At 43.2% G+C, this 57,671-nt stretch carries 46 protein-coding genes and 1 pseudogene (1 of these 47 running past the window's edge); 11 read left to right on the top strand and 36 right to left on the bottom strand.

The features are described from left to right. Positions 1-578: the 5' portion of an NUDIX hydrolase gene (locus tag B5X68_RS26735; protein WP_082217837.1), read on the bottom strand. 157 nt of this gene lie to the left of the window's left edge; 578 of the gene's 735 nt are visible here — the first part of the coding sequence; its start codon is at positions 576-578; its stop codon lies beyond the left edge, outside the window. Positions 579-721: 143 nt separating this feature from the next. Between B5X68_RS26735 and B5X68_RS26730 the strand changes: the two genes are divergently transcribed. Further along, positions 722-2,359: a carboxylesterase/lipase family protein gene (locus B5X68_RS26730; RefSeq protein WP_082217836.1), complete on the top strand. Its 1,638-nt coding sequence runs from the start codon at positions 722-724 to the stop codon at positions 2,357-2,359. Between the two features lie 73 nt (positions 2,360-2,432). Here B5X68_RS26730 and infB read toward each other — a convergent pair whose 3' ends face one another. The 3 genes from infB to rimP form a co-directional block, all read right to left on the bottom strand. After that, a complete protein-coding gene (gene infB / locus B5X68_RS26725; RefSeq protein ID WP_082217835.1) occupies positions 2,433-5,537 on the bottom strand; it encodes a translation initiation factor IF-2 in 3,105 nt (1,034 codons plus the stop codon). A gap of 72 nt (positions 5,538-5,609) precedes the next feature. Beyond that, entirely contained in the window at positions 5,610-6,851 is a 1,242-nt protein-coding gene (nusA, locus tag B5X68_RS26720; protein ID WP_026631556.1) for a transcription termination factor NusA, read from the bottom strand. A gap of 86 nt (positions 6,852-6,937) precedes the next feature. Next, entirely contained in the window at positions 6,938-7,420 is a 483-nt protein-coding gene (rimP, locus tag B5X68_RS26715) for a ribosome maturation factor RimP (protein WP_082217834.1), read from the bottom strand. Positions 7,421-7,590: 170 nt separating this feature from the next. Between rimP and B5X68_RS26710 the strand changes: the two genes are divergently transcribed. Continuing rightward, complete coding sequence (locus B5X68_RS26710; RefSeq protein WP_082217833.1) at positions 7,591-8,691, top strand: endonuclease/exonuclease/phosphatase family protein; 1,101 nt, start codon at positions 7,591-7,593, stop codon at positions 8,689-8,691. Positions 8,692-8,708: 17 nt separating this feature from the next. On the opposite strand, the gene B5X68_RS26705 is transcribed toward B5X68_RS26710, so the two are convergent. Together B5X68_RS26705 and B5X68_RS26700 are read right to left on the bottom strand one after the other, a co-directional pair. Beyond that, a complete protein-coding gene (locus B5X68_RS26705) occupies positions 8,709-9,053 on the bottom strand; it encodes a DUF4907 domain-containing protein (RefSeq protein WP_082217832.1) in 345 nt (114 codons plus the stop codon). A gap of 2 nt (positions 9,054-9,055) precedes the next feature. Then, entirely contained in the window at positions 9,056-10,081 is a 1,026-nt protein-coding gene (locus tag B5X68_RS26700) for a Kelch repeat-containing protein (RefSeq protein ID WP_082217831.1), read from the bottom strand. A gap of 563 nt (positions 10,082-10,644) precedes the next feature. Here B5X68_RS26700 and B5X68_RS26695 point away from each other — a divergent pair. Then, positions 10,645-11,979: a DUF4270 family protein gene (locus tag B5X68_RS26695; RefSeq protein ID WP_170916741.1), complete on the top strand. Its 1,335-nt coding sequence runs from the start codon at positions 10,645-10,647 to the stop codon at positions 11,977-11,979. A 90-nt stretch (positions 11,980-12,069) separates the two neighbouring features. Here B5X68_RS26695 and B5X68_RS26690 read toward each other — a convergent pair whose 3' ends face one another. The 3 genes from B5X68_RS26690 to B5X68_RS26680 form a co-directional block, all read right to left on the bottom strand. Then, positions 12,070-13,113, bottom strand: coding sequence for a polysaccharide lyase family 20 protein (locus tag B5X68_RS26690; protein WP_170916740.1), 1,044 nt, complete (start codon positions 13,111-13,113; stop codon positions 12,070-12,072). Between the two features lie 573 nt (positions 13,114-13,686). Beyond that, positions 13,687-15,054, bottom strand: coding sequence for an exopolysaccharide biosynthesis polyprenyl glycosylphosphotransferase (locus tag B5X68_RS26685; protein ID WP_082217828.1), 1,368 nt, complete (start codon positions 15,052-15,054; stop codon positions 13,687-13,689). Positions 15,055-15,156: 102 nt separating this feature from the next. Beyond that, entirely contained in the window at positions 15,157-16,095 is a 939-nt protein-coding gene (locus B5X68_RS26680) for a hypothetical protein (protein WP_082217827.1), read from the bottom strand. Positions 16,096-16,783: 688 nt separating this feature from the next. On the opposite strand from B5X68_RS26680, the gene B5X68_RS26675 reads away from it, so the two are divergent. The 3 genes from B5X68_RS26675 to B5X68_RS26665 all read left to right on the top strand — a co-directional run bounded on the left by B5X68_RS26675 (position 16,784) and on the right by B5X68_RS26665 (position 18,656). Then, complete coding sequence (locus tag B5X68_RS26675) at positions 16,784-17,224, top strand: glycosyltransferase family protein (protein ID WP_082217826.1); 441 nt, start codon at positions 16,784-16,786, stop codon at positions 17,222-17,224. After that, positions 17,224-17,706, top strand: a complete 483-nt coding sequence (locus B5X68_RS26670) for a glycosyltransferase (protein WP_082217825.1) — start codon at positions 17,224-17,226, stop codon at positions 17,704-17,706. The genes B5X68_RS26675 and B5X68_RS26670 overlap by 1 nt, the downstream gene beginning before the upstream one ends. 92 nt (positions 17,707-17,798) lie before the next feature. Continuing rightward, the gene (locus B5X68_RS26665) at positions 17,799-18,656 is read left to right on the top strand and encodes a polysaccharide lyase family 20 protein (RefSeq protein WP_082217824.1); all 858 of its coding nucleotides are present in this window, start codon (positions 17,799-17,801) and stop codon (positions 18,654-18,656) included. 819 nt (positions 18,657-19,475) lie between these two features. Here B5X68_RS26665 and B5X68_RS26660 read toward each other — a convergent pair. The 19 genes from B5X68_RS26660 to B5X68_RS26570 form a co-directional block, all read right to left on the bottom strand. Next, positions 19,476-19,973: a serine O-acetyltransferase gene (locus B5X68_RS26660; RefSeq protein ID WP_082217823.1), complete on the bottom strand. Its 498-nt coding sequence runs from the start codon at positions 19,971-19,973 to the stop codon at positions 19,476-19,478. Then, positions 19,933-20,196, bottom strand: coding sequence for a DapH/DapD/GlmU-related protein (locus B5X68_RS29525; protein WP_374754826.1), 264 nt, complete (start codon positions 20,194-20,196; stop codon positions 19,933-19,935). The genes B5X68_RS26660 and B5X68_RS29525 overlap by 41 nt, the downstream gene beginning before the upstream one ends. A 299-nt stretch (positions 20,197-20,495) precedes the next feature. Further along, on the bottom strand, positions 20,496-21,452 hold the full coding sequence (locus B5X68_RS26650) for a glycosyltransferase (RefSeq protein ID WP_170916739.1): 957 nt from the start codon (positions 21,450-21,452) through the stop codon (positions 20,496-20,498). Between the two features lie 9 nt (positions 21,453-21,461). Continuing rightward, positions 21,462-22,685, bottom strand: coding sequence for a glycosyltransferase family protein (locus B5X68_RS26645; protein WP_141110433.1), 1,224 nt, complete (start codon positions 22,683-22,685; stop codon positions 21,462-21,464). Positions 22,686-22,751: 66 nt separating this feature from the next. Continuing rightward, positions 22,752-23,471: a glycosyltransferase family 2 protein gene (locus B5X68_RS26640; protein WP_082217849.1), complete on the bottom strand. Its 720-nt coding sequence runs from the start codon at positions 23,469-23,471 to the stop codon at positions 22,752-22,754. Between the two features lie 31 nt (positions 23,472-23,502). After that, a complete protein-coding gene (locus B5X68_RS26635; RefSeq protein ID WP_082217820.1) occupies positions 23,503-24,483 on the bottom strand; it encodes a glycosyltransferase in 981 nt (326 codons plus the stop codon). Between the two features lie 58 nt (positions 24,484-24,541). Continuing rightward, positions 24,542-25,489, bottom strand: a complete 948-nt coding sequence (locus B5X68_RS26630) for a glycosyltransferase family 2 protein (RefSeq protein WP_170916738.1) — start codon at positions 25,487-25,489, stop codon at positions 24,542-24,544. A gap of 67 nt (positions 25,490-25,556) precedes the next feature. Further along, positions 25,557-26,810 (bottom strand): hypothetical protein, encoded by a 1,254-nt coding sequence (locus B5X68_RS26625; RefSeq protein WP_082217818.1) that lies wholly within the window; start codon positions 26,808-26,810, stop codon positions 25,557-25,559. After that, positions 26,807-27,763: a glycosyltransferase family 2 protein gene (locus B5X68_RS26620; protein WP_082217817.1), complete on the bottom strand. Its 957-nt coding sequence runs from the start codon at positions 27,761-27,763 to the stop codon at positions 26,807-26,809. Before B5X68_RS26620 ends, B5X68_RS26625 begins: the two co-directional genes overlap by 4 nt. Before the next feature lie 79 nt (positions 27,764-27,842). Beyond that, positions 27,843-29,171 (bottom strand): flippase, encoded by a 1,329-nt coding sequence (locus tag B5X68_RS29035; protein WP_170916737.1) that lies wholly within the window; start codon positions 29,169-29,171, stop codon positions 27,843-27,845. A 77-nt stretch (positions 29,172-29,248) separates the two neighbouring features. Next, the gene (locus B5X68_RS29105) at positions 29,249-29,599 is read right to left on the bottom strand and encodes a serine O-acetyltransferase (RefSeq protein WP_212568042.1); all 351 of its coding nucleotides are present in this window, start codon (positions 29,597-29,599) and stop codon (positions 29,249-29,251) included. Positions 29,600-29,881: 282 nt separating this feature from the next. Next, a complete protein-coding gene (locus B5X68_RS26605; RefSeq protein WP_082217814.1) occupies positions 29,882-32,245 on the bottom strand; it encodes a GumC family protein in 2,364 nt (787 codons plus the stop codon). A gap of 9 nt (positions 32,246-32,254) precedes the next feature. Beyond that, a complete protein-coding gene (locus tag B5X68_RS26600) occupies positions 32,255-33,031 on the bottom strand; it encodes a polysaccharide biosynthesis/export family protein (protein ID WP_082217813.1) in 777 nt (258 codons plus the stop codon). A gap of 261 nt (positions 33,032-33,292) precedes the next feature. Continuing rightward, the gene (locus B5X68_RS26595; RefSeq protein ID WP_082217812.1) at positions 33,293-33,754 is read right to left on the bottom strand and encodes a hypothetical protein; all 462 of its coding nucleotides are present in this window, start codon (positions 33,752-33,754) and stop codon (positions 33,293-33,295) included. A gap of 567 nt (positions 33,755-34,321) precedes the next feature. Continuing rightward, entirely contained in the window at positions 34,322-35,071 is a 750-nt protein-coding gene (locus tag B5X68_RS26590; protein WP_082217811.1) for a metallophosphoesterase family protein, read from the bottom strand. An 11-nt stretch (positions 35,072-35,082) separates the two neighbouring features. Further along, positions 35,083-36,120, bottom strand: a complete 1,038-nt coding sequence (gene arsB, locus B5X68_RS26585) for an ACR3 family arsenite efflux transporter (protein WP_082217810.1) — start codon at positions 36,118-36,120, stop codon at positions 35,083-35,085. Continuing rightward, positions 36,117-36,566, bottom strand: a complete 450-nt coding sequence (arsN2, locus tag B5X68_RS26580; RefSeq protein WP_082217809.1) for an arsenic resistance N-acetyltransferase ArsN2 — start codon at positions 36,564-36,566, stop codon at positions 36,117-36,119. Before arsN2 ends, arsB begins: the two co-directional genes overlap by 4 nt. A gap of 15 nt (positions 36,567-36,581) precedes the next feature. Further along, positions 36,582-37,154, bottom strand: coding sequence for a DUF6428 family protein (locus B5X68_RS26575; protein ID WP_229208581.1), 573 nt, complete (start codon positions 37,152-37,154; stop codon positions 36,582-36,584). Positions 37,155-37,209: 55 nt separating this feature from the next. After that, complete coding sequence (locus B5X68_RS26570) at positions 37,210-37,542, bottom strand: ArsR/SmtB family transcription factor (protein ID WP_082217807.1); 333 nt, start codon at positions 37,540-37,542, stop codon at positions 37,210-37,212. A 107-nt stretch (positions 37,543-37,649) separates the two neighbouring features. On the opposite strand from B5X68_RS26570, the gene B5X68_RS26565 reads away from it, so the two are divergent. Next, complete coding sequence (locus B5X68_RS26565) at positions 37,650-38,351, top strand: low molecular weight phosphatase family protein (protein ID WP_141110430.1); 702 nt, start codon at positions 37,650-37,652, stop codon at positions 38,349-38,351. Between the two features lie 107 nt (positions 38,352-38,458). On the opposite strand, the gene B5X68_RS26560 is transcribed toward B5X68_RS26565, so the two are convergent. From B5X68_RS26560 to B5X68_RS26530, 6 genes are all read right to left on the bottom strand, one after another. Beyond that, a complete protein-coding gene (locus tag B5X68_RS26560; protein ID WP_082217806.1) occupies positions 38,459-39,361 on the bottom strand; it encodes a bestrophin family protein in 903 nt (300 codons plus the stop codon). 146 nt (positions 39,362-39,507) lie between these two features. After that, positions 39,508-42,675 carry an efflux RND transporter permease subunit gene (locus tag B5X68_RS26555; RefSeq protein ID WP_082217805.1) on the bottom strand — a complete coding sequence of 1,056 codons (3,168 nt, stop codon included), beginning with the start codon at positions 42,673-42,675 and terminating at the stop codon, positions 39,508-39,510. A 39-nt stretch (positions 42,676-42,714) separates the two neighbouring features. Then, positions 42,715-43,827 (bottom strand): efflux RND transporter periplasmic adaptor subunit, encoded by a 1,113-nt coding sequence (locus tag B5X68_RS26550; protein WP_082217804.1) that lies wholly within the window; start codon positions 43,825-43,827, stop codon positions 42,715-42,717. A 59-nt stretch (positions 43,828-43,886) separates the two neighbouring features. Continuing rightward, positions 43,887-45,248: a TolC family protein gene (locus tag B5X68_RS26545; protein WP_082217803.1), complete on the bottom strand. Its 1,362-nt coding sequence runs from the start codon at positions 45,246-45,248 to the stop codon at positions 43,887-43,889. A gap of 403 nt (positions 45,249-45,651) precedes the next feature. Continuing rightward, positions 45,652-47,355, bottom strand: coding sequence for a sodium:solute symporter family protein (locus tag B5X68_RS26535; protein WP_082217801.1), 1,704 nt, complete (start codon positions 47,353-47,355; stop codon positions 45,652-45,654). Further along, positions 47,352-47,540, bottom strand: a complete 189-nt coding sequence (locus B5X68_RS26530; RefSeq protein WP_082217800.1) for a hypothetical protein — start codon at positions 47,538-47,540, stop codon at positions 47,352-47,354. Before B5X68_RS26530 ends, B5X68_RS26535 begins: the two co-directional genes overlap by 4 nt. A 240-nt stretch (positions 47,541-47,780) precedes the next feature. Here B5X68_RS26530 and B5X68_RS26525 point away from each other — a divergent pair, with 240 nt between their 5' ends. Next, a complete protein-coding gene (locus B5X68_RS26525) occupies positions 47,781-49,283 on the top strand; it encodes a capsule assembly Wzi family protein (RefSeq protein ID WP_082217799.1) in 1,503 nt (500 codons plus the stop codon). A 1-nt stretch (position 49,284) separates the two neighbouring features. Here B5X68_RS26525 and rfbD read toward each other — a convergent pair whose 3' ends face one another. Next, the gene (gene rfbD, locus B5X68_RS26520; protein ID WP_082217798.1) at positions 49,285-50,148 is read right to left on the bottom strand and encodes a dTDP-4-dehydrorhamnose reductase; all 864 of its coding nucleotides are present in this window, start codon (positions 50,146-50,148) and stop codon (positions 49,285-49,287) included. 118 nt (positions 50,149-50,266) lie between these two features. After that, complete coding sequence (locus B5X68_RS26515) at positions 50,267-51,634, bottom strand: sugar transferase (protein WP_082217797.1); 1,368 nt, start codon at positions 51,632-51,634, stop codon at positions 50,267-50,269. Between the two features lie 559 nt (positions 51,635-52,193). Here B5X68_RS26515 and B5X68_RS26510 point away from each other — a divergent pair. From B5X68_RS26510 to B5X68_RS26500, 3 genes and pseudogenes are all read left to right on the top strand, one after another. After that, a complete protein-coding gene (locus B5X68_RS26510) occupies positions 52,194-53,831 on the top strand; it encodes a DUF1800 domain-containing protein (RefSeq protein WP_082217796.1) in 1,638 nt (545 codons plus the stop codon). A gap of 11 nt (positions 53,832-53,842) precedes the next feature. Further along, complete coding sequence (locus B5X68_RS26505; RefSeq protein ID WP_082217795.1) at positions 53,843-55,372, top strand: DUF1501 domain-containing protein; 1,530 nt, start codon at positions 53,843-53,845, stop codon at positions 55,370-55,372. 88 nt (positions 55,373-55,460) lie between these two features. Then, positions 55,461-57,671: pseudogene (locus B5X68_RS26500) on the top strand (T9SS type A sorting domain-containing protein); the annotation flags it as partial.

Below are 57,671 nucleotides of genomic sequence, written 5' to 3'. Positions count from 1 at the left end.
TGTAGCTCACCCATGGTGAAGTGTTCGGGCAGGAGGTTAAATCCGATCAGTTTGTGATCCAGATCTAATTGAATGGTCTGCAAGGCCTTGGCTATAATGTGCTGGTGATCCTGCATCAGGCCAGGAAGATCAGTCAGATTAAACCAGTCACAACTATCGGAAATGCTGTCGGGCGAGGGAATTGCTTTTGTGAAATCCACCAATGCATAATAGCCGATAGATACGAATCGGCTCAAAAGCCAGTGATTGTCTTCGGGAAAAAATCCGCGTGCGGCCATGATTTTTTTCAGCGGGGCAGTGTCGTGCCGGCTTTTGTCCCCAAAAGTGTAGAACTGTTCCAGATAAATATCTTTGAGTCCGGTGCGATGAAAAAGAATGCGTCTTGCGGCCTGGTTAATATCTTCATCTTCATGGACGAAGCCACCTGGTAATGCGAAAAAGCCGGTGTTCTTGTAAGTAAGTAAAAGCACTTTCAATTCACTTTCGTGAAATCCAAAAATTACCGTATCTATGGCTAGTCCCGGCAAATATCCTGTTCCGGTAGAGTTTGTTTCTTGCTTTTTAAATTCCTGATCCATGCTTGGCTTTGTGATAGCTAAGGCAAGTAACAAAAAGATTTGCTAACAGAAAGAATTTAAATTATTATTGTAACATAATGATACAATAATAAATTTATGTCTGATTAGTTCTTAAAATTTTACAAACTGTTAACCTGACTACAATGTTCAAACCGTTACTGGCAGCCGTTTTTTGCTGCATTACAACAACAATGACACTTTTTGCGCAGACCAGCAATCAGGTAACCGTAGAGAACGGGATACTGGAAGGAACCAGAGAGGCCGGCTCTGAGCTGCTGATTTTCAAAGGTGTGCCTTTCGCCGCCCCGCCTGTCGGTGACCTGCGCTGGAAAGAGCCGCAACCTGCAAAAAACTGGGATGGCGTGCGCAAAGCAGACCAGTTTGGCAACAAGCCCATGCAGAAACCTATATTTGGCGATATGGGGTTCCGATCGAAAGATATGAGCGAGGATTGTCTGTATCTGAATGTTTGGACACCTGGCAAAACCATGAAGGAGAAGCTGCCTGTTCTGGTGTATTTTTATGGAGGCGGGCTTGCGGCCGGCGACGGATCGGAGCCAAGATATGATGGAGAGACGTTAGCCAAAAAAGGGATTGTTGTCGTTACCTTGAATTACCGGCTGGGAATCTTCGGCTTTTTCTCACATCCTGAGCTGACTAAGGAATCACCCAACAAGTCTTCTGGAAATTACGGTTACCTGGATCAGCATGCAGCGTTGCTATGGGTGCAAAAGAACATTGATAAATTCGGTGGGGATCCAAAGCACGTAACCATAGCAGGAGAATCTGCGGGTTCAATTTCTGTGTCCGTGCAGATGGCCTCGCCCTTGTCCAAAGATTTGATCGTGGGTGCAATAGGGGAGAGTGGCGCGGCCATTAATCCTACGCTGGCTTCTATACCGCTGGCGGAAGCTGAAAAGATAGGGGCTGCATTTGCAGCGGGCGTCAAAACGGGCAGTTCGCTTGCTCAGCTGCGTGCGTTGTCAGCAGCCGATCTTTTGGAGGTAGCCTACACACCCGGCCAAACACGCACTGCAACTACGCCGACCATTGATGGCTATTTCTTGCCGAAAACTTTACCTGAAATTTTCCAGGCCGGCCAGCAAGCGCGTATACCCATTTTAGTAGGATGGAATTCGGCCGAGGTGCCTTACCAGGTTGTTTTAAAGGCGGATGCGCCAACGCTTGAAAATTACAAGAAAGCACTGACCAGCTTATATAACGGAAAAGCGGATCAGGTCCTGAAATTGTATCCGGCGGCTTCGGATGCAGATGTTGTTAAGGCGGCAACAGCGCTTTCCAGCGACCGGTTTATTGTGTATAGCACCTGGAAATGGGCTGATCTGCAAATGAAAACGGGTGGAAAACCAGTGTACCGTTATGTATTCTCGCGCATCCGTCCGGCCATGTCAGCTGCGATGGGGAATGCAAAACCGGGTCTTGCGGGAGGCGTCATAAAGGGTGATGCTGCCAAAGCTGCACCAGCCGCGCCGGCTCCGGTAGGAGCGGCCCACGCCTCCGAAATTGAGTATGCATTAGGAAACCTGGCCAGCAATAAAGTCTATGACTGGACGCCAGATGACTACAAGGTTTCTGCTACCATGGTGGATTACTTTGCAAATTTTATCAAAACAGGCAATCCAAATGGCAAAGGGCTGCCTCAATGGGACGCGCTTACAGGTAATGCGCCAAAGTATATGGACATTGACGTGAAAAGCGAGCAGAAAACGGATAGTGACACAGAGAGGTATTTATTTCTTGACAAAGAATATATGAAGTAACATCGAGATGTTAAGCAAATAAAAAGGCCTGCACAGATCTCCGTGCAGGCCTTTTTGATATATGACTTGACTGTTAAAGAGTTCTTTTCACTTCACGAAGCTCGAAGCTTTCGATGATGTCACCCACTTCGATGTCATTGAAATTCTTAATGCTCAGACCGCACTCATAACCGTTTCTAACTTCCTGAACATCGTCTTTATAACGTTTCAGCGAGTCGATTTCACCCGTTAGCAATACGATTCCTTCGCGCACTATGCGGATTTTATTGCTACGCTTCACATAGCCATCCGTAACGTAGCAACCTGCGATTGTTCCAATACGGCTGATCTTGAAGACTTCGCGCACCTCGATATTTCCGGTGATGATCTCTTCAATAGAAGGAGCAAGCATACCCGTCATCGCATCTTTGATCTCGTCGATTGCCTGGTAAATTACCGAGTAATGACGGATTTCGATTTGATCCTGCTCTGCCATTTTCTTAGCATTTGCAGATGGACGAACCTGGAATCCTATCACGATCGCATCAGAAGCGATTGCAAGGTTAACATCGGACTCAGATATCTGACCCACAGCTTTGTGGATAATGTTCACCTGCACCTCAGATGTTGAAAGTTGCAATAGCGAATCAGAAAGGGCTTCAACCGAACCATCCACGTCACCTTTAACGATCAGGTTCAATTCACGGAAGCTTCCGATTGCCTTACGACGTCCGATCTCTTCAAGGGTAATGTGCTTACGCGTCCTGATAGACTGCTCGCGCTGGATCTGCTCGCGTTTGGTTGCGATATCACGGGCATCGCGTTCATTTTCAAAGACATTGAAACGATCACCTGCCTGTGGCGCTCCGTTCAAACCAAGCAACTGAACCGGCATAGAAGGTCCGGCAGTTTTCAGCTTTTTACCCAGGTAATCCGTCATGGCTTTCACCTTTCCGTAGTGAGATCCTGCCAATACAACATCTCCCACTTTCAATGTTCCTGTCTGAACGAGAATGGTAGTGACATATCCACGACCTTTGTCAAGGGATGCTTCTACTACCGCTCCTGCTGCGCGGCGATCCGGATTTGCTTTCAATTCAAGCAATTCGGCTTCAAGCAAAACTTTTTCAAGCAGCTCATCGATACCCAAACCTGATTTGGATGATATTTCCTGAGTCTGGTATTTACCACCCCATTCTTCAACCAAAAGGTTCATATTGGCCAGCTCTTCACGAATTTTTTCCGTGTTGGCCCCGGCCTTATCTACTTTACTAAATGCAAATACTATTGGTGCACCGGCAACCTGGGCGTGATTAATCGCTTCACGTGTCTGGGGCATTACGCTGTCGTCAGCAGCGATTACGATAATAACAACGTCTGTAACGTTGGCACCACGTGCACGCATGGCTGTAAATGCTTCGTGACCTGGTGTATCAAGGAATGTTACCTGCTTGCCGGTTTTGGTTTTTACGCTGTAAGCACCAATGTGCTGGGTAATTCCACCTGCTTCACCGCTGGCAACGTTCTCCTGACGGATATAATCAAGAAGCGATGTTTTACCGTGGTCAACGTGACCCATAATGGTAACGATAGGCGCTCTTTCTTTCAGGCTCTCTTCTGCATCGACTTCTTCCTGCACATCATTCTGCACTTCTTCTTCGGCAGAAATAAAGGCTACTTCAAATCCGAATTCGTCGGCTATAAATGTGATCGCTTCTGCATCCAAACGCTGGTTGATCGAAACGAACATACCCATGCTCATACAAACCGAAATTACTTCCTGAACTGTTACGTCCATTAATGAAGCCAAATCGTTTGCCGAAACGAATTCTGTTACGCGCAAAACTTTTGTTTCGTCTGAATCAAAGCCATTGGGATCGTTCTGATCTCCGCGGTCCCTGCGACGTGTTCCTTTTCCTCCGCGGCCGACATTTCGGGTGTTTCCACCGCCCATGCGCGCCATGGTTGCTTTAATGTTATCTGAAACTTCTTTATCTGAAACCTCTTCTCTTTTAACACCTCGGCGGTTATTGCCAGCTGCGTTACTGCGGTTACCCGGCCCGCTTCTGGCGGGTGCATTGCCTGCTGGCGGGGTTGTGCCTGGCGTAGCAGGTGCTCCTGGTGTAGCAGGACGGTTGCCTGTACGGTTTCCCGCCGGCGGCACATTTGCTTCTTTGGGTCTGGCAGGCGCATTCGGATCAGTCGGTGTTGCAGCTGGACGGTTTTCACCGGCTACCACTACGCCATCACGAATTCTCTTGCGTTTTCTGCGACGTTTTTTATCTGCTGCTGTATCGCTGCTGGATGCAACAGGATCTTTTTTCTTAATCTTATCAGAAGGAAGCTCAATTTTACCAATCACGCGAAGTCCGCGTAGCTGCTCTCCTTTGGCTTCAATCAGGTTGGATTCACCTGATTCTTCACTTGGAGCTGCGGGTTCAGGCTCTGCCGGTGCAACCACTGGTTCTGCAACCTTAGGTGTTTCAGCAACAGGCGCTGGCGCTGGCGTTTCTGCCTGTGGCTTTTCTTCTGGAATTGAAGCAACAACCGGTTTGGGCTCTTCAACAACCTTGGTTTCCTGTGGCTGCTCAGCTTTGGGCTGCTCTTTTACAGGCTCTTCCGGTTTTTCAGGCGCTTTTTGCTCTACAGCTTCAACCACTGGTTTCACCTCAGCAACAGGTTCTGGCTTTGGTTCCGGTTTTGGTTCAACGACAGCAGCGGGGGTTTCTACTTTTTCTGAAGCAACTTCCTTAGGTGCTTCAGTTTTGGGCTCCTCAACAGGTGCGGCAGGCGCAACTCGTTTTGCGTCTAAATCTATTTTACCCACTACCTTAATTCCAGGCAGGCGGTTCTCAAAAGCCGGCTGAGCGCTGGATTCGCTTTCTTCAACGACAGGTTTCTCTTCGGGTTTCGAAGCACTGTTACGGAAGTAAAGAATTCCATCAACATCACTTTTAACTTTTTCTTCCCTGGTTTCTACCGGAGTTTCAGTCTGAACAGGTTTAAAGGAAAGGGATGATTTCAGATCATCAGATTTGAAATCCTTTGCAAGAAATTCAATCTGATCAGAATTAATCTTTGTATTCGGGTTACTCTCCACCTTATACCCTTTGGCAGACAGGTGATCCACGATCGTAGTAATTCCTACGTTCAGGATCCGTGCCACTTGGCTAAGGCGCATCATTTTATCTTCTGCCATATTAGCAATTAGTAGAAAAAGTTTTGCATTGGCAGATCTAACCCCTGGATTAAAACTGCCGGTTATTGTAAATTATTCAAACTCTTTTCGAAGAATGTCAAGAACTTCTTCAACCGTAGCTTCTTCAAGATCGGTTCTCCTGACAAGTTCTTCTTTATTAAGCGCCAGCACGCTTTTGGCTGTGTCCAGACCAATTTTGTGCAGTTCACTGATAATCCATTCATCAATTTCATCAGAGAATTCTGTCAAATCAACGTCTTCGTCGTTTTGCTCTTCAATGTCTCTGAAAACATCAATTTCCATTCCAACAAGCTTGCCAGCGAGTTTAATGTTCTGGCCACCTTTACCGATTGCAAGTGAAACCTGATCGGGTTTAAGGAAAACAGAAACACGCTTTGCATCGCGGTCAATCTGCATTGAACTAACTTTGGCCGGACTAAGCGCCCTGCTGATCAGCAGTTCAAGGTTGTCTGTGTAATTGATAACATCTATATTCTCGTTACCAAGTTCACGTACGATCGAATGGATACGAGATCCTTTCATTCCCACGCAAGCACCAACCGGGTCAATTCTGTCGTCGTATGATTCTACTGCAACTTTGGCGCGCTCCCCTGGTTCACGAACAACACGTCTTACTGAAATAATTCCATCGTAAATCTCAGGAATTTCAACTTCAAACAATCTTTCAAGAAAAACAGGTGAAGTTCTTGATAGTGTGATTTTAGGAGAACCATTGTTCATTTCCACTTTATGGATAACAGACTTAACGGATTCTCCCTTACGGAAGCGGTCTTTTGAAATCTGCTCTGTGCGTGGAAGCGAAAGTTCGTTGCCTTCTGAGTCAACAATGATCACTTCGTGCCGGAGTGTCTGATAAACCTCACCCGTGATCATTTCGCCAACCTGATCCTTATATTTTTCGAACATGATTTCTTTTTCCATGTCCTTGATTTTCTGGATCAAAGTCTGTCTTGCCGTTTGAACGAGCCTGCGGCCGAATTCAACCAGCTTAACTTCTTCTGCAACTTCTTCACCAACTTCAAAGTCACCCTGAATTTTGCGGGCTTCCGCCAGTGGTATCTTGTTATAGTCCCAAATGTCCTCTGAGTTGTCGTCAACGATTTCGCGCGTCCGCCACATTTCAAGGTCACCGCTTTCTGGGTTAATGATTACATCAAAATTATCATCAGTGCCGTATTTCTTGCGAATCATTGTACGAAACACTTCTTCCAAAACACTGATCATCGTTGGGCGATCGATGTTTTTAGAGCTTGCGAACTCGGCGAATGACTCAATTAATATTCCGCTATCCATTGCTTATGTTATAGATATTTGCTGATACTAAGTTATACATATTATATAATTGATTACAAATCAGAGATCTTATCTGGCTTGCAACTTTATTTAAAAGAAATTTCTATTAAAGCCTTTGAAATATCGTCAAACGGAATGTCCCGGATCAACTCAGCTGGATCAATGGGTGTTTTCGTTTTCTTTTTAGGTGCAGGTAACTGTAATTTAACAATTTCTTCACTCGCCTCGATCAATGTTCCTGAAATCACCTCTCCCGTTTTCAATGTAACCTTTAAATTCCTGCCCAGGTTTTTTTGGTACTGCCTGTGCAAAAGCAAAGGTTGGTCTAATCCCGGTGATGAAACTTCAAGTGTGTAGGCGTCTGCAAAAACTTCCAGCTCTTCCAGCTGCTTGGCCAATCTTCTGCTGATGGATGTACATTGCTGAATGGTAATCCCCTCGTCGCTATCGACAAGAATTGACACTTTTTGACTTACCTTGGAAGGCTTAATGATGATATCTACAAGGAAACAGTTGCCATCCTCAAGAAGGGGTTCCAGCAAAGCTTCCAACTGCTCTTTTATTGTCATGTACGGCTTACTGCAAATAAAAAAGGGGATTTAAGACCCCCTCAATCAATCGATCAAAATAGAATTATTTGCAAAGGTAAAAATATTTTATCATTTGTACAAGTTCTGGCGATGTCTTCTAAATTGATATCTATCGCCTATTTTTGCTAAAAAATGCGATATTTGAATTAATGAAAGGGTTAAAAAAGTTTCTGTGGTTCTTATATAAGTGTTTCACTTTTTATACCCTGCTGATTTACATACTGATACTGTGGATTCCGCTCAAAGGATGGGTTGCGGGATTCATGATGATGTCTTTCCCGGTGGTGGTAATCATTCACCTGTTCAGCATTCCGACCTGGTTTATTGTGGAAAGAAAAAAGGCGCTGCTGCCCCTGACTATGTTTGCATTGGCGGGATTTTTTCTTTCCAGAACCTATTCTTTTGGCCACAAGGCTGATCCGCAGGAGCTTCGCAAGTCATTTTCTGTAATGAACTATAACGTGCACAGCTTTCGCCTAAATGAAGATTTAAAGAGTCCCGATGTCAGGCAAAGCGTCCGCAATATGAAAAGCTGGGTGGCTTCGTCGGATGCGGATATTCTTTGCATGTCGGAATATTTTAGTGACCGCGGAAGGTTATTCAACATCAATAAAGCCTTGGATAGCAGCGGATATGTGCACACCGCATTTTATAGCCGTAATAAAGCAGAGAACCATACCCACTCCTGGGGGCTTGCCGTTTTTTCAAAATACCCCATCATTGCCCAAAGGGACACGATTTTCGAAGCACAAAATGGAATGTTGCAGGCGGACATTAAAATTAAGGGCGATACGGTCCGCATAATTGCTGTACACCTTTACTCGATGACATTGAAGCTAAGCACACTCGTTCGTCAAAAGCAGATGGACGGCGTCAAAAAGGAAGGAAAGAACACATTCACACGAATGCGGACTGGTTTTGTGCGAAGAGCTTCTGAGATGAGCGCGCTGGAATCCTGGATCAATGCCTCACCATATCCGGTTATTGTTTGCGGAGACTTCAATGAGATTCCCTATGGATATGTTTACAGTAAAATGCGGGGCCTTCTCAGAAACGGCTTTGAAGAAAAAGGGGAGGGGTTTGGCTTTACTTTCAATCGTCTGCCTTATTTTATCCGCATAGATCACCAATTTTATAGTGGCGACAGGCTTCAAATTCAAGACTTTACTACTTTCAATCAGGTAGATTACTCCGACCATTACCCGGTCATGGGACATTACCAGTTCAAGCGGGACGCACTAGCGGAATAGTAAAGGACCAGGATTAATCAATACTCAATGCCAAGACTATCCAGCTCGCTTGCCGATACAGACGGCGGGAAAATGCCTCTTTCCAGTTTATGCTCTACGAGCTTAGCCGTTTTCAGCGCAGACTTTTCATCTTTAAAGCCGTTGTTGCCCGGTATTCCGGGAATGCTTTTCTGCTCTATGATGGGTGTTCCTTTATCAAGGATCCTGTAACCCCACCCTGAATCAAGCCGGAAAGCTTCTGCCTTTAAACGGCGAAGGCCTTTGCCGCCTGCACCTGTATCTCCTTTGAAAAGAAAGATATAAGTAACAGCAGCAAAGGCCAGTATGCCTATAATAACAAAGATTTTCTTCCTGTTACTCACAGTTACAGGTTATCGTCAGCGTTTACCGGGGCAGTTGGATCGAATGCCCAAAAATCGTCGGTAATGCTTCCTCCCGTTCCTACGTAACCTGTATTACCGATTGCAAACCCGGCAGGAAAAGCTCTTTGCCCACCTTCGAAAGTTGCAACCTGAACCCATGTGTTGGTACCCGGCGTATATTCCCATGTGTCAGACTTACCAGTTCCACCAACTATATAAGCTTTGTCATTGATAACCAATGGTAAAGCGTAAGTTCTACCTGTGAGGTCATCATTCGTGTTGGCTTCCATTCTTGTCCATGCGCCGGTTCCGCTGTTTCCGGCAGGATCAAAGCTGTATAGATCTTTTGGCTCTGCGCTTCCGGAATTGGTCTGGCCAAAACCTACATATGCTTTACCACCAACTGTGAATGCAAGTGCGCCTCTGCGTTTTCCACCTGTAAAGGTTGCCCTTTCAGTCCACTTATCGGTTTGTATATTGTATTCGTAAAAATCCTGGTAGTAGCCACTGCCGTTCCATCCAAGACCAACATATGCTCTGTTATCCGTTACAAACGCAGTTGCATATTGGCGCGTTCCGCCGGCGAAGTCAGCCTTCTTGGTCCATTTATTGGTTGCAGGATCGTATTGATAAAAATCCTTCTTGTATCCGCCATCAACTGTGGTAACGCCATCGAAACCTAGACCAACATAGGCTTTGCCACTCGCTACAAAAGCCACAGCATCATTTCTTCCTGATCCTTCAAACGGAGCCACTTGTGACCAGATTTTTGTTGTTGCGTCATAAGACCAGAAATCCTTAACTCTTTGAACAGTTTCATTTGTAAGCCCTGTTCCGATATATCCTTTATTTCCAATAACAAAGCTTACTGCGCGAGCCCTGGCTGATCCTCCGAAACTAGGGATGCCTGCTCTGTACCAGTTTCCTAATTTATCTGCTTCGGGATCATCTTTATCGCAACTGAGGGAAATAAATGCGGTTGAAGCAACCAGAAGGGCTAATGAAGTCTTTTTTAAGGTATTAAACATGTAAAAAATATGGTTTGACTAATTGATACAATAGAAAAATGGTGAATAATCGGGCTCTTGGATAATGCCTTTTGTAAAGATTAATGCTTCAAAATCAGCAGTCGCTACTTGAAATTTTTTGCAAACATAACATCTTGATACTGCTAAGTAAAATTATATGTTACTTTTTGTCTAAAAGTTTAGCCTTCCGTGCTGCTTTTCAACGATGGCATCATCCGTATTGTTGTCATAAGCTTCATTGTGTTTGGTTTAAAATAGCCTGGCTTGTTTTTACGTTTATCTACCATGTTTGCCACTTTCGGCCGCCCTTTGGCGTAACTACAATCAGCGGCTCGTTAGGATGGCACCATAGCGCTGGTTCATCTCATTTTTAACCCTTACGTTGGCCTTTGGGTTTTTGTTGCAACCAAGACGAGCTGCTTTAATTTGCCGCATTTGTCCTAATGATGTTGTAATTAAGATTACATATGATAATTTTGCACTTTTTACTGTTCTTGCACTAAATGAAATTCAATTCGCATATTCTTAAAAGATCTTCAAGGGTTTTTAGATTATTGATAATATTGGGAGTAGCAACCTCGTTTGCTGGTTGTGAACCCTCGGGTGACGAGATTGAAGCGATCGTACAACCTAATGTTGACGATTTTGCTGTGCAGTTTTCAGATACATCTACGGTAACACTTTCCACGCTTGCTGCCGACTCGGTAATGACGGGCGGACCATCGCGTCTTTTGGTAGGAAGAAATATTGATCCTTATTTGGGTAAATATCAGGCAACTGCATTTTTTCAGCCGACTATCGACAACGCAATCGTTGTGCCCCAATTAGCTGTGTATGATTCGCTGACGCTATCCTTAAAATATGATAATTATGCGCATGGCGATACGACAATTGCCATGAATATAGCAGTGCACAAGCTGTTGGCAAATATGCTTGATAAACGAGCGTACTATAATTCTAACAGCACGCCGTATGAGGCAACCGCACTGGGAAAAATAAGGGTGGTGCCAACACCAAAATCAAGTGGAACAGTTAAAATCCGTCTTTCTGACAACTTGGGTAAGCAGATTTTTCAGATGGGTAAAAACAATGAGCTTCCAAGCAATACCGAATGGATTGACCTCGTCAAGGGTTTGGTATTGATCCCAGGCGCTACGGATAACGGGCCTATCATCGGTTTTACGCTCTCTGATGACAACACCTCAGTTCAGCTTCATTATCATTTAACGGGTGATGACGGAATTACAAAGGATTCTACGGTCATTAAATCCGGTATTGGTTACAATCAGATCCTTGCTGACAGAAAAGGCACTCAGCTAACAAAGTTGCCTACTACCAGCAGACAGTCGCTGCCATCGTCGCAATCCGGCAATATGTCTTTCATCCAGGCTGGTTTGGCCGTTGCCACACGGGTGGACTTACCCACCGTAAAGGATTTGAAATTAAATCCCTACACTGTTGTCAATAAAGCTTTTTTGCGTGTGACACCATTGCAGGCCTCGGTGACCAACTTTTATCCTGCCCCCTCTACATTATATGCTTATTTAGTTGATAAAAATAATGAGTATTATTTGGGAGCCGAAGGGTTCCCTGAGCCACTTAGAGATTTGCGAGGTAATATTAAATCTGGCACTTATACCGTTGACCTGCTTAATAATACGGCATACTATGAGTTTGATTTGAGCGGGTACCTGACGTCAGTTATGGCTACCAGTGGCGAGAACACAACTGGCATTTTGCTCAGGACCTCACCATTTAATACCGAAACCGACAGGACTTTGCCTGAATATAATACGGAATTTAGTAAGAGCGCGGCGCGGCTTGTGATTGGCGATCAGCGTAACAGCAATCCGGGTGTTAAACTGCAACTTTACTATACTTCTGTTAATGTTCGGTAGATCCGTATACAGATAAATAAAAATGGAGCTGTTCTATAAAGGACAGCTCCATTTTTATTTATGCTCGGGCAATGTTTCTAACCACCGTAATTAAAATTTCAGGCTTTTAATGCTGCTGTATGCGAAGGTCTGATCCTTGTCAACGATTTTTAATCGGTAGTAACTTGTCCCCTTGACAGGTTTTTGATCTGTAAAGGCGTAGTTGATCAGATTGCTGCTTGCTCCAATGGCCATTTTTTCACCCACATTTTGCCAGTTTTTTGCATTGCTACTTCTTTGAATAACAAAACGCTCTGCATTCACTTCCTGAGCAGTGCTCCACTTTAATTGTGAAACAAGGCCAAGCTTTGCCGCCGTGAACGATGCGAGCGTGACAGGAAGCGGAGTGGCTTGTGGGGAGACCTGCTTGAAATCTGCCGTGTGATTGCCAATGCTGATCTCATCAACAAACATTGTTCTTCTGTCAATCCCTACCGTGGCTTTCGTGGCCCAGTCCCATTTATAGATTCCTACTTTAAAATACGGAAACATGGCATCATTGTAGGAATTGGGCTGGTTTAAGCGGCTTAATATCAGCTGCCCATTTTTCCACACCTCGATCACCCCTGTGTTGTCATAAGCCCATTTGATGTGAAACACCCAGTCGTGCCACGTTTCCTTTTCCACCGGGCCAAGATCTAATCGATTGAAAGAGAAATAACCCTGTTTTGTTATTCTATTTGAATCGCTTCGAACTTCCAAAACAAAGCGATCGTTTAATATTCCTAAAAACAATGGGGCGCTTCTCCATGACTCGCCCTCTTTCAAGTCGGGTCTGGAATTCCATTGCACAATGCTTTCCTCAATGGGATCCTTAATAAAAGAGGCAGGAAAGAACAAAGAAAAACCATACCAGCTTTCTTGGTTGTTATTTGGTTCTCTACCAAGCTCGGTGCGCGGATTCTGAATATTGTCCTCTCTTCGAAGGTCAAATTTGATAGAGCCTGAGCCTGCCCTCGCAACTAAGCTGTTTAATGAGAGCGACCATGGGCAACAAGTAGAGTTCTCGTACCAACTTCCAATCTCAGTATCAAAATTGTAGCGGATAATTGGTTTGAGATCCTCTGCGAAAGATCCCGCATTTCTAGCACTCACATCATTTTTTTTGGTCGCATTAAGGCTATTTTGATCCAGTTCTTTAACGCCAGGATCTTTACAACTGACAAGAACAAGACAGATAATAAATAGTAATAAAGACTTAATTACAAATTCGGGTTTCGCTATTAGCTTAACTTGACCAAACTTGATTAAAATAAATTTTCTGATAATTCTTGTGGACTTGCATGATTTGTTTGCGCTCGGGTAAAAACTAGGGTTCATAGGATTTTGCATGTACTTCTAGATTGGTGGGTTGTTTTAGTCAACCAACATAGAGATAGAAGTAAATGCTACTACTAGCACATACTACTTCTATGTTGTCGTGTATCCAATGTAGCAACATTTTGATTACTATGCCTGAGTAATCAAAATAGTTTTAGAAATGACGGCAAATCCGCGCTTAAAATATGTTTTCGTATAGAATTAATTCGTATTTTATGCTGGTGGTACAAACAAAACAAGACCCAATCAAGAAATGATTGGGTCTGTGTAAATGCTGCGTAAACGGATGGGAGGCTGGCAATGATTACAGCAAATAAGAAGAGCCGGTAAGCAGTTTTGATTAGCGCTCTACTTGCCCTTACCTAACAGAATGACTTGGATAGTTAGCCAGATCAGATATAAGTCAGTAGTGAGACTATATGTATTTAAGTATAAAATATCATATTTGAGGCGGTGTAGGTTTTCGGACATGTTGGTTGCATAGCCCACTTTGATTTGACCTATCGATGTAATACCCGGCCTTATTGTGAGTGCTTTTTGAAAATCATGACTGGCTTCTTGCATGAGCATATCTACATCGTATTTATGTAGCGGGCGCGGCCCTACAACCGACATTTCGCCCTTCAATACATTTAAAAATTGTGGCAGCTCATCTAGGCGACTGCGTCGTAGCAGATTTCCGATAGGTGTTATGCGAGGATCCTTTGGGCCAAGAGAGTGTTGCAGGCCAAATTCATTGGCATCCATGCGCATGGTTCTAAACTTGATGATCTTGAAAGTTTTGCCCCACCTGCCTGTACGCTCTTGCAGAAAAAATATAGTTCCCTTTGAGGATAGTTTTACGGCCAGCATGATCAGAAGAAAAACAGGAAATCCCAGAACCATAACAATAGCTGAAAAACTCAGGTCGAAGCCCCGTTTGATAATCTGCTCACCAATATTGGAAAGCGGCTTAGGATCAACGTTGATGAGTGGATACGTTTCATCGAACTCTAAATTGAATTTATTAACTTCAAAGCCCATGAAATCAGGGATAAGGCAGACCTGTGTTTTCTTCCGCTCTGCCAGTTTGATAACACTTTGCACCTGCTCGCGATTCATTTTTGCCAGGCAGCAATAAAGATAGTCCAGCCGCTGGCTTTCTATGAAATTCTCCAGATGATCGATCTGTGGCGGCTGGCCGCTCATCTCAAAAGTTCCGCAGAATTGGTATCCAATATCGCGGTGCTTGTGATCATAATAGTTTACTAAGTCAGTCAAATCGCCTTTTCCCACCACTGCATATCGTTTTCGATTAAACCCTGCTTTTTGAAGGTATTGGACCGTCAATATTGTTACTAGATGTGCCGCAATACATAGACCACTAAATAGTTGGAAAGAGATAAAAACAAAGTTTTCTCTTACACCCATGGTACCATTGGTGCTGTAAAGCAGTGTCTCCATCAATAAGAGATGCAGCACTATTGCAATAACAAGCTTTCCCAAATGTCTATGGCTCGTATAAGTTGTTTGCGTATAGACATAGGGTTTGGCCACATAGAGGCAGACCACCCAAAATAAGTTGCCGTAGAGAAGCAAGTTGACTGATGAGAGATCGTTCAAAAGACTGTCTTGGCCAAGAAGTAACGGCGCAGATAGGGCATAGGACAAATTTAGAAGAGAAATGTCCATCCATAGGTGCATTATGGAAAGATTTCCTGTAATGTGATTCTTCATAATGTTGAGGGCTGGTACGTTTAACTAGAAGGGTTTAATGTTTTGATATGCTTGCATAAATTATGAGCTGGTATGTGGGTAAGTATTCGGCTGGATAGTTTTTCAACTGACACTAAGCGATTGAAGCATTTGCTTAAATCCTTGGAAAATACGGCTCCACAATCCTGTATTAATGAAAAAGTGGTTAATAGCATAATTCCGCTCGTACTTTTTGTCAATGATCAGATCAACTTGCCCGGGAAGATTCTTCCATGCTTGTGTTTGACGAAAATGTTTATCGAGCTGTTTGATTCCATAACTGGCACGTTCAAATCCGATATTGCTCACAAGGTTCACATTTGGGATTGCTGCAAGGCCGTAGTTCATGAATAAAGTATACTGCCATTGATAGTCCCAGGATTTTTTTGAATGCTCGTCATAAACTTCTTCTAGCCGACTGTTCCAAAAACTGGCAATGTCTGCATCATCGAACAACATTTGAATCCTTTTCTGGCTTCTCATTTCCGGAAACTGTTCCATCCAAAAATCATATTTGCTCCAGGCCCTTTTCCAAGTGGCCCAGCCCCATATGTGCCCGATAGGACTAAAGAAGTGATCGGTGTGCTTAATGTCGAAATTCTGGTTCCACCTTGTTCCCGATATGTGCATGACACGGTCATTGTTTTCATACTTTTCAAGCATTAGCTTGCAGAACGTGAAAAAAGTAGGGTGCGGAAGACAATCATCCTGTAAAACGATTAGTTTCTCACACGTCTCAAAGGCCCAGGTAATAGCTGACGATATACCGATTGCATGTCCCATAAAGGTGTCGGCATACCATCTTTCTACATCGCATGTCCAGTTGATTTGTGAATCGTCAACCAGGTACCTGCATGTTTCGACCAGTTCAGCTTCATTGTGTTCACCTTTCCTGTGTGCCTCAGAAAAAATGTAAAGTTTATCAGGTCTTAATTTCCTTATTTGGTCGAAGACGTGGCATGTGGTTTCGGGCCTGTTAAACATAATCAGCAGGACAGGAATATCAAACGTTTTGTTACTCATTCTGAAATTTTAAGCGGTGTTTTAATTTGCGGGATCTTGAATAAAGAGTCTGGGAAAAGTATATTTGATGGCGTAAGAAATCTTGTTTCTTTAAATAAGAAGTGGCATCTGCCCTAGCAAATAATCCAATATTTATGTGGCCCCAATTATTGATGCATCTAAGATAAAAGCTAAAAAAATGATGTAAAGTTTTTTGGGTCTAACTTTGAGAACATTGGGGTAATCGTAATTCTATAAGGGGTGTTCAAATCTAAAATTTCATTTAATTCCATATACTTGCTTGCAATTGTCCTAAGTGTGGGGTAGTATGTTAAGGTTTGTTGGTGAATTGGTACAGGAAGATCATTTTTCGAAATAGTTCTATATTCAACGTTAATTATTTGCCAGTTGAAATGACAGGAGATCGCAGCGTTCAATTTAACTATTAATGAAATGTTAACTATTTATACAAAATCTAATTATCAATGTATAACCGTTGTAGAAATACTTTTTTTTAAAGAATATTGATGTGTATTACGTCTTTTAAATTGCCCCCATTCGCATCAACCTACACCCTATTAATCCTTGTGATTACCCCAAAAATGGTTTGTGATAGACTTAATAATTTTATACTTGCATCGGATTTAATGAGAAGTCTTGTTTAGTCTATTTGTATATAGTTATCGAATTTAGTTCAAACCCTCCCACAATGAAAATACTTGCGATTGCTTCCGCCGGCGGACATTGGGTCCAGCTATTAAGACTGAAGCCTGCCTTCGAAGGTCATGAATTAATCTACGCTTCAACCAAAAAAAGTTTTGCCGACACAGTTAAAGGATATGAGTTTTATGATATTCCCGATGCTAGTCGGTGGAATAAGGTAAAGCTTTTTTATTCCTTAGTTTGTGTACTAAAATTAATTTACACTGTCAAACCAAATATTATTATCACAACAGGAGCTGCGCCCGGGTTAATGGGTATTATTGCAGGTAAAATAATTGGAGCAAAAACGGTCTGGATTGATAGCATAGCAAATGTTGAAAACCTGTCAATGAGTGGCAAAATTGCTGCTGCTATTGCTGATAAAAGTTATACGCAATGGCCCGATTTATCTAATTCAAAAGTCACATTTAGCGGAAACGTATTATAATGATATTTGTAACAGTTGGTACCCAAGGACCATTTGATCGTCTTATTTCAATTATGGATCATTTAGCAAAAGACCTTCCTGAAATTTCTTTTGTTGCGCAAACTTCAAAAGGAAATTATATGGTAAAGAATATGAAGTCATTTAATTTCATTGATCCAATTGAATTTGACAAATACTTTTCATCTGCAAAATTAATTGTAAGCCATGCGGGGATGGGAACAATAATTTCTGCTATGCAATACAATAAACCAATTATCGTATTTCCCAAGCTGGCTAAGCTTGGTGAACATAGAAATGACCATCAGCTAGCTACGGCAAAGAAATTGGAAAGACTTAATTATTTGCATGTTGCATACAGTGAGCAAATGCTGAGGGAGAAAATTCTAAACCTGATGCGAGGAGAATTAAATCCGCTGCACACCGTAGGAAATTACGCATCATCTGAGTTGATTAATTCTCTTCAAAATTTTATTTCCGTATAGAAGTACAGGATCTTGCTGAGCAAATTTTCATCGCTGTAACAAATAGATCTTATACGAACTTTACAATATTCTAATAGCTTAAATTTAATACAATGGTAAATGAAATTGTTGTAGGAAGCCGGTTCAAATTGATTTTACTTTTTGTATGCCTGAATGTACTTTCCGCATGTAAGATGATGCATCTGGAAGATAAAGAAATAGTCGATAAAGATCCGGACATTATTTATCCGCTGGATAGCTTCGTTATAGCTTATCATAATTTTGACAGTAAGATTGCAAAATGGTATGAAAGTAGCTTATGTTGCTCCTGGTCAGGTCAATCAAGCGATTCTGTAAAGCGTGCAGGTGCCAAATCGGTGCGTTTTGAATTAAGAAAGAATGATTCTTCTCTGGGATTTCGATCTCAGCTGGCCCGAGCACCCAATAAGAACAGAGAAGGGTGGTTTGGCTTCTCACTTTACTTCCCAAAAGCATTTGTTAAAGACTCTTTGGAAGAAAGTATAGTCGAGTGGCAGGCATTGCCTGATTTTTCGTCAGGAGAAAACTGGAGAAGTGCACCTCTTTTTCTTGGTGTGCTGGAAGACCATTTTGTTTTAGAAATCAGAACGGACAGCAATAAAGTCACCCCCCAGTACAAATACGATTTCAAGAGAATTGATCTTGGACCAGTTACCAAAGAGCGGTGGATCGATTGGGTTTTCCACATAAGGTGGGCTCACGATAATACGGGTATTATAGAAGTTTGGAAAAACAAGGAGCCTGTATTTAGCCTAATGGGCCAGCCAAATACTTACAATGACTCTACTTTTCCTTATTTTAAGGTTGGAATTAGCAAATGGGATTGGGAAAGACCGGGTAATGTGCGGGTAAATAATCGCGTCATTTTCGTGGATGAAATCACTATCGGCAATGACAAGGCCAGCTATGGCAAAGTTGAACCTGGAAGATAACGAGCGCTTTCAAAGGTGGCTCTGTTTGAATTACACTTTTGCAAAGTGCGCTGATAGAAAACTTTAATTCTCATCCTTTTTGCCAGTAACATAGTCCTTAGAATTGTGCAAATTTAATAATTCAAAGACGTGTGCAACCTTTTTGTATCGTGTTACCCGACACTGTATTCCAATAGAAAGGACTTTTTTATCGCTTTCGCAACCGCCTTTTGACAAGTTCAATTCGCTTCCCCTTCTTCACGGCGACCAGCCGATTACTATCATACGGATCATCGGCCGGGGGCATGCTTTGTTTGAGCTTGAAAGTTTCATTTACTTTTTTGATGACAAATATGCTGGGCCGAGATCGGATGGTTGACGGACGGCGCACAAACCGATCCTTACAGGTGCTTGTCCTCAAAAGGGCCCTGCAGCGGTTTGCAAACAAAGTTTTCTTCCTTATGGTTAGCTAGTTGCCATCTACAATCTGCATATAATTAGTCCACCTGCACCGACCGTTTGGCAAAGTGCATAGATAGATGAACCGATTTTTGACCTTTAAAGTCATTCAGCTACTATCTTATGTCCCAAAATTGCTTAGATTAGGCCGACCTGATTTGGCGGATCAGGTAGCAAGCCATATGAAACTCGTTTTTAGTGCTTCTTATCGGTCATCGGACCACTTCACGGTCGAAATTATCATACCAGCTTCTATGCGTCTGGATCGTTTTGGAGTCTTTTGACTTGCATAATGATGTGCAAATGTGCTGCTTTTTCCAGCTGCCTTAAAGAGCTGCGGGCTATTTAAAGATAGCGAGGTATATATCCGCAGCTGTCCTGTTAGGGAATATACCTTATTATTTTGGCAGGATTACCTGCAACCACTGCATTCGGTGGAACGTCCTTGGTTACAATGCTGCCGGCTCCAATCACCGCATTATCGCCGATGGTAATCTTACCTAGTATGCAGACGTGAGCCCCGATTTGGACATTATCACCTATGTCAGGACAGTCGGAAACAATATCTCCTTTGTTGCCAAGCGTTGTTGTATGCCTCAGAATGCAGTTTTTGCCAATAACGACGTTTTTATTAATTACTAAACCGTTACCATGGTATACCTTGAAGCCGCGACCAATGGTTGCTTCATAAGGAATTTCTATGCCGAAAACCCATTCTATCCAAAATTTATAAAAGCCCAAATAGGGCGTTAAGATCAACTTTAGGACTTTGCCTTGTCTGGCGTAACTGGCCAGCCGAAAGCTGAATGTTAGCAATTTACCCTTTGTATAACCTTTATTATTTTCCCAGTCCTGGGTCAAATATTTGATGAAATTCATTGGTGGAGGTTTGATTTTTATTTCTGTATCTGATCAGCTTTGCCGGAACACCTCCCATGATAGCATATTGCGGGACATCTTTGGTCACAACTGCCCCTGCGCCAATAATTGCACCCTTACCGATCACAATTCCTGGCATGAGGATCACATTGCGGCCTATCCATACATCGTCTTCGAGACGGACGGGATTGGGTTTGGTTGAGCCTTGCAATATAATGGGCATGTCAGTTGAGCTAAATTCGTGAGTAACAGCTAAGATTGATACATTCTGGGCAATCAATACATAGCTTCCTATGATCGCGGATTGGATGTAGACATTTTCATTAATTTGGCAATTGTCCCCAATCGACAGCGTGTCCCTCATTCCGAAGCGGAAGCCGGGTTGAATGCAATTATTCTTACCGATAATAATCAATCTTCTTAGGATAGAAATCCTAAGAAGATTAAAGAAGCGGCCCATGGGAAAGTAGCTGGCAGGAAGGTTTCTGGCTATGGTATAGTATAAGACAAGAAATATCTTTCTCATAGTACAGTTTGGTAGAGTTGATATACGGAATCAGCAACTCGTTTAGTGTCCAGGCCCATCGCTAGTATCTTATCACGTCCATTCGAGATTCTTTTGTCTGATGGAAGTGCTATAACGTCATTGATTGGTTTGATAAAGTCGTTGGCATTAAAGGAATTAAGCACATGGCTATTGCTTACATTTTTCAGCAAGTCTGCTACGTCACCCACTGACGTTGAGACGATTGCCTTGTTGGCTGCCATTGCTTCCTTGATGATCTGAGGCGAACCTTCGACCGTTGAGGTCATTAACAGTAGATCCAGCCGGTGCAGATTCCGGACGACATCGTTCCGGCTCAGATTATGAAATTCAATCACTTCAACCTCGTGCGACAGTCTTAAAGTGCTTACTATTTCGTTGAATAAGAGATAATTTTTTTCTTTTCTGGCCTTATTGCCTGGAAAACCGATCACTATTTTGTCGGATCTTTTTTCAACCTGGCTGACTTTGAATATGGTAAGATCTGTGCCGCATGGAATTTTGGCCAGCTTATTCTTATATACACTCAGCAGGCGGCTCATATCGTCGTTTAAAACAACAATCTTGCTCACTTTCTTTACTACGGCCATAGTCAGACGCTTCTGCAGGATATGGTTTATCCAGCCCTTCTTTCTGTAAAGCTCGCCGCTGTGTAATGTTATTACCACTGGAATACTTGGTGTGAAAAATAAAAGGAACAAACCCGAAATGCCATAGTGTATGTGGATGAGATCAAAATTCCCGGTTTGAATTTTGCTGCGAATTTTCAGTACACTATCCATGTAGTTCGCTTTGCTCTCCCTGCCATTGATGAAGAAGACTTCGGCATCGACATCATTGTATTTTTGTAAAGACTCGATTTGTTCTTTGACGTGTATGCCGAAATAGATATAATCAGCAACGGGGAACATATTTGTTATAAATAGAACTCTCATAATCATTAGTTAACTGGAAGGATGTTCTGCTACCAAATGAAGATCCTGTAATTCAGGATCCTTTTGAATTTTGATTGAAATTATCCTTGTGAAAATGAAGGAAAAATATATGGTCCAGAAGGGCATTGTAATGTAAAACATTCTTCTCATTGCGCTCACCAGGATACTTCCTGCCAGATAAATCATGATGAAAATGAAAAGTATGATAAGGGCTTGAGGAATTACTTTGAATCGCATTAACCCTATTAAGATGCTTGCCAGCATAAGGAAGGTCACAAACAGGTTGGGGATTATAGTATAAAATGTTTTCAGGTCCTGTTTTGTGTCTGTATAAGGATAGGAAAACAGCATTCTTCCAAGGTTTGCAAGGCAGTTGCTCAAATACTTTGCTGGATGTTTTTTTATGTTTTCAACCGCTTTTTCTTTATAGGCTGCCTCTCTTGCCAGCGGCGATAACTTTGCAACGCTGTCAGCAAAGGTATGGTAGTTAGCATCTGCCAGCATTTTGTAGTCACTTTTCCAGTCGCCATAATCTCCGGTAAAGGGGGCACTCATGGTAAACAAGGACATGCTGCCACTGTCTGACCAGAAAAACATTTTGCTGGTCAAACTATATGTATAAACCAGATAGGGGATACACAAGGCCATGGCGATTGCAAAAACATAGCCTGCTTTTTTTCCGTAGGCACCATAGCGTTTAACTAGGCAGGAAGCTAAGGATACTGCAAGCATTGCCAGGATTACATAGCCAAATATTATCTTGGTCATGGCTAGAAAAGCGACTGTAAAACCGGCAAGGATAATTGTTTTCCATGATACTTCTTTCTGGTTAGAAATAGCTATAAAGAGATAACAGACTGCACTGATCAGAAACCAAGCAAGACATTCAGTTAGAATCAAGGGCAGATTCTCGTAGACAGGAAAGTAAAGACCCAGTGCGATGGTATATAAATAAGCATAACGGATAGAAGCAAACCTTGCTATTGACCTGAAAACCAGCACAAGCGACAAATAAAGCAATATAGCATTTAGTAATCTGATGAAAGTAAGAGGCAGCTTCAAAAACACCAATGGGGCTATAAGTGCTGGATATCCACGTCCGCTCCATAAGTCAACGTTGGGTGCTGCCGGCGAGTAAAATCCATGCAGCAGATCATTCGCATATCTCAGATATCTTTCTTCATCGCCTACAAGTATTTTGGAATTGTAGTTCAAACAGATAGCTGCGTACAAAAGCAGAAAAGGTAACAGAAATATGTAAATGCTCGCTTTCGAGTTGGTAGTTTCTTTCATAGCAGATTACATTTTTAATAAGCCATATTTGAGAATAGAAAAAATAGCCCTGAAACCATCTTTCCAACCGATCTTCTTTCCTTCTAGATAAGTTCTTCCATAGTAGGAGATACCGACTTCGTAGATTCTGATGGCGGGTACCCTGGCAATTTTAGCCGTTACCTCGGGTTCAAAACCAAAGCGCCTCTCAACTAAATTGAGCTGCTGAATTACGTCTGTCTTAAATAGCTTATAACAAGTTTCCATGTCGGTCAAATTGAGATTTGTAAACATGTTCGAAATAAATGTCAGAAACTTGTTTCCGATGGTGTGCCAGAAAAACAGAATGCGGTGGGGGTTGCTACCCATGAACCTGGAGCCGTATACTACATCGGCGAAGCCTGTCAATACCGGTTTTAGCAGATCGTTGTATTCATTGGGATCATATTCCAAGTCGGCATCCTGAATGATAAGATATTCTCCGGTCGCTTTTGCAATACCTGTATGAAGTGCTGCCCCTTTACCTTTGTTGACCTCATGTTTAAAATATGAGATGTTGAAATCAGGATTTTGCAAGAAGTATTGTTTTAGTACTTCTTCGGTATCGTCACTGGAGCAGTCGTTGACAATAATGATCTCTTTTTTGATATTATTGACAAGTTCAACAGATTTTAGCTTGTTCAAGATGTGATGGATTGTCTTTCCTTCGTTGAATACGGGAATAATAATGGATAGTTTCGCAATCATTTTTTTTATAATTATAGAATAGAGGGATTTATTATTTTCTTTTTGAAATGTCAGCCTTTGCGATTTCACAATATAACTTCATCATAAATTCGTAAATAAAAGGGCTACACTTAAATAAGGCGAAGGCATATTTATGCTTGGCTCGCGTAGCGCTTCCATTTAAGTTTTTTGATAGGCGAACTAGATTTGATGATACAAGCCGGTAGTCTTCTATATAATTAGCTTTTTCTGATATCAGAATGATATTTAACAGAGATAGATTTGTGACAAAGTCAAAGTTTATTGCTTCCCCGATATGATCGGGGCGCTTGGCTTTGCAAATGTCTAGTATCTGACCGGAAACAGTTATCGAATCAATGTATTTCTTGCTGAATTTCGCCATGGATACCGAGTTTTCTCTGATGATGTAATTGTATTTCAACATATCATGATAAACTATTTTTTTTGATTCGGCTAAAACCATGAAGTTGTAAAGAGTATCCTCGTAAATGCTGCCCTCAAATTTTACTTTTTTTGCATTTGCACCGAGGTATATTTTATCGTAAACGCTTCTTGGAAATTCTTTTTTCAAAAGACCGGTAAGTGCCTGGTCCGAATTGTATATTTTAACACTATTTGATCCGCCAAGTGAAACTGTTTTATCGGGAAATATTTTTTTTATTCCGCAAATTGAGACATCAGCGTTATGATATAGCGCATTAGAAATGAGCAGGTCATACATATCTGTTTCAAGCTCGTCGTCACAATCCACAAAACCAATGTACCTTCCAGTCGATACGTCCAGACCCGTATTTCTTGCAGTCGATACACCTTGATTTGATTGGTGCACCACAACTACCCGCTGATCAGTTTTTTGATAATGGTCGCAGATCCTTCCGCTTTGATCGGTGGAGCCATCATTTACAAGTATCAATTCAAAATCAGAAAATGTTTGATTCAAAATGGATTCAATTGATGACTCTATGTAGTCTTCCTTGTTGTAGACTGGAACAATAATAGATAGAAACGGCATGGAACTTCTCGTAGATTAACATTAATTTGGTACGCTTATACTGGGGGACTTGGCGTGCTTACTTCGATTCAGGAGCAAGTTTTTTGAGTTGCCAGTATAAAAGGTAAGCCATTGCAACTGGCCTAACTTTCATATACCCAAGATCTTTTGTGATCTGAAAAAGCAATTTATATTTCTCCGGCAGTGAAAACGAAGGCGTCAATACCACAACTGACAGTATCCATTTAACTTTTTGAAATGAGCTTGTCTTATCATGTATATTGTTTTCTCTAAAGAAGCTTGATACCCACTTGATGTGCTTTATACTGGAAGATACTTTCCGGAAAACAATTGATTTGTTAGTAATGTTTGACGATATGTTTACACCACTATATCTCCATTTAACTTTGGAATCAGGGATGGTTAGTATACCCCGACTGGCACCCAATTTTATCCATGTTGCATCGTCAGCGCACCAGGCCAAGTCATATTTTTGAAATCCTCCGCAATCCTGAAAATGGGATTTCCTGAAAATATATTCGACTACCGAACTGTTAATTTTAAATTTGGTGCGCTCCGAAAAGAAATTCTCTACACTTAATCGCTGCGAAAACGGAGCACATTCTTTAATTATGCCACCATGCTGATCTATGATGTTTGTACCAAAATGCAGCAGATCGCAATCGGGACTACCAAGCAAAACCTGATAAAATCTTTCTACACACTCAGGACCCATGACATCGTCGTCTGAGAAAAGCCAGACCCATTCCTCATTTTTAGCCAAGTCCAAACAGCGCTGCCAATGTGCAATCAGATCGTGTGCGCCCAGGTTATTTTCAAACCTTTTATAAACAATGTCGATCTTAGGCTCATATTCGCTTATAACCGCATACAGGTTTTCAGGACTTGCGTCATCTCCGATATAGAGTGTGAATCTGCCACATGTTTGTGCGGCAATTGAGTCAAGTGTCTCTTTGAGAAATTCTTGCTTATATGCAGGAATTATGATAGCGAGTGAAGGATTCAAAATAGGGCTTATCTTAATGTTATAAAAGGAGTGTTACAGATACATTTTAATTTCGACGCGTATTTCTCTAAGCAGCTGGTTCAACAGATTCTGATATCAGATGCTTTTGTATTTGTAAATTGGCGCGATGCTGCTGGCAGGCAACATGAAAACAATACAATGCAAAGACATTGCTGATCATAAAGTTGATGGAGAAACATGCATCGGATGTTAAGCAGGTTACCATCAAAAGCCACATATAATACTTGACATAGTAAAAATCTGGCGAAACGTATAACGTAATTGTTTTTAAGAAAATAATTAGATAGCCGATCAGGGCAAATATGCCAAACATTACATAAACTCCAATTAAACCAATGTCTGTTATATAGAAGCCGTAAGTATCTGATAAGAAAAGCATATACTTGCCATAGTTGGAAGTAAAATTAGGAAACCCGTTTCCAAAGATTCGGCTAAGCATATTTGGAGAAAAGTCATTTAAGAAGAATTCACCAGCTAACACGCGAATGTATTTTGATCCGTCAGAGACGGTTTCCTTTTGCGTTTCAGCCAAACCTTGAAAAATGGGTAGATCAAAACTTAGAAATATGGCACCGCAGATTGCAAAAGCTAACACGATTGCTATTTTTTTGACCAGCGATACGTTTTTGACGAAGTGGTAAATTGTGATTAGCAATATCAATGCTATACTTTGGCGGGTCACCTGTAACACAGTAACAACCACACCCATAATCAGGAAGATGATCAGAAAAGGCCTTAGTTTGGTTTTTTCGGATACTTTATTGAGCGCGATAAAATAGGCAAGGAAGAATATGCCTGCTCCCGGGAAGTTGATCCGGATGATGCCACGGTCCTCACTGAATTCTTCTTTGAAGCCAAAGTAAACTACATCGCTATGGGTAAACTGGAAAAAGTACAGGATTATATATGCAACCCCATATATAAGGGTGGTGTTCTCAATTTTGTTTGTAGGGAATTGAATCTGGACAAGATAGAAAAATACGAACCAAAGTAAATAGGGAACAGTTGATACGCTATAAGAGAACTCCTGTCCCCAGGAAATGTAAGCCATAAAGATGGAGCATATGATTGATATGCTGATCATTTTTATCGGGAAAGAGAACTGGCCGTCCGATATTTTGAAAAAAGATGGAAGTGAAATAACAATGGCCATCAGCATAGTCCCGTAGCTTAAATTTTTCAGTAAACCCGAAGCAGCGTATTTAGCCGAAAAAAAGTTCAGGGAAAACAGTACCAAAAGAAATATATAGGCAATATTTAGTCTGGATGCCTGCTTGTTATATGAGGGAACAGTTATCATTCTCCTTTGGTAAGAATTCGTTTTGGTTTATCATTGTCAAATACGCCGAACCATCCGTCAAGGTAAGAACTGACGTAGAAATTCGCTCTTCTGAACTTATTGTCATCGTACATGGCAATGTCTTTAAGATGTCGCAGCATCGAGCGTATGATCAGGAAAGCAAAAGCCATTTTTTTTGCATTATCAGCGCCAGACATATGCTGTTTTTTCATCCAGATCAGGTTTCTGGTCCCGTAATATTTAATCCATAGCCCTTCAAAAGGAGGCCGGTGCCGCGAATGGTTCAGGAATGATTTAAGAACAGTTGAAGCTGTCGCATTTTCAAGATGGTTAATTGTTGCCTTTGCACTTAGCAGGATTTTGCTTATTTTATTAACTCGAAGGCAGTATTCTATGTCATCATTATGAATGAAGAATTCCTTTTTAGGCAGACCGATCTCATTGACAACGGAGGAATGTATCATCAGACCCACGAAGGATGCGAAATCAATTAACTTATCATTCTCGTTGTTCGCCTCGATTTGTGTGTGCGTTGTTTCAAGCTTATTATGAAAATTGAAATATCCCCGGTGCCGGGTGTCAGTATTTCCCGTCCGGTCAACGACGATAGGCGCAACGCACCTGGCATTTACCGATGAGAGTGAATCCAGCATATGGGAAAGACAGTCTTTATCTGCAACGCAGTCATCGTCCATGACCCATATCCAGTTGAATTCTTGTTGGTATGCTTCCTTGATTCCAGTGTAAAAGCCACCTGCGCCGCCAGAGTTATTTTGGGCTATAACTTGAAGATCGGCTTGCTGAGCCAGCCAGATATCAGTGCCATCTGTACTTCCATTGTTGACAACTATGATGCTATCAGGGCGGGTAGTTTGTTCACGTAAAGATTTTATGCAGCCTTTTAGTAACGCTAATCTGTTGAAAGTTACGACGACTGCGGCAATGTTTTTCATCTGGATGAGGGAGTTAATAATATTGATTTATTCTAGGTTAATGTCCTGACGACAAGCACATTGTGTTGGATAAGCCAACTCACCTTGTAAATAATTTCGTTTTGATCGGGCCTAAATACTCTTTCAAGCTGGAAAATTTGAAATAGTGCAACTCAACCGGATTAATTCCCTGACGCAGAAGTACAACATACATGCTTATCAGGATGAATACTTCGGTTAGCAGCCAGTTGAAAGAGGTACCGATATATCCCCACTGCCGTATCATAAAGACATTCAGTAGTATGCTTAGCAGTGCTCCCACGGAAGTGATTCTCAAAAAAAACCTGTCAAGCCCAAGATTTAACATGATTTGAATCCCAAATACATTGCTTACGGCAATGCAGAGCGGAATCATAGCCAGGATCTGAAAAACTGGGACTGCTGCTTCAAATTTATGACCATAGAATGAGCGGATGACCAGTGGGCCAAGAAGGATCATTACAATGGTAGCTACCCCGGTAAAGATGATGATAAGGGGCAGGATTTTTTGTGTGACTCTGAGGCCTTGCTGACGATCATCCCTGAAAGCTTTGCCTATAAAAGGGTAAAAGGCTTGTGTTAATGGCAAGGTTAAAATAGATTGGGCAATGAGGATCAATCGTTGACCAGCCGTATAAAATCCGGTCTGTTCTGCACTTTGATACAGTCCAAGTATAAAGGTGTTAGTAGTGGTGTATAAATTGACGACTACCAACGAAAAGAAAACCGTCTTTTCTTCCCACAGCAGTTGTAGACATCTGGCAAGAGGAACTCTGGTAAGTTTGATTTTATAAACTTTAATTGCCCACAAAAAAGAGGTAAGGCTAACGAAGGTTTGAATTATGCCAATCAAAAGTGGTTGCCAGATGTAATCATCACTTCTTTTAATGAGCAATAAAATCGTCATCGTAAAAAGCACCTTGCTTACCAAGTTGAACAAAGCGACCCTTGAAAGGTCCTGCATGGCCTGAAAGAGCCAGTTTTGTGTAAAAACAGTACTGATACATAAAATGAATGAGAATGTTATTATTTTCCGATCAATTTGCAGTCTGGGGACTGTAAATACCAGGATCAAAAAAATACAGGTGGCCAGCAGTAGTAACAGCAACTGCGTACAGAACACTTCACTGAAAACAGTGCTCCTGTTGTCCTCATTATAAGGGTCTTTTGCGATCTTACGCGTTGCCGTTAAATCAAAGCCATAGCTTATCAACAACGTGAAATAAGTTACAAATGCAGCTGAGAAATTGATTATCCCAAATTTCTCAGGACCAATTATGCGAGAAATGATTGGTACAGATATCAGCGGCATTCCATAATTAGCAATTTGGACTAATGTCAGAGAAAGTATATTACGTGTTAACTGTTTTTCAGATTTCCCGATGTTCACTTTGAAGGATTTACTGGGTTTATCGAATATATAACGTACTAGTATATAGGTTGCCGTTCAATAGCAAAGTCGTATGCTTAGTCACAGAGTGTTTCAAAATGTTGAATCGGTCTTCCATTCTTTTTGATGATCCTGGCTGGTATGCCTACTACCGTACAGTCCTGGGGAACATCTTTAACAACCACAGCATTTGCTCCTACTATCGCATTATCACCTACCACGATGCCACCAAGTACTTTTGCGCCGGCATATATGGTTACATTATCCATAATTGTGGGACAATCCGTTGAATTTGTAAATCCAATGGTTACCTGATGGTTAATCCAGCAGTTCTTGCCGATAGCAGCAGCATTTATAATGGTGCTGAATCCATGCTGAATGAAGAGACCTTCTCCGATCTGTGGAGTATGAATATACAGGGTTGACATTGGAGGGCACAAAAACTTAAAAAGGTGTTTGACGGCTCCGATGCGATGATAAAAGAGATTTCTGAATTCCGGATGGAATGAAAGCAAATATATGAATCCATGTAATGTTTTGAATGGCAGACCGAGGATCAAAAGCCAACGCCTGACATCCGCGTGAACTGTGCTCTTGTTCTTATGCAGATAAAACAGGGCAATATGCGGAATGCATCTTATGTAATTAAGGAATACAAATATGTTTCTCACAGTCAATATATGTAAAGGTAAAATAACACTTACTCGATATCAGAACCGGCTGAAAAAGTCACTGAACATGAAGCTTAAGGGCGCCGATTTTTGTTGCGCATAGTAATTGGTGTCATAATCGTAGCCGTAGCCGTATTTGACTCTTTGAATACCATTGAAAATGATATTAATGTTGGTCAGTTGCAGCTGCTTATCGAGCTCCTTAATAAAGTCCAGCTCGGATTTTTGGGTGAAGCCTTGTCTGATCAGGTACAAGGTAATGTCTGAAACGCGCGATAGGATCATGGCATCGGGAACCAGGTGGATAGGAGGGCTGTCGATAATGATGTCGTCGTAGATATACTTCAAACTGTCGATCAGATCGCCCAGCAGCTTCTTTTCAAGCAGCTCCGAAGGGTTTGCTACAAGCTGCCCACTGGTAATGAAATGCAGATGAGACTCGTTTGCCGAATGCTGGATGATCTCGTTTTGCTTTGCATGGCCATTGAGATAATCGCTGATGCCCGGACGATCTTTCGAAACCCCAAAGATCTCGGCGATCTTGGGCTTGCGCATATCCAGTTCCAGAATGATGGTTTTTCTTCCGGAATACGCCAGGGTAAGTCCCAGGTTACTGCTGACGAAGCTCTTGCCTTCTCCTGGCACACTGGAAGTTACCAGGGTAACGCGGCCATATTCCTTTTTACCAAATAAATAATATAGCTTGATGCGCAGCGCCCTGAACTGCTCGCTGACAACGGTCTGGCTGCTGTGGTTGATGGCGATCGCATTTTTACCCGCTTCCAGGGGAAGTTCAATGATAATGGGCGTTTTCAGGTTGTCAGTAATGTCTTCGCGGGTTGTGATCTTGCTGCTCAACATGCCTCTTACGTAAATAAGACCGGCTGGAAGACCCAATCCAAGCAAAAGCGCTGCTGCCAGGCCTAGCATACGCTGACTGTTTTTAGCCGGGCCTGCGTAAGCCTGATCAATAACGTGGTCATCGGTTAGTGAAGTCGCGTAGCTCACCGATGCTTCTTCTCTTTTTTGCAGCAAATACGTATATAAGTTTTCCTTGGTTGCCTGCTGACGCTTAATGCTTACATATTCCCGCTCCTGGGTAGGGATGCTTTTGATGGAAGATTTAAATTCAGAATTAATGGATTGCAGCTTTCCTTTTGTGCTTAAAAGCGACTTTTTAATGTTGCTTACGTTTTCTTTAATGGCCGCTTTGGTCGAATAGATTTGCATGTTGATCGGGTCAAAATCAGGGTTTGTTTCCGGCGTTGTGGCCAATAGCCGGTCGCGTTGCAGTTGCAACTCCGAAAGCTTTTCAATCAGTTTACTCAGTCCCGGCTCGGTGATTCCGAATGTAGTAGGGGCTTCGGATGAGTTTTTGGCGGAGTTAATGTATTTCTCAATGCCCTCAATCACGCTGAGCTGAACATTGACTTCATTGAGCCTGGCATCGCTCACCTGCATATTTTCAAGGCTGATCTTTGAATCGGCGCTCAAATCGGTCATTCCCCGGCTGCTTTTGTATCCTTCGATCCCTTTTTCAGCCTGGGTCAGTTCCCCAGCCAGCGAAGCAATCCTTTGATCCAGAAAGTCCAGTGTGTTCTTGGTCTGCTGAATCTTTCCTTTTTTGCCGGCTAAATTATAGTTGTAGATCAAGTTATTGATAATGTCCTTTCCTCTTTGGGGCACTTCATCGTCGATGGAAAGCACAAGGGCAGTCGACAGTTTATTAGAAAGGCTTATACCAATGCCGTGTTGATATACAAGAGCAAGTGCCTCCGGGTCCGCAATGCCAATGTTGATTAAATCCCCGCTGTATTGACCAACCGAGCTGGTGGGTTCCAGTTTGAAGCTGCCGAAGGAGTTTTGTAATGTATCATTAAAGGAAAGCTCTTTCTGGTTTTCATCATCGATTACCAGATAAAACGATTTGTTGTCCTTAATTCTAATGGCCACACCTGCATTGGTATAGTCACCACTTGGGTTGAGCAGCGTCAGTTTCACAGGGCTGACGCCATAAAGGTCGCGCGACACGAGCCCTTCTTTTATTTTATAGACAACATCTAATTTTAGGTCTTTGATAAGCTGACTGATTAGTTTCTTTGATTTGAGGATCTCAATCTCATTCTCAATCAGTTTAGAAGAGCTGATCAAATCGATCTCGCGCAAAGGCGAGGCTTGGTTAGGCGTTTTTTTCTCGTCCTGAATCAGGATCGTAGCTTTTACTGAATATACAGGCCTTGTCCTTTTGATATGAAGAAAAAGCAGCGAACCTGCAATAGACAATCCTATTACAAACAAGGGCCAGTGATAAAGATACCTCTTTACGGCGTTTGCAATTTCAAGGGGCTGATTCTTCTTGTCAGCAACCGGAAATGCTGTAAATGGAATCTGTTGAGTGCTCATAATGCGTTATTACCTGTATAAATTAGAAAGAACAATGGCGATGATGGAAAGACCTGAGAGTATCAGTGTTGTCACGCGGTAACCCCTGTCGACTGTGGCGTATTTGGTGCGGTCGGGCTGCACGTATATCTCATCATTGTTTTTCAAATAGTAGTATGGGGAGTCAAATAGTTTTTTTGATGTCAGATCGATGGGAATGAAGCTGCGCTTTCCGTCCTGCTCTCTAACGAGCAGTATATTGGTCCGCATCGCAGTAATGTTCAAATCTCCGGCAAGGCTCAAAGCCTGTGTTATGGTGGTGCGCTCGTTTTGTAACCTGTAAACATCCGGGCGCGCTACATCGCCGAATACCGAAACTTTGAAATTAAGCAGTCGGATATTGACAACAGGATCCTTATAATAAGTCAGCAGTGTCTGGCTAAGTTTCTCGCGAAGCTCTGAGGTGCTCATTCCCGCAACTTTCATGTTACCGATCAAAGGAAGGTTGATTTCGCCTTTTTCATCGACAAGATAACCTACAACCGGGCTGTCCGAAGGCTGGTCCATACTGGGACCGTTAGCCCGGTTGAGGTTATAATTAAAGATAGCGGAGGATTCGGGATTGCGACTATTGACATTAATTCCAAGAATATCAGCCTTTTGAATGGTGATAGCTGAAAAGTTGGAAACTTCTTCCTGCGAAGCTTCCGAGGGTTTAAGATCCTGGAAATAAGGGATGTGCTTGTAGGACCCGCAGGAGCTTAGAAAAAGCAGTGTAATGATGTATGCGGCATTTTTGATATTCATCGCGCTGAGTATTGTACTGTGTGGAGAGTTATAAGTGATACTGATCACTCATTGTAATTAGTTTCAAACTTAGCACAACTACATCTGCCCGTTTACATTTTTGGGACGACTCCCTGAAAATTCGGGGTAACCGTCCCAATACGCGGGTTCTTCAAAAAATGATACTTTTGATATGTGGTGGGATGGGGAAAATATAATTTTTGGTAGCCTTGTATGGCGTTGAACTGATAACTTCATCAGTGCTTACAACCTCGTTATTCGTCATGGCTTATATTCAAAGAAAAAACCATGCTGTTTCAAAGTGTCCAATGCATTTCTGTCAAAAATATGCTGGGGTGTAAAGTCCCGGACACCTTGTGGAGGACCAGAAATGGCAGTTGAATACAACAATCTTCTGTTTCGCAGACTGTCCGCAATTTTTTTAGGAAGTGCAATCGCCACTACAACTGGCGTTTCACCCGGAACCTGGGTTGCTGAGCGTTTTGCAAATTCCAGGGCAACATTAGCATCAGGAATCGTATGCAATGCCCCTCCGTGATTTCCACCCGTCGAAGAAAGGCTGTCGCCCTGGTCGAGTAACCTGTCTGCCGATCGTCGTGTCGTTCCGTGCAAAAATACTTCTATTTCACCTTCAATTTCTTCCTGAACCCCCGCTTCCCTTGCTCTGAGCATTAATGGTGCAGGTTTTTTAACAGTAGAAGGACTATTTCCTGTATCTGACATATTCGTATACGCGTGGTTTAAAGCTCTTTGAAATTAGCATCTTTTTCTGATTTGGTTGTGACCGGAAAGTAAGTTGTATAAGCAGAATTTCTTAGTAGTGAACGAGTTGATCCAAAATAAATACTCCATCAACAGTCTTTCGCTAGCAGGAATTGATAAAGGTTTGCTTTACGTTCTGATGTCATTTGGGGACTTTAAATACTCAATCTATAAATGCTTTTCAGGGCCCTAGGATACCTTCTAAAGCTCATTGACTATGCCCCTTCGGGCTGGACATTGTTGGTGGCCTTTGAAGATACCAGAAGCTAGCGCAACCAACCTCGGTCACGGCCAGGGCCATAAAAGCACCTCTTTTTAGAATACCCCTACTATTAACTATATCTGCCATGATACTCCTGCCTGATGGATGTCACTTTTGTGCTCTCAGATATGGTATTTCGGCAACATGCTTTTTCATCCTGCTCCAATCGGTTTGTTTAGCCCAGGCAAACCTTAATTTAGCCATATAGCTGGATGATGATCAATGTACCCTCTTGCCAGTCAGCTGGCCGAGTAGGTTCCCTAAGGTTAATATGCTTTTCTTAGATTATCTGCAAATGCATCAGGAAGAGGGCTCCGCTCTACGGCCTGCGCTGCTTTTTCAACATCGTATTCAACCCTTACAAATTCGACCTGAACAGTATTCTGGATTTGGATGCTGGCTGTTTGATCAATCGTCAGTAGCACATAACATGCGCGCGCATCACCATCCTTGGGTTTACCGACAGAGCCTATATTAATCAGGTGATGAAAATGATCAATACCATTCTCGCCCGAATTGATAACACGGTGATAAGGCTTGTGAGAGTGTCCAAAGCAAAGAATATCCGCGTTAAATTCCTTGACCAGTTCCAGCATATACCCCTCTGGCAGCTTCTGCATCAAATATTCGTTAATGCTGCGCGGGCTTCCATGGACAAGTAACATATTAAGCTGCTGATCATTAAGTAGAAATTCTAACCTGAGATGCCTGGGTAGTGTTAATAAGTATTCCCTTTCTTTGCCTCCCACCAGCTTGTAGGCATACTCACTATTTTCTTCCTTGCTGCAACCACCTACGGAAGGAGGTATTTTGGACACTTTCAGGTCATGGTTTCCTGAGATGGTCGCAATACCGTGTTTGCGCACTAAACCGATCACCTGATTAGGCCAGACATTGTAGCCCACCAGATCCCCCAGACAGTAGACGGCATCAGGCTTTCGTTTTTCTAGATCTTCCAGTACCGCCTCAAAAGCGGGAAGATTAGCATGAATATCTGATAGTAGTGCTATTCTCATTTAATACGTAGTTAGTTGAAAAACTTGTGCTGTTGTTTGAGAGCAAAATTGACCATCAGGATCAATACCGGCACTTCGATTAGTGGGCCAATGACAGCAGCGAATGCAGCCCCCGAATCAATCCCGAATACTGCGATGGCTACCGCGATCCCTAGCTCAAAGTTGTTGCCTGCGGCGGTGAAGGCCAGCGATGTTGATTTGGCATAATCCGCACCTGCACGTTTGGACAGGTAAAAAGCAGAGAAAAACATGATTGCAAAATAGATCGTCAGTGGCAGCGCAATCCGCAGCACATCAAAGGGGATACTGACAATCAGCTGACCTTTCAAACTGAACATGACCACAATCGTAAAGAGCAAGGCAATTAATGTGATCGGGCTAATGGCCGGAAGGAATTTTGTCTCATACCACTGCTTACTAAACAACTTTGTTAATACGATCCTGGAAATAATGCCCGCCAAGAACGGGATGCCCAGATAAATAAAGACGCTTTGGGCGACCTGGCCAATCGTAATATTCACTTCAAATCCTTTCAAGCCGAAAAGCGGTGGCAAAACTGTCACAAACACATAGGCATAGACCGAGTAAAACAAGACCTGAAAAATGCTGTTGAAAGCAACCAGCCCTGCTGCATACAGGCGGTCACCATTGGCCAGGTCATTCCAGACAATCACCATCGCGATGCAACGGGCAATGCCGATCATGATCAACCCAGTCATGTACTCGGGCTTATCAGGAAGGAAAATGACGGCCAGCCCAAACATCAGCAGCGGACCAATGATCCAGTTTTGAAGTAGCGAAATCCCCAGGATCTTGGTGTTGTTAAACACCTTTGGCAGCTCTGCATAACGCACCTTGGCCAGTGGCGGGTACATCATCAGCACAAGGCCAATAGCTAACGGAACGTTCACGCCTGATCCTGAATTGAACTGGTTGATGAAATCTGGTGTACCTGGCAAGAAATAGCCAATTGATACACCGATAAGCATGGCCAAAAAGATCCATAAAGTTAGGTAACGGTCTAAAAAAGAAAGACGTGGGTTATTCATGCGGTTTGATACTTTAAATCTCTTTTCATAACGACAGCAGATGTTGGGCAAAGACCGCTAAACTGCTTGGTTTGCTGAATGGCTTCCGGCACTTGCTCACGGTTTACGACCACAAAGCCATAGCGGTCAAAATAATGGTCAGCTGTGGTTGTGATCAGGTATAGCGTTTCAACTTCTTGCTTGTCAGCATTTGCCAGAAGCTGCTCGACCAATTTCCGGGCAATGCCCTTACCCTGATGATCGGGGCTAACTGCAATTGAGCGTAACAGTCCGACTTGTTCAAACAGCTCCATTCCGGCGACACCAACAAGTGCTCCTTCGTTTCTGGCTAAAATGAAATGTTCTAAACCAGCAGGCAAGTCTTCGGTAAGAAGGTCTGCTTCTTTCAGCAGGCTGGTTATGACTTCCTTGTCTGCTGGCACTGCTTTATCAATTTGTAGTTTCATAGCTGGTTGTTTTTGTTAGCAGCACCCAGAGCCTGGCTTGCAGCTGTCACCATCGGAGGTGACCAGTTCCAATTCCTGTTTGACAGGGGCAGGCGCGCAGCATGAAGTTTCTGCTGATGGCGTGCCGCAGCTTTGGTTTCGGGTAAGTGCCTTGCATTGGGTGAAGTCCGGAACTAGTTTAACGGTAAACGTTTCACCATCGGAAGCAAACTCTCCGGGGTACATCTGGCGTGTATCAAACCTGGAATTACCGAACTCAATTTTAACGGTTGCGTTTGGGTTCAGGGGAAGCGATTTTTCAACCAGGTCAACAATCTTTAGCGCTTTGTCAACTTTCATTGAACGGTCTACTTCTTTCTCTGAGGGTTCCCATAGCTGCACGATCACTTCTGTCCAGCTATTCATTACCCCGCCGCAATCAACTGAAACAATCGGTGCTTGTTTGATCTCGGTAATGTGGTAAGAGCTGTCTACAAACTTGCCTTCCTCATATTGGAATTGCAGGTGCAGATCAGGATTTTGTTTAAGGGTATTTTTGAAATCACCCCAGCTCATTGGACTGCGAGTCTCCGGATTTAATTGGCTCATAGTTTCTATTGGTTAAATGTATTATTGCGATTGATATTATCAAAAAAAAGCCCTGCTAATTGCAGCAGGATTCACTAAGGGCAAATGTATCAAGCAACGCACCGAAAGTTTTCTGCGCTTCTGACCACACGACTGGGTTTATGCAATAGCATACCCTTGGTGGATTGATTTCACCATGGATGATGCCAATCCTTTTAAGTTCCTTCAAATGCTGGGAAACAGTTGCCTGGGCAAGTTCGAGCTCATCCACCAAATCACCGCAAACGCATGCTTTTCTGGCAATCAGTAGTTGCAGAATCGCAACCCTGGCCGGGTGCGAAAATGCCTTTGCCAGATCCGCGATACGGTTCTGCTGCTCTGTGAATATTTCGGTTTTAGTTACTCCCATGCTGCAAATATAGATAGCATTCTATCAATTGCAATATTACGATAGATATTTTTTGTCTGCTAAATTCTATCGTATCTTTACGATTGGCTACAACTTACCTGATAAATATGAACTTGATTAATCTATTACTGATAACCGTTTTTACCACTGCCGCAATCATGCCAGCTAGCAACTTAGACAACAAAAAAGCACTAAACCCAAAGCTCTCTTCCTACATCAACACGATTAAAGACGACTTCTCAAAAATTCCAGAAGACCGAAGAGAAGAGCTTGACAAAATCGCTGTATTTATCCAAAAGCAGGTCAAAGCTGGCCAGCCAGTGCAGCTCACATACATCTGTACGCACAATTCCCGCCGCAGTCATTTCGGTCAAATTTGGGCTGCTACTGCTGCTGCATATTACGACATCCCCAATGTCAAGACATACTCTGGCGGTACTGAGGCCACCGCATTCAACGAGCGGGCGGTTGCTGCTTGCGAAAGGGCTGGTTTTGATATCACAAAAACATCAGATGGCAAAAACCGAATCTATCATGTAAGCTATGGGGCCGGAGCTGAACCTATGAAAGCTTTTTCAAAAAAATATGACGACGCCAGCAATGCTCAAAGTAATTTCTGTGCTATCATGACCTGTTCACAGGCTGATGAAGCGTGCCCTGTTGTGAAAGATGCAGCTGCCAGGGTTGCCATTCCTTATGATGACCCGAAAGCCTTTGATGGTTCCGCCCAGGAGACAGCCAAATATGACGAGCGTTGCAAGCAGATCGCAACTGAGACGCTGTATGTTTTTTCAAAAGTGAAAATCTAGTTGTTTACAACTTGCTAGCACAAACAATTACTATAAAGTGCTAGCCGAGCGGTGAAGACGTGCGCATACGATGCTGGCGATTTAGGCAGGCACTTTTTTTTAAGAATCTACATCACCACACCATTTTTAGGCAGGATCTTCTCAGGAATTTTCGGGGCTCCGATCAGCTCTAAAAGGTTGATTTCAATGGTTCTGGAAAGCGTGGTCATGGGGATATCATTGGGCCCGTTCTCAAATGGGTTTTGCATCACGTATGCAATCCATTCCACGTAAAGGAAAAGAAATGATATAATGAATGTGATCGGAATGGCAATCCTGCCGATGCTTTCAACCAGGCCCATGGGCAGCACCAGCGTAAATATGAAAATGACCAGCACCACGAAAAAGCTGTATTGGGTCGGGAAAACAGTGTTTTTGATCCGCTCGCATTTTCCCATTGCATCACAAAGCCGCTGCAAGGTCTGGTCAATGTTCTGATAGAGCAGCGTTTCGATCTTGTTCTGCTCGTGCAGATCCGTAAAGCGGGATTGTATCAGGTTTAAAATCGCGTTGGGAATATTGTCCTGGCTTGCCGCGTAATTGTGCTCAGCTTCGTTTAAATGAAGATCGGCATAAACCAAAACGGGTTCCCGTCTGAGCGAATTGGTAAGCGCATAGCACCAGGCGATCTGCAAATGCGCAATGTTGGAGATGACTTGGTCTTTTTCTGCCTGATCTGTGTTAATAAAGGAAATGGATTGTCTGACCAAGGAGCGGCTGTCGTTGACAATCTCGCCCCACACCTTTCGTGCTTCCCACCAGCGGTCATAAGCTGAGTTGGTCCTAAAACCCAGCAGCAGCGAAAGTGCTGTTCCCAGAATGGTAATGATCGAGATAGGAAATGATAAAAAGTGCCAGTGCTGATAGCTGAAAAGATAAAAAACCAGTGTGGCGTAGGCCGTCACGGCCAGCAGCCCATGCCAGATTCCTTTTAAAAGCCGCCAGACTGAAAATACTTGCTTTACGTACATGATAGAAGAGTTTGAGAAAGCCTCACGCTTAATGCTAAAAAAGAATGCCCGCAGTTTGAATAGCGAAAGGTTTCACAAAAAATCAATATAAAAACAGCCCACAGAAATATTATTTCCGTGGGCTGCTTTTATATTGATATGCAACGCTACGCTATTTCGCCAGCAGGCGTATCAGGTTTATTGTTTTCGTGTTTTTTCTTGCCCATTGCGATTTTTTCAATGGCTACAAAAAGGACTGGCACCACAAAGATGGCTAGCGAGGTTGCAGCAAGCATCCCGCCAAATACGGTCCAGCCAATCGTCTTACGGGATTCAGCCGCAGCGCCATTGGCAAATGCAAGCGGGAGCACGCCCAAAATAAAGGCCAGAGACGTCATAATGATAGGGCGAAGACGCAGCTGCACGGCTTCCAGCGTAGCCGCTACAAGTTCCATTCCGCTATCGACACGCTCTTTGGCAAATTCGACAATCAAGATCGCGTTCTTGGCTGCAAGCCCGATAAGCGTAATCAAACCGATCTGCGCGTAAATGTTATTGGACAAATTCGGAAGGAATGTCAATGTTAAGATCGAGCCGAATGCGCCGATGGGAACTGCGAAAAGTACGGAGAATGGAATAGACCAGCTCTCATACAATGCAGCAAGAAACAGGAATACAAACACGATTGAAATAGAGAAGATCAACGTTGTGCTGTCGCCAGCTTTGATCTCTTCACTACTCATACCCGAGAATTCGTAGCTATAACCCGCTGGCAGTTTCTGAGCCACTTCCCGGAGCGCATTAATTGCCTGCCCGCTACTATAACCTGGTTTAGGCGTTCCGTTAATTTCGACAGATCTGTAAATGTTATAGTGAGAAATCAGCGCGGGGTTTTCAACGACTCTGGTTGTCACCAGTGAGCCCAGCGGGATCATATTTCCTTCGCGGTTACGGACGTAGAACTGCTGAATTTTATCCAGCGACGAGCGGAAACTGCTATCGGCTTGCACCATCACGCGGAAGTTACGTCCGTAAAGGTTGAAGTCATTGACATAACTACTTCCCAGCAATGTTGAAAGCGAGCTGAACACATCATTGACCTGAACACCTAATTTTTTGGTTTTATCACGATCCACGTCAATTTGGTAACTTGGCGTTCTTGCATTAAAGAAAGTAAAGGCCATGGCAATCTCGGGACGCTTGTTAACCTCGCCCAGGAAATTGCGCATCACACCTTCAAACTGCTGGATATTATCTGTACTCGTGGATTGTTGCAGCTGGAATGTAAAACCTGAGGTCGCACCCAGACCTGGAATCGCAGGTGGCGCAATGGCCAGTACGCGCGCTTCCTTAATGTCGGCCGTTCCACTTTGAATCCGTTTAATAACAGCCTGCACGTGATGCTCGGCGCCTTTACGGTTGGCCCAGGGCTGTAAGCTCAAAAACAATGTACCCACATTGGATTTATTTGAAAAGCTTAAAACGTTGAGTCCAGCCAAACCACCCGCCACACGGACTTCGGGAATTGCAGAAACGCGTTTCATGATCTCTTTGAGCATGGCGATGTTACGCGTGGTTGAAGTTGCTTCCTGCATTTCGTATGTGACAAAAAGACGTCCTTCATCTTCAACGGGGATAAAGCCTGAGGGCTTGTTTTTGAAAAGGAAAAACAGACCAACAAAAAGACAAACCATCATCACAAGCACAAGCGGAGTGGCTTTGATCCATTTGGCAACGCCACGCGTATAACCGCGAGAAACCTTATCAAACCATCGGTTAAAGCGGTCAAAGAATTTTTCCAGCCAGTTCTTGTTATCATTTTCACCCTTCGAAGGTTTAAGCATGATCGAGCAAAGCGCTGGTGTAAGCGAAAGCGCAACGAATGCGGAAAGCAAAACAGAAACGGCAATGGTAATGGCAAACTGCTGATAAAGCCGGCCCACAATTCCAGGCACAAAACTTACCGGCACAAAAACCGCGGCAAGGATCAAGGCAATCGCAATTACGGGCCCGGAGATATCTTTCATCGCCTGAACGGTTGCATCCTTGGGCGACATTTTCTTTTCATCAATATAATGCTGCACGGCTTCTACCACCACAATGGCATCATCGACGACGATACCAATGGCAAGCACGAACGCAAACAGCGTAAGGGTGTTGATCGTAAAACCAAAAGGGATAAAAAATATCAGCGTACCGATCAGCGAAACAGGAATGGCGAGGATCGGGATCAGCGTGGCGCGCCAGTTTTGAAGAAATAAGAACACAACGATGACAACCAGGATCATCGCTTCGGCGAATGTTTTCAAAACTTCCTCAATAGAAACTTTAACCACAGTGGCCGTTTCATTGGGGATCACATAGTCGATGTCCTTGGGAAATGTCTTTTTCATTTCCGCAAGTTTTTTCATCACACCATCGTAAGTAGCAAGCGCGTTCGCACCCGGCGCCTGATAGATCAAAACGAATGCGGCTGGTTTTCCTGCAACGAATGCATTGGCACTATAATCGAATTTTCCCAGCTCAACCCGGGCTACATCCCGCAGATAAACCACGCTTCCGTCCTGAGGCGAGCTTCTTACAATAATGTCTTCGAACTGCGCCTTCGTATTCAGACGGCTGTTGGTTAATACGTTGTATTCAAAAGTTTGCGTATTGGGCTGCGGGTTACCACCAATGGTTCCGGCTGCCACTTGCAGGTTCTGCTCGGCAAGCGCTGCTGAAATATCAGAAGGCGTCATGCGCAGGTTGGCCAGCTTTTCAGGATTCAGCCAGATACGCATACCAAAGTCATCAGCCCTGGAAATAATATCTCCAACGCCTTTAACGCGTTGCAGTGCATCCTTTAAATAAATGTTGGCATAATTACCAATGAACTGGGCATCATGGGTTCCGTTAGGCGAGTAGAGTGCCAAAACGATCATAATACTTGGCTGGCGCTTTCTTACCGTCAGGCCAAGCCGCTTAACCGCGTCGGGCAGGGTAGGTTCTGCAACGCTCACACGGTTTTGCACGTCCAGGGCAGCAATGTCGACATTGGTACCAACGTCAAAAACAACGTTAATGCTGCTTTGGCCGCTGCTTGTGGAGTTACTGGACATGTAGGTCATGCCCGGCGTACCATTGATCTGTGTTTCGATTGGCGTAGTCGTGGTCTGCTCGACGGTCTGGGCGTCGGCACCCGTGAAGTTACCACTTACCGTAACGGTAGGAGGCGTAACATCGGGATACTGCGCAACAGGCAATGTCGTCAATGCGATCAGACCCACCAGGACCAGTACAACGGAAGTAACTATCGCTGTAACAGGTCTTTTTATAAAAATATCTGCAATCATTTTTACTGGATTATATTAGAATAGTAAAAGAGCGAAGGGTTACTTCCCGTCTTTAATAACTGCGCCTTCTCTCAGGTTCTGAACGCCTTCGACAGCGATCTTTTCTCCCTCTTTCAGTCCGTCTTTCACAATGACATTGGCGCCCAGGGCAGTTCCCAGCACAATGCGGCGCTGGCTCACTTTACTGCTATCGCCTGCCACGTAGACAAAATATTCTCCCAATTGCTCGGTAACGGCTTTGTATGGGATCACCACCGATTTGGCAGCGGCATTATTGAGCACGCGAACTGTCCCGCTCATGCCCGAGCGAAGCCGGTTGTCTTTGTTTGGAAATACAAGCCTTGTTTTGATTGTTCCTGTCTGAGGGTCCACGGCGCGGTCTATGAGGGCAATTTTACCTGTTGCAGGAAAAATTTCAGTTCCAAATTTCAAAGTGAATGTAGAATCAGCCGCCTTCGCGTTTTTCATCAGCGTGGAAAACCGGTAAATTTCTTTTTGATCCACATTAAAGTCTACTGCAAGCTGATTATCAGTGGAAACGGTGTTTAAAATAGTCTGGCCTGCTGAAACCGCTGCGCCGACTTTTACCAGTGATATCCCGATAACGCCGTCAAAGGGAGCGGTAACCTTTGTGTAGTTTACGCTTGTCTGAACGGCCTGGATATTAGCCTTGGCAGCTTCTGCCTGCCTTTTGGCCACTTCCAGGGCAGCATCTGCATTATCGACGAGCTGCCGCGCAACGGCGTCATTTTTTTCAAGCTCGTGATAGCGGTCTGCATCTTTTTGGGCGCGCGCCAGGTTGGCCTGCTGAACATTCAGGTTGGCTACTGCCTGATCATAATTTGCATTATAGAGCTGGGCATCAATAGAGTAAAGCAACTGGCCTTTTCTCACGCGCGAGCCATCTTTAAAATGGATGCCAGTGATAAAACCCGTTACCTGCGGGCGCAGCTCAATTTCATTCAGTGCTGTAACCGTGCCCGGATATTCGTCATAGTAAACAGCATCGGCTGTGGTCACCGAAACCAGTGACACCGGCACTGCGGGTGGCGCAGTTGGTAGCTGCTGCTGCTGTTTGTTTTTATCTCCGCAGGAGCTTAGAATGCCCAAAAACAGTGCTGCGGAAAAGTATGGTAATTTATTTGAGAACATAATAGGGGTATTTTTTCAATTTTTATCTCTTAACTAGGAAAACAAGGCGGGCTGACCCGCTAGTAATTCATCTGCCCAAGGGCTTTTTGTACATCAATTTTGCTAGCCAAAGTCTGGTAAAGCGCGTTGTAGTAGCTGATGCGGGCTAAACGAAGATCGGTTTCTGAGGTTACCACTTCCAGATAAGTCTTTATCCCAGACTTGTATTGCAACTGGATCACATCATACACCTCGCGGGCCAGATCCATGTTCTCCTTTTGAGCCAACAAATTGGTCAGATTGCCTTTATAGCCTGCCAGCGCCTGAGAATATTCAGCACTTACATTCATTTGAAGACCTTTAATGTCCCAATCGAGTCGCTTGATCTGCCATTCTGCGGCTTTGGTGTTCGCCTTTCTTTTGCCTCCCTGGTAAAGCGGAAGCGAAAGCGTGAGCAGACCAAATGAGTTGGGATAATTCTTATTATAAAGATCAGTGAACTGGTTATTCTGGAAATTCAGGTTATAGGCCCCATTCAAGGAAATGTTTGGCAGGTAGCTCCATTTGTTATATTGAAGATTGGCCTCCAAAAGCTTTTTCTGGGTGCTTAGCAGCTGATATTCAATACGCGAGTTCAAATCCAGGTTTTGCATCGTATCAAGTGCGATCTCGCGCTCCATCTGCAAAGTGTCGTAACTGATCTGCAACTGTTGGTTGGAAGGGTAACCCATTAAAGATTTGAGATATTCCAACTTGGCTTTCAAAAGCTCCTCATTGCTTTTCTTGCTGGCCTTGGTATTGTTGAGCGAAATCGTTGCCCGCTTAAAATCGATCTTATCGGCAATTCCCGACTTATACTGATTTTCCGCGTCCTTCAAACTTCTTTCCAGTCGCTGAATGTCTTCCTGGGCCACGTCGATCTGCTGGGTTGTGGCCAGTACATCATAAAATGCCTTGGAAACATTCACGGCAATGTCAGTCTTATTAAAGGAAGTGTTCTGGCTTGCCTGCAAAAGCACGTCCCTTTTTGTCTGATTTGCCAAAAGCACATCACGGTTGAAGATCTGCTGCGATAAGGTGAACTGCGCCGCAGAGATGTTGCTAACCCCAAGCTTTACGGGATTACCGGCAATAATGCTGGTTTGAACAATGAAATTGTGTTGCAGATTGTAGTTAAAGTTAATCTGGGGATACCAGTCAGCGAGTCTGCTGCGAATCTGGTTTTCTGTGATGCGCTCATCGATCAGCGACTGCTGAACAACGGGCTGGTTTTTAATGGCGTAGTCAACAACCGCCTGCAAAGTTGCCTGCTCCAATAAGGGCGCCTCTTTGGAACTTTCCTGAATGGCCTGAGAAAATATAGGGCAAAAAGAAGTGAGTAAAAGCAGTGCCGAGCTAAGCGCCAAACGCATTGTTTTTTGTGGCTTAGACCAATACTTCATGTAGATATTTATTTTATGAAACAGAGAATATAGTAGCGCTCGAAATGCGCTGTGGAAAAATGATTTCGGCTCGTCAGCTGTCAGTAGGGATAAAATCGAGATTACTGCCGAAAATCAATGGGTGGATAAAGGATTGCATAAAAGGCTCAGGATGAAAATTTTGTATACAAACGGTGACATAGTGGGCGTGGGTCTTTGCCGCCACGGTTCTCCGATTGTACTTATTAAGGACTTAAAACCCGGAATAGTTTCACCATATCCGCTAAAACTTTCGCCTATGAGGCAATTTTCTTCTAATAATCAAAAATTTAAAAGAAATTATACAGAAACCTCTCTGGCGCTGAGTGGTGACATGGGGATTGCAATATTCGAGGCTGGTTACTTAACGATATGGCCAGGTTACTTAAAGTGCATTAACTTCTGAGGCGGGTTGCGGAAGGATCTTTTCAATGATCCAGGCAAACAGGATTACCAGCACACAACCGATCAGGTTCAGCCATAGGAAGGCCGTTAAGTCGAGCCAGTAGCTGAGAACAACAAATATCTCGCCCAGGATACTCGCAAAAAAAACGGCCCTGCTGCCAATTTTGGGAAAGTAAAAAGCTACCAGAAAGATGCCCAGGATCACACCGTAAAACAACGATCCAAGAATATTGACAGCCTCAATCATACTGCCAAGCCGGGAGGCATATTGGGCAACGGCAATACAGAATATACCCCAAAAGAAAGTTGCCCATCGCGATGCCGTTACGTAATTAATAGCGTCATCGTCTTTATGCACCATTCGCTTGTAAATATCTACAATGCTGCAAGATGCCAGCGAATTATAGGCAGATGCAACCGAGCCCATGGAGGCCAGAAGAATAACCGCTATTAACAGACCAACCATGCCGACGGGCAAATAATCAATCACAAATCTTAAAAAGATATAGTTAACGTCATTAATGTCGGCTCCATTGGCTTTGGAAAGCACGGTTGCAGCTTGTTTTCGCACATCCTGCACCTGGGTCTCGATTCCTGCCAGTGCAGTCCTGGATCTTTCAATAGATGGCTCATCATCTTTTTTCAATGCGCGAGTAAGCTCCATAACATGCGGGCGCTTGGCTGCCTGAATCGCGTCATGCTTGTTTTCAAGGGCTTTGTACTGGCCTGCATATTCTGTTTTCCTGACTTGCTGCACAGCCGTTTCATTGAAGAACAGCGGCGGGTTTGTAAATTGATAAAACGCAAACACCAAAACGCCCACCAGCAGGATCATGAACTGCATCGGAATTTTCAAAAGACCATTCATGGCCAGGCCCAGCTTACTTTGGCCCTGGGAGCTTCCCGTCAAAAACCGTCCGACTTGTGACTGGTCCGTTCCAAAGTAGGAGAGTTGCAGAAAAAATCCGCCGATCAGCCCCGACCATACATTATAACGGTTATTGAGATCAAAAGTAAAGTCGATCAGATTGATCTTGCCCATCTTGCCAGCTACATGCAGTGCATCTCCAAAGGAAACCTCGTCAGGCAAGAATTTAACAACCATTACACCGGCAACCACCATTCCGACCGTTATAATGCCCATTTGCTGCAAGTGCGTATGCGACACCGCGCGGCTTCCACCCGCAATCGTATAGAGCATAACGATTCCCCCTGAAATAATGTTGGTCCAGGTAATGTCCCAGCCCAGAATCGCCGAAAGGATCAACGATGGCGCATATATGGAAAGCCCAGTAGAAAGCCCTCGCTGCAATAGAAACAGAAATGAGGTAAGCGCGCGCGTCCGCAAATCAAAGCGCCTTTCCAGAAATTCGTAAGCGGTAAATATTTTAAGCTGGCCGAATTTGGGAACAAATGTGATGCACAATACCACCATTGCCAGCGGCAGACCAAAATAAAATTGTACAAAACGCATCCCGTCCGTGTAAGCCTGGCCCGGTGCCGACAGAAAAGTGATCGCACTTGCCTGCGTGGCCATTAATGATAATGTTACGTGATACCAGGGAAGCGACTGGCCAGCCAGTAAAAACGAGTCCATGGTATGCGTTTCGCGGCTGCGATAAATCCCGTAGGCAACAACAAATATAAGTGTGAGTGAGAGTACAATCCAGTCCAGAGAGCTCATTGAAAGTGGGTCATAAATAAATAGAAGAGGACAATCAGTAGGACGAGTGTGCCGATAAGCAGCTGATAGAGCTGTTTCCAGCTACTGACAAATGGGGGCAAGCCGTCGCGGTCTATCGCGTCCAGGTCTTGCGAGCCCCGGTCTTGCGAGTCCATATCCTGCGGACTATTTTCATTTATTTTCATCAAGAGCGTTTCAGGAATTAGGGTTACAGGCCACCGTGTATTGTACCACCGGGTATCGTACCACCGGTAAAAATAGAACGGTTTTTACATTGTTTTAGCATATGAAGTCAAAATTGGGATGAACGGAGTGGGATGGTGCTGCTAAGGCGTTCCTGTTGCATGCCATGTTTATTTCAGATTTTTTGAATAACTTTTGAGCTTGAACCCGTACTTATCTGCTGCTAAATCACTCCTTTTTCAATGATCTCTTCTAGTTATGTTTTGCTTGCAGCAACTTTCTTCGTAAGTCTTGTCCCTGCCTTTGCGTTCCAGAGATCAGATGATGGAAATAATCCAAGTATTGAAATTCAGCCCGATACGCTACCCGATCAATCTTTAAAAACCTGGGTGGAACTAGCCGGATATGGCTCGTCAACATCTCGGACGCCTTTCTGGCTGCATGCAAACCAGTGGGGCATTGTACCCATTTCCGGGCAAGTCGTAAGCCTGCGTGCCGGCGTTGAAGCCAGAAGTTTTTTTTCGAAAGACTCACTATCTGAGCCTAAGTGGTCCATGACATATGGAGCCGAATTGGTTGCCAATGGGGCGCAGCATAGCAAGTTTCTATTTCCGCAAGCTTATGCTGGTGTTGCATTTAAGAGCTTTCAGCTGACCATCGGTAGGCGCAAGCAGTGCGTTAGCTTCAACGATTATGAGCTTGGCAGTGGGGCATACATGTGGTCTGGTAACGCGCTTCCTGTGCCACGGATACAGCTGGGTTTTGAAAACTATGTCCCCCTGATCAAAAATTTCGTTTACTTCAAAGGCTTCTATTCCGATGGCTTCCTTGATGGAAAGCGTCCGGTAACCAGTGAGTTGAAGTTGCATAATAAGAGCCTTTTTATTCGGCTAGGGAGACCGAATGGCACCGTTCAGCTTCACGGCGGTTTTAATCATGCCGTCCAATGGGGTGGGCGCTCACCGTACCTGACAGAAAATGGTCAAATGCCAAAAGGGATTGATAAATATTGGTACGTAATAACAGGTTTTAAGCCCGGCCGAAACGTCAAAGGCATCTCTACCTTTGACAAAACGAACCGCATTGGAAATCACGTCGCAAGTCTGGATGCGGGCATTGAACTTAATTTTGCCAATATTAATATCATGCTGTACCGCCAAAGTGTGGTAGAAGACGGATCACTACTGTATTTGAATAATATAAAAGACGGGCTGAACGGAATCACCTTCCGAATGAAGCACCAAAAGGAAAGAAACTTAACAGTTGATAAAGCGACATTTGAATTTCTGTACACAAAAAGCCAGGGCGGCAGCGAGGCGAATGCGGGCAATGGAATCCGTGGAAAAGACGATTACTTTAACAACGCCCAAGTTAGAGATGGATGGCAGTATTATGGACGGGCGATCGGAACGCCTTTCATAACACCTCAATCAGAAAACCAATGGCCCAGATACGCCGATTTTTTTACAAATAATAATCGAGTGTGGGTCTTGCATAGCGGGTTACAAGGCAAAATAAAAGAGACAACCTGGGTGACCAAATTGTCTCTTTCAAATAATGAAGGCACTTACGACCAGAAGCTACCTAAAAAAATGTATCAGTTTTCAGGAATCATTGCGCTGGAAAAGCCACTTAAATGGTTGGGTGGTTCTGTTATTAAAGGCGCCGTATCAGTAGATGCCGGTAAGTTTCTCGGAGATGTCATAGGTGGAATGCTGTCTTTTCGCAAAAATATTGCGTTTTAAATTATACTTTCTCCGCCGCAAGGCGCTCCAAGCATAAGGCCAAACTATCTCTCCAATAAGGGATCTGAATTCCGAAGGCGGTTTTGATCTTTGTCTTATCCATCACCGAGTAAGCAGGTCGAACTGCCTTGGTGACATATTCTGATGTCTTAACCGGGTTAAGCTTAATTTCCGTTTCGCTAATATCAAAAACCGCTTTGGCAAAGTCGTACCATGAAGTTACGCCTTCGTTACTATAATGGTAAATGCCATATTCCTTGCTGTCAGATGCAATGATATCCAAAATGGCCCCAGCCAGATCAATCGCATAGGTAGGAGAGCCTACTTGATCCACGATAACACCTAATTGATCCCTTTCGCCGCCTAATCTCAGCATGGTTTTGACAAAATTGTTGCCGTACTCAGAGTAAAGCCAGCTTGTACGCAATGTAAAGTGCTGAGCTAAAATTTCGGCAATGGCAGCTTCACCTTCCAACTTTGTAAGTCCGTAAATATTTTCTGGTTCTGCCGGATCTGTTTCCATTAAAAGACCAGTGACATCGCCTTTGAATACGAAGTCGGTGGAAATATGAATTAGTGTGGTGCCATGAGCAGCACATGCTTTTGCAATGTAAGCAGCACCATCCCTATTGACCTTTCGGCAGATATCTTGTTCGTCCTCTGCCTTATCAACTGCCGTATAAGCGGCGCAGTTGATAACAAATGAAGGTTTTTCTGCATTGAATAACTTATCCAGAAGCGCTTCGTCCAATATGTTTCCCTCCTGCTCAGATGGAAACGAAATGTCATTGATACTTCTTTCGGCTGCTACTCTTTTTAGACAGCTACCCAACTGGCCAGAGGCGCCCAGAACTACTATTTTCATTGGATTAGTTTTAGATTATGCGTAAATATAGAGATGGTGGTGTTATCAAATCAAAAGGCCTGATAGAAATAATGCTCCATCAGGCCTTCTATTTTTATAAGCAATGAATCCCAAGTAACTATTGTCCTCGTCCTAGAACCATTACTTGTACCGTTCTAAATATCAAGCGAACGTCGTCGAAAACACTGTAAGTTTTCAAGTATTGCAAATCATATTTGAGACGCTCAACATTTTTGGCTACTGTATCAGCATATCCAACATTGATTTGACCGATTGAAGTAATGCCAGGTTTAACAGTTAAAAGGCGTTGGAATTCGTGAGGAGCAGCTTCCATAAGCATATCTACATCATATTTATACAAAGGTCTCGGACCCACTACGGACATTTCGCCTTTCAATACATTAATGAACTGCGGCAGTTCGTCGAGTCTTGATTTTCTTAACACGCGACCGATTGGTGTTATTCGAGGATCATTATCTCCCTGTGAATGCTGCAAACCCATTGTGTGAGCATCCACTCGCATACTGCGGAACTTGTAGATATAAAACATTTCGCCCCATCTTCCAGATCGTTGTTGCTTGAAGAATACGGGACCAGGGGAAGTAATCTTGATCGCAGCCCAAACCAAAAAGAATATAGGCGCACCTAATATCATTACGATAGCTGAGAATACAAGGTCAAAGCTACGCTTTAATGTCTGCTCATTGAAACTTGAAAATGGCTTGGTGTTCACCTGAATGATCGGGTACATGTCGTGATACTCAATCGTAGCCATATTTGTCATAAACCCTCTGAAATCCGGTACAAGGCGGATCTGCGTTTTCAAGCGCTCCCCAAGCTTAATCACATCGCGAACCTGCTCATCACTCATTTCTGAAAGGCAGCAATAAAGGTAATCCAGTTGGTTTAGCTTCACCACTGCTTCAAGCGCACCGATATGATTTTCCTGACCATCCAATTGAAACATTCCATAATAGCGATAACCAAGTTCCTTGCGCTCGCCATAAAACTCACGAATTAAAGAAGCCAAATCACCCTTACCAACGATAGCATAGCGATTGTAGTTGTAACCTGCTTTTCTGTAGACTTTTAGAAACAAGACAGCGGCTGCTCTGGAAGCAGTGGACATCGTAAGGAAAAGTCCGTAAGTCGCGAGGAATTGATATCTGGAATACTCCTCTCCCTGTTTAGTCAGATATAAAAACGCCATCATTACCGCCCCGTGTACCAGAACAGCCTTTAGGAAATTTCCAAGCTGCGTATTAAAGTGGTAGGACAGTCGGGTAAAAAGGTAAGTCTTTAAGATGTGTATTGTGAAAATCCAAACAAGGTTCGCTACGAGGAGCAGGTTGACGTAATTGTTTGGGAGAATGTCTGAGTTTGCATCAAACCGCAGAAAATAAGCTATAAGGAAGGACAGATTTAGAAGAACTACGTCAGTCCATAGGTGCGCTTTGGGGAGCAAACCCGAATAATGATTTTTCATGTTGATAGACGTTGAGTTGATTTTAATATGACCACTAGTTGATTTAGCGGGTACAAATGCTTGGTATAAAAAAAATGCAACTAGCACAGTAATACAATACTACGCAAAATTCCGTAAAACTTACTACATCGTTGATGTTTTTCTTTTAATTATTTCAAGAAACTTGATACACGCTTGAAGCCATAAGGCCAATCGATTACCGGTAATTCGCCATAAATAGCATACGCAGGTGCACATAGACGCCAGAGGCCTATGAATTCTTTCCGATTTTTCTTTATCACAAATCTTTGACGAAAACTCAGTCAGACAGGATGAGAACCGAAAGTAAAAGTAAAAAGGGTAAACTGGGTTTTGTCATCATAATGTTCCAAATCAGCACATGGAAATCGGCTACGAAGCAGTAATAGTGTGAAACTAATGATTTAGAAAACCAAATTTAAAGGCAGTTACTTATAATTGCTGATAAAAATTATTTTGAAATGACATGTAGAATTAATTTGTATATGTATGTAGGAGCAAGTATATTTGTATAAGCTTTAAAAATGAATAGTCATAAACAATGGGGTTTTTAGACACATACTCAGCACCGTTAACAGAAAAAACTGCGGCACATTTACTGAGGAGAGCGACTTTTGGTCCTACCCGAGCTGAAATACTGAACCTTTCAGGAAAATCGGCTTCCGAAGCGGTTGATATTCTTATCGACAATGCTTCTTTCAGAGCATCTCCTCCTCCTCCCGTGGAATTGGATGACAATAGGAGTGATGCAGGTCAGCCATTTTTACAAAAACCATTCGATCTGAATAGAGCCACATCATACCTTCGATATATCCAGTATTGGTGGATTGGATTGATGACAGAGCAAAATGGATTTCCTTCTGTTTTAGAAAAGCTTACCGCTTTTTGGCAAAACCATTTTGTGGTTACATCAGCAGACGTCGAAGATTATCGTTACATCAACAGATATTTGAGTTTCCTGAGAACAAACGCGTTGGGGAATTTTAGGGATATCACAATTGGAATGACTAAGGATCCAGGCATGCTTAGGTTTCAAAACGGTAACGAGAATACAAAGACTTCACCGAATGAGAACTATGCTAGAGAGCTGCAAGAGCTATTCACTGTAGGGCAAAAAAATTTCGCAGGAAGCTATAATTATACCGAAGATGACGTTAAGGCCGCTGCAAGAGTCTTGACGGGGTGGCAAGCCACAAATTACTTTGTTCCAGCATCAACTGCGTTTGGATCTATCTTTAATCCGGAACGACATGACACTGACGATAAAGCGTTTTCGGCGCACTATAATAACACTGTAATTTCAGGTAAATCTGGCAATAGCGCAGGTGATGAGGAGCTTAGCAGCCTAGTGAATATGCTTTTAAGTCATCCTGAGGCTCCCAAATTTATATGCAGAAAGTTATATAGATGGTATGTCAACCCCAACGTTAATCAAGATATCGAAAATCAGGTTATCATTCCGTTAGCTGAATTTTTTGCCAGTCCAATTAATAATTTTGAGATTAAGCCGGTTCTGAGAAAATTACTTACAAGTAATATCTTTTTTGATCAGGCCAATATAGGAGCCATTGTGAAATCGCCGTCCGAAATGATGATTGGAATGATCAGGTTTTTTAATCAACCGGTACCTGATATTACAACAGAATTCGGACCATTTCGCCTGATGATGGATTTTATCGCAGGTAGTATGAACACAATGCAACTTAGTTTTTTGAATCAGCCATCAGTTTTCGGATCACTTCCTTACTATCAGACTGGTTATTCACGAAATTGGATTAATGGTACTTCGCTTGGATACCGTGGATCCAGATCAGATGCTATGGTTTATCCATTCGTAAGGATTAAACCTGACTATTTGCTTCAAATTGATGTTTTAGGCAGACTCAGCGCTATTCAGCCAAATTTTGGGAATGTAACCGCGGCTCCCGCTATTACCTGTGAAAAAGTCTTAGCAGAATTCTCTAGTAATCTCTATGCAGTTGAATTGACACAAGTGCAAAAAGACTTTCTAATTGATAAGATCATGATGATGAATAGTAGTCCTCGAACAACTTGGACTAGGGAGTGGGATGCTTACCGAGCAGCACCAAGTGATGTTTCCAAGCAAAATACCATTTTGTGGCGCTGCCGTGCGATGCTTAAGTACATGTTGAGAATGGCTGAGTATCAACTATTTTAACCGTTTCAGTCATGAAAAGAAGAGATTTTATTAGCGCCGCTTCATCTATGGCGCTGCCATTGATGCTAGATGGCTTTGGCATTAAATCCTTAGCTAAAGGGTCAGCATTAGTTCAGTCGTTAAGAAAGACAGCTGCTGTTAATAGCGACCGGATTTTAGTAATAGTTTATTTGGGTGGGGGTAATGATGGTCTAAATACCGTAATCCCACTTGAAAATTATTCCGCGTATAACCAACTACGTAATAATATCGCAATCCCGGAAAATAGTATTTTGAGATTGGCTGGAAATTTAGAAACGGGTTTTCATCCAGCCATGACAGGTATGCGAGCCTTATATGATGAAGGTAAGTTATCAATAATACATTCAGTGTCTTATCCAAATCCGGATTTATCCCACTACCGATCAACAGACATTTGGATGACGGGCGTGGATTCATCTCAGTATGCAGACTCTGGATGGGCAGGTAGGTATCTAAATGATCGATTTCCAGGATATCCAAACAACTATCCCAATAGTGAGATGGAAGATCCGTTAGCTATTCAAATTGGTCAGATCAGTACAACAACCTTACTGGGTAATAGTGAATCTATGGGGATTACACTTCAAGATCCGAATAGTTTTTATCAAATGATTGGCGAGCCTGATCTTAGTTTGGAAAGTGGATTACCATGTTGTGATGCTGGAGAGTTAATAGCCTATATCAGGCAACAACAGGTTTTGGCAGTCGGCTATGCCGGAGAAATAAAGGCCGCAGCAGATGCCGGGAGAAATCTCGCCACATATCCTGACGCGTCTCAAAAGAACGATTTGGCAGATCAGCTAAAAATTGTTGCTAGATTGATTCATGGGGGTTTAAGATCAAAAATATACTATGTATCATTAGGAGGTTTTGACACTCATTCCAACCAAATCGGCTCTAATAGCCTGGAGGGCAATCATGCAGAGTTATTAAAAAAATTATCGGATGCAATTTATGCATTTCAAAGTGATCTGGGGCTACAGGGAACGGCGGATAAAGTTTTGGGAATGACATTTTCGGATTTTGGCAGAAGAGCTTCCTCAAATGCCTCGAAAGGTACGGACCATGGGATAGCTGCGCCCATGTTTGTATTTGGAACAGGTATGAAAAGACAACTTGTAGGAACGAATCCAGATTTAGTGAATGGCTTACTTCCTGCAAACCCATATCCCGGTGATCCTAATAGGGATATTAAAATGCAAATCGATTTCAGAAGAGTTTATTCAGATGTGTTAAATGATTGGTTTGGAACTGTACGGTCGACGACTGATCAAATATTGTATCGGAATTTTAAAACAACATCACTTTTCTCTGATCTCGTACAGTCCATTGCCTCAGGTTCATGGCTTAATCCAGAGATATGGTCTTCTGGACGTATTCCAACTGCACTTGATCTAGTACAGATTAATCCGGGGCATACCGTTGAGGTGGGGCAGAACATTATCGCGAAAGACTTGCAAGTAAAGAATGGTGGTGAGTTGAAATTTTTAGGCAATTACAGTTTCAAACGTCCTGGATGAAACGTTGGGACATTGATTGATCTCTAGGATGTTAATCGGAATTTATAATGGCTTTTGCATGACTCAACGAATGTGATTTAACAGGTTTATGAAATACTTTTATACACGCTTGATATTTATCGGCCTGCTGGTTTTTAGCAGGGGCATTTCTTTCGGTCAACAGGGTGGCGTTACATATACAGATCGATCTAGTCCTTTTGGTATTGTAAGTTTCTCCGCCGCTTCTCAATTGACAGAAATTAGTAATACTACTCATATAGATGGCTATGTAAAAAAATATGGTAACGGCCCATTTTCCTTTCCAGTTGGTCACAAAGGATTTTACCGGCCATTTGCGGCGAATACGGACGGTACTATTGGAGCTTACTTCCAGGAAAATCCTAATGTTGCCACTCTTCCAACTGGTGGTCCTTTTTTAGTTTCAAATATTGCTAGCTCTCTTGGGAAAGTAAGCACTAAGGAATACTGGGATATTAATGGATCAAATCAATCGTCAGTAACACTCAGTTGGGATGTAGCCAGCGGTGTGGCTTCTTTGACAGATAGTGCGTTATCTAAGCTTACAATAGTTGGATGGAATATAGCGGCCTCCGAGTGGGAGCCTATTACTTCTACGGTTGACGCTGTGAAATTGTCGGGTGGCGTGAGCACGATCAGCAATGGTTCTATTACGACGGTTCAGGAGATAGTCCCAAATAATTTTAGTGTATATACCCTTGGGGCACTGATTTCAAATTCCGTTCCTGTCAGCTATGGTGGAATTTTGGAATTAGTGAATTGCACAGAAATAAAGGGTTGGGTTTGGGATCAAAATTATCCTAATGCAGACATAACAGTCGAGTTATTTGAGGGTGATGTCATTTACGCAACCACAAAGGCAAATATACAGCGCGCCGATCTGCCAAATAGTGGACCAGGATCTGGGAGGTATGGGTTTAGTATTGCTACTCCTGTTGCACTAAATGACGGAGCGATTCATCAGCTAGGTGTTAGGGTCAAAAACAGTAATTTTGTATTGGCATCTTCTCCTAGAAGCTTAAACTGTGCGTACGAAGGCAGTTTCGAAACGGCTGATTGTTATGCTATCAAAGGATGGGTTTGGGATCGGAATAATCCCAATTCGGCGTTAAATATTGAAATACTAGAAGGCAATACTGTCGTTGCAACGACACTGGCAAACTTGGACCGCACGGATATAAACGTGGGAACCGGGAAATACGGATTTGACTTTGAATTGCCTATTGCGTTCAGAGACGGTCAGCCCCATCAGTTCAACCTACGTATCAAAGGAACAACTTTTAATTTGTCCGGCTCACCAAGGACTGTAAACTGCCAAAATAATATCTACAATGGCAATTTTGAGGTTGCTGATTGCAGCAAGATTAGTGGTTGGGTTAGTGCCACCAACTACCCAAATTCGGCTGTAGATGTTGAGTTAGTGGAAGGAAATAACGTGGTGGTAAGCGCTACTGCAAATATCTACCGAGCCGATTTAAACATGGGAACAAAGAAGTATGGTTTCAGCATAGCCATTCCTTCTTCGTTAAAGAATGGTCAGTCCCGTGTTTTGAGCGTCCGTGTGAAAGGGAGCACTTATGTTCTGTCCGGGTCTCCCAAGACGGTGACATGTGCAGCCCCTGCGCAATACGCTGGCGATTTTGAATTATTGGATTGTAATACGATCAAAGGTTGGGCATGGGCCAGCAATTATCCAGACACCTCCATGACAGTTGAAGTACTTGAGGGCACGTCGATCCGTGCTACAGTAGTTGCGAACATATTCCGTCAAGACCTATTTGATTCTGGCAAGGGCAATGGTAAATACGGCTTTACTATTCCCCTTCCAGCCTTGCTAAGGAATGGTCAGGCGCGTCAGTTAAGCATCCGAATTAAAGGGACAATTTATACTTTGTCTGGCTCACCAAAAACAGTTACTTGTGCAGCACCAGCGATTTACAACGGCAATTTTGAAATCGCGAATTGCGATAAAGTCAGTGGTTGGGCGAGTGCTTCCAATTACCTAGACTCGGCAGTTGTTGTTGAGTTGGTCGAAGGAAGTAACGTAGTGGCTATTGGGACGGCAAACCTTTACCGTGGTGATTTGAGCATGGGGACGAAGAAGTATGGTTTCAATATAGCGCTTCCTTCATCTTTAAAGAATGGGCAGGCACGCCAACTGAGTGTGCGCATAAAGGGGACAACCTATGTTTTGCCCGGATCAACCAAGACAGTAACGTGTGCATCGCCCGCCCAGTATGCCGGGGACTTTGAATTGTTGGACTGCAATACGATCAAAGGT

Origin of the sequence: Dyadobacter psychrophilus (assembly GCF_900167945.1) — a bacterium.
Lineage (GTDB): Bacteria > Bacteroidota > Bacteroidia > Cytophagales > Spirosomataceae > Dyadobacter > Dyadobacter psychrophilus.
The sequence above is the reverse complement of the archived record's forward strand: the minus strand, read 5'-3'. Positions and strand labels throughout refer to the sequence as shown.

Coding starts and splice junctions, on each gene's coding strand:
- B5X68_RS26730 (WP_082217836.1), top strand. CDS start 722: ATGTTCAAACCGTTACTGGCAGCCGTTTTTTGCTGCATTACAACAACA.
- infB (WP_082217835.1), bottom strand. CDS start 5,537: ATGGCAGAAGATAAAATGATGCGCCTTAGCCAAGTGGCACGGATCCTG.
- nusA (WP_026631556.1), bottom strand. CDS start 6,851: ATGGATAGCGGAATATTAATTGAGTCATTCGCCGAGTTCGCAAGCTCT.
- rimP (WP_082217834.1), bottom strand. CDS start 7,420: ATGACAATAAAAGAGCAGTTGGAAGCTTTGCTGGAACCCCTTCTTGAG.
- B5X68_RS26710 (WP_082217833.1), top strand. CDS start 7,591: ATGAAAGGGTTAAAAAAGTTTCTGTGGTTCTTATATAAGTGTTTCACT.
- B5X68_RS26700 (WP_082217831.1), bottom strand. CDS start 10,081: ATGTTTAATACCTTAAAAAAGACTTCATTAGCCCTTCTGGTTGCTTCA.
- B5X68_RS26685 (WP_082217828.1), bottom strand. CDS start 15,054: ATGAAGAATCACATTACAGGAAATCTTTCCATAATGCACCTATGGATG.
- B5X68_RS26680 (WP_082217827.1), bottom strand. CDS start 16,095: ATGAGTAACAAAACGTTTGATATTCCTGTCCTGCTGATTATGTTTAAC.
- B5X68_RS26675 (WP_082217826.1), top strand. CDS start 16,784: ATGAAAATACTTGCGATTGCTTCCGCCGGCGGACATTGGGTCCAGCTA.
- B5X68_RS26670 (WP_082217825.1), top strand. CDS start 17,224: ATGATATTTGTAACAGTTGGTACCCAAGGACCATTTGATCGTCTTATT.
- B5X68_RS26665 (WP_082217824.1), top strand. CDS start 17,799: ATGGTAAATGAAATTGTTGTAGGAAGCCGGTTCAAATTGATTTTACTT.
- B5X68_RS26660 (WP_082217823.1), bottom strand. CDS start 19,973: ATGAATTTCATCAAATATTTGACCCAGGACTGGGAAAATAATAAAGGT.
- B5X68_RS29525 (WP_374754826.1), bottom strand. CDS start 20,196: ATGCCCATTATATTGCAAGGCTCAACCAAACCCAATCCCGTCCGTCTC.
- B5X68_RS26650 (WP_170916739.1), bottom strand. CDS start 21,452: ATGAGAGTTCTATTTATAACAAATATGTTCCCCGTTGCTGATTATATC.
- B5X68_RS26640 (WP_082217849.1), bottom strand. CDS start 23,471: ATGATTGCGAAACTATCCATTATTATTCCCGTATTCAACGAAGGAAAG.
- B5X68_RS26635 (WP_082217820.1), bottom strand. CDS start 24,483: ATGCCGTTTCTATCTATTATTGTTCCAGTCTACAACAAGGAAGACTAC.
- B5X68_RS26625 (WP_082217818.1), bottom strand. CDS start 26,810: ATGATAACTGTTCCCTCATATAACAAGCAGGCATCCAGACTAAATATT.
- B5X68_RS26620 (WP_082217817.1), bottom strand. CDS start 27,763: ATGAAAAACATTGCCGCAGTCGTCGTAACTTTCAACAGATTAGCGTTA.
- B5X68_RS29105 (WP_212568042.1), bottom strand. CDS start 29,599: ATGTCAACCCTGTATATTCATACTCCACAGATCGGAGAAGGTCTCTTC.
- B5X68_RS26605 (WP_082217814.1), bottom strand. CDS start 32,245: ATGAGCACTCAACAGATTCCATTTACAGCATTTCCGGTTGCTGACAAG.
- B5X68_RS26600 (WP_082217813.1), bottom strand. CDS start 33,031: ATGAATATCAAAAATGCCGCATACATCATTACACTGCTTTTTCTAAGC.
- B5X68_RS26595 (WP_082217812.1), bottom strand. CDS start 33,754: ATGTCAGATACAGGAAATAGTCCTTCTACTGTTAAAAAACCTGCACCA.
- B5X68_RS26590 (WP_082217811.1), bottom strand. CDS start 35,071: ATGAGAATAGCACTACTATCAGATATTCATGCTAATCTTCCCGCTTTT.
- arsB (WP_082217810.1), bottom strand. CDS start 36,120: ATGAATAACCCACGTCTTTCTTTTTTAGACCGTTACCTAACTTTATGG.
- arsN2 (WP_082217809.1), bottom strand. CDS start 36,566: ATGAAACTACAAATTGATAAAGCAGTGCCAGCAGACAAGGAAGTCATA.
- B5X68_RS26575 (WP_229208581.1), bottom strand. CDS start 37,154: ATGAGCCAATTAAATCCGGAGACTCGCAGTCCAATGAGCTGGGGTGAT.
- B5X68_RS26570 (WP_082217807.1), bottom strand. CDS start 37,542: ATGGGAGTAACTAAAACCGAAATATTCACAGAGCAGCAGAACCGTATC.
- B5X68_RS26565 (WP_141110430.1), top strand. CDS start 37,650: ATGAACTTGATTAATCTATTACTGATAACCGTTTTTACCACTGCCGCA.
- B5X68_RS26560 (WP_082217806.1), bottom strand. CDS start 39,361: ATGTACGTAAAGCAAGTATTTTCAGTCTGGCGGCTTTTAAAAGGAATC.
- B5X68_RS26555 (WP_082217805.1), bottom strand. CDS start 42,675: ATGATTGCAGATATTTTTATAAAAAGACCTGTTACAGCGATAGTTACT.
- B5X68_RS26550 (WP_082217804.1), bottom strand. CDS start 43,827: ATGTTCTCAAATAAATTACCATACTTTTCCGCAGCACTGTTTTTGGGC.
- B5X68_RS26545 (WP_082217803.1), bottom strand. CDS start 45,248: ATGAAGTATTGGTCTAAGCCACAAAAAACAATGCGTTTGGCGCTTAGC.
- B5X68_RS26535 (WP_082217801.1), bottom strand. CDS start 47,355: ATGAGCTCTCTGGACTGGATTGTACTCTCACTCACACTTATATTTGTT.
- B5X68_RS26530 (WP_082217800.1), bottom strand. CDS start 47,540: ATGAAAATAAATGAAAATAGTCCGCAGGATATGGACTCGCAAGACCGG.
- B5X68_RS26525 (WP_082217799.1), top strand. CDS start 47,781: ATGATCTCTTCTAGTTATGTTTTGCTTGCAGCAACTTTCTTCGTAAGT.
- rfbD (WP_082217798.1), bottom strand. CDS start 50,148: ATGAAAATAGTAGTTCTGGGCGCCTCTGGCCAGTTGGGTAGCTGTCTA.
- B5X68_RS26515 (WP_082217797.1), bottom strand. CDS start 51,634: ATGAAAAATCATTATTCGGGTTTGCTCCCCAAAGCGCACCTATGGACT.
- B5X68_RS26510 (WP_082217796.1), top strand. CDS start 52,194: ATGGGGTTTTTAGACACATACTCAGCACCGTTAACAGAAAAAACTGCG.
- B5X68_RS26505 (WP_082217795.1), top strand. CDS start 53,843: ATGAAAAGAAGAGATTTTATTAGCGCCGCTTCATCTATGGCGCTGCCA.